The sequence below is a fragment of the Streptomyces sp. SID13666 genome (assembly GCF_010548325.1).
Taxonomy (GTDB): domain Bacteria; phylum Actinomycetota; class Actinomycetes; order Streptomycetales; family Streptomycetaceae; genus Actinacidiphila; species Actinacidiphila fildesensis.
In genome coordinates, this window is record NZ_JAAGLX010000025.1 from 55,376 (window position 1) to 110,754 (window position 55,379).

The 55,379-nt window shown below is 70.6% G+C and carries 59 protein-coding genes (2 of these 59 running past the window's edge); 46 read left to right on the forward strand and 13 right to left on the reverse strand.

The genetic code is table 11. The features are described from left to right. From rplE to truA, 19 genes are all read left to right on the forward strand, one after another. Positions 1-477, forward strand: partial view of a 50S ribosomal protein L5 gene (rplE, locus tag G3I60_RS27390; protein WP_138352906.1) — the 3' portion only. Its footprint begins 81 nt before the window's first position; only the last 477 of its 558 coding nucleotides appear in the window; the start codon falls outside the window, past its left edge; its stop codon occupies positions 475-477. Positions 478-479: 2 nt separating this feature from the next. Next, positions 480-665: a type Z 30S ribosomal protein S14 gene (locus tag G3I60_RS27395; RefSeq protein WP_073492416.1), complete on the forward strand. Its 186-nt coding sequence runs from the start codon at positions 480-482 to the stop codon at positions 663-665. 219 nt (positions 666-884) lie between these two features. Continuing rightward, positions 885-1,283 (forward strand): 30S ribosomal protein S8, encoded by a 399-nt coding sequence (gene rpsH / locus G3I60_RS27405; RefSeq protein WP_138352907.1) that lies wholly within the window; start codon positions 885-887, stop codon positions 1,281-1,283. Between the two features lie 21 nt (positions 1,284-1,304). Next, a complete protein-coding gene (gene rplF, locus G3I60_RS27410) occupies positions 1,305-1,844 on the forward strand; it encodes a 50S ribosomal protein L6 (RefSeq protein WP_138352908.1) in 540 nt (179 codons plus the stop codon). A 2-nt stretch (positions 1,845-1,846) separates the two neighbouring features. Then, on the forward strand, positions 1,847-2,230 hold the full coding sequence (rplR, locus tag G3I60_RS27415) for a 50S ribosomal protein L18 (RefSeq protein WP_138352909.1): 384 nt from the start codon (positions 1,847-1,849) through the stop codon (positions 2,228-2,230). Positions 2,231-2,273: 43 nt separating this feature from the next. Continuing rightward, positions 2,274-2,876, forward strand: a complete 603-nt coding sequence (gene rpsE / locus G3I60_RS27420) for a 30S ribosomal protein S5 (protein WP_138352910.1) — start codon at positions 2,274-2,276, stop codon at positions 2,874-2,876. After that, positions 2,876-3,058, forward strand: coding sequence for a 50S ribosomal protein L30 (gene rpmD, locus G3I60_RS27425; RefSeq protein ID WP_138352911.1), 183 nt, complete (start codon positions 2,876-2,878; stop codon positions 3,056-3,058). Before rpsE ends, rpmD begins: the two co-directional genes overlap by 1 nt. 1 nt (position 3,059) lies before the next feature. Continuing rightward, positions 3,060-3,524, forward strand: a complete 465-nt coding sequence (gene rplO, locus G3I60_RS27430) for a 50S ribosomal protein L15 (protein ID WP_138352912.1) — start codon at positions 3,060-3,062, stop codon at positions 3,522-3,524. A 316-nt stretch (positions 3,525-3,840) separates the two neighbouring features. Next, positions 3,841-5,154, forward strand: coding sequence for a preprotein translocase subunit SecY (secY, locus tag G3I60_RS27435; protein WP_138352913.1), 1,314 nt, complete (start codon positions 3,841-3,843; stop codon positions 5,152-5,154). Then, positions 5,154-5,813: an adenylate kinase gene (locus G3I60_RS27440; protein WP_164297321.1), complete on the forward strand. Its 660-nt coding sequence runs from the start codon at positions 5,154-5,156 to the stop codon at positions 5,811-5,813. Before secY ends, G3I60_RS27440 begins: the two co-directional genes overlap by 1 nt. Before the next feature lie 90 nt (positions 5,814-5,903). Then, on the forward strand, positions 5,904-6,740 hold the full coding sequence (gene map / locus G3I60_RS27445) for a type I methionyl aminopeptidase (protein WP_138352915.1): 837 nt from the start codon (positions 5,904-5,906) through the stop codon (positions 6,738-6,740). Positions 6,741-7,017: 277 nt separating this feature from the next. Further along, entirely contained in the window at positions 7,018-7,239 is a 222-nt protein-coding gene (gene infA, locus G3I60_RS27450) for a translation initiation factor IF-1 (RefSeq protein ID WP_014047798.1), read from the forward strand. A 59-nt stretch (positions 7,240-7,298) separates the two neighbouring features. Beyond that, positions 7,299-7,412, forward strand: a complete 114-nt coding sequence (gene rpmJ / locus G3I60_RS27455; RefSeq protein WP_003956441.1) for a 50S ribosomal protein L36 — start codon at positions 7,299-7,301, stop codon at positions 7,410-7,412. A 173-nt stretch (positions 7,413-7,585) separates the two neighbouring features. Next, positions 7,586-7,966 (forward strand): 30S ribosomal protein S13, encoded by a 381-nt coding sequence (gene rpsM / locus G3I60_RS27460; protein ID WP_138352916.1) that lies wholly within the window; start codon positions 7,586-7,588, stop codon positions 7,964-7,966. A 99-nt stretch (positions 7,967-8,065) separates the two neighbouring features. After that, positions 8,066-8,470 (forward strand): 30S ribosomal protein S11, encoded by a 405-nt coding sequence (gene rpsK, locus G3I60_RS27465; protein ID WP_138352917.1) that lies wholly within the window; start codon positions 8,066-8,068, stop codon positions 8,468-8,470. 26 nt (positions 8,471-8,496) lie between these two features. Continuing rightward, positions 8,497-9,123 (forward strand): 30S ribosomal protein S4, encoded by a 627-nt coding sequence (rpsD, locus tag G3I60_RS27470; protein WP_138352918.1) that lies wholly within the window; start codon positions 8,497-8,499, stop codon positions 9,121-9,123. A gap of 108 nt (positions 9,124-9,231) precedes the next feature. Continuing rightward, a complete protein-coding gene (locus tag G3I60_RS27475; RefSeq protein ID WP_033177813.1) occupies positions 9,232-10,254 on the forward strand; it encodes a DNA-directed RNA polymerase subunit alpha in 1,023 nt (340 codons plus the stop codon). 152 nt (positions 10,255-10,406) lie between these two features. Continuing rightward, positions 10,407-10,925, forward strand: a complete 519-nt coding sequence (rplQ, locus tag G3I60_RS27480; RefSeq protein WP_138352919.1) for a 50S ribosomal protein L17 — start codon at positions 10,407-10,409, stop codon at positions 10,923-10,925. 106 nt (positions 10,926-11,031) lie between these two features. Then, positions 11,032-11,877, forward strand: coding sequence for a tRNA pseudouridine(38-40) synthase TruA (gene truA / locus G3I60_RS27485; protein WP_164297325.1), 846 nt, complete (start codon positions 11,032-11,034; stop codon positions 11,875-11,877). A gap of 10 nt (positions 11,878-11,887) precedes the next feature. On the opposite strand, the gene G3I60_RS44690 is transcribed toward truA, so the two are convergent. Continuing rightward, complete coding sequence (locus G3I60_RS44690) at positions 11,888-13,108, reverse strand: hypothetical protein (protein ID WP_203673959.1); 1,221 nt, start codon at positions 13,106-13,108, stop codon at positions 11,888-11,890. Between the two features lie 124 nt (positions 13,109-13,232). On the opposite strand from G3I60_RS44690, the gene G3I60_RS27495 reads away from it, so the two are divergent. From G3I60_RS27495 to glmM, 4 genes are all read left to right on the forward strand, one after another. Next, a complete protein-coding gene (locus G3I60_RS27495; protein ID WP_138352921.1) occupies positions 13,233-14,852 on the forward strand; it encodes an ABC-F family ATP-binding cassette domain-containing protein in 1,620 nt (539 codons plus the stop codon). Positions 14,853-15,131: 279 nt separating this feature from the next. Further along, the gene (rplM, locus tag G3I60_RS27500; RefSeq protein WP_138352922.1) at positions 15,132-15,575 is read left to right on the forward strand and encodes a 50S ribosomal protein L13; all 444 of its coding nucleotides are present in this window, start codon (positions 15,132-15,134) and stop codon (positions 15,573-15,575) included. Between the two features lie 42 nt (positions 15,576-15,617). After that, positions 15,618-16,166 carry a 30S ribosomal protein S9 gene (gene rpsI / locus G3I60_RS27505; protein WP_138352923.1) on the forward strand — a complete coding sequence of 183 codons (549 nt, stop codon included), beginning with the start codon at positions 15,618-15,620 and terminating at the stop codon, positions 16,164-16,166. Positions 16,167-16,283: 117 nt separating this feature from the next. Beyond that, positions 16,284-17,642 carry a phosphoglucosamine mutase gene (gene glmM, locus G3I60_RS27510; RefSeq protein ID WP_164297444.1) on the forward strand — a complete coding sequence of 453 codons (1,359 nt, stop codon included), beginning with the start codon at positions 16,284-16,286 and terminating at the stop codon, positions 17,640-17,642. A gap of 84 nt (positions 17,643-17,726) precedes the next feature. Here the strand turns inward: glmM and coaA are convergent, their stop codons facing one another. Next, positions 17,727-18,713 carry a type I pantothenate kinase gene (gene coaA / locus G3I60_RS27515; RefSeq protein ID WP_343241799.1) on the reverse strand — a complete coding sequence of 329 codons (987 nt, stop codon included), beginning with the start codon at positions 18,711-18,713 and terminating at the stop codon, positions 17,727-17,729. 95 nt (positions 18,714-18,808) lie between these two features. On the opposite strand from coaA, the gene glmS reads away from it, so the two are divergent. The 7 genes from glmS to G3I60_RS27550 all read left to right on the forward strand — a co-directional run bounded on the left by glmS (position 18,809) and on the right by G3I60_RS27550 (position 26,126). Then, entirely contained in the window at positions 18,809-20,656 is a 1,848-nt protein-coding gene (gene glmS, locus G3I60_RS27520) for a glutamine--fructose-6-phosphate transaminase (isomerizing) (protein WP_164297448.1), read from the forward strand. Further along, positions 20,653-21,021: a holo-ACP synthase gene (locus G3I60_RS27525; RefSeq protein ID WP_164297451.1), complete on the forward strand. Its 369-nt coding sequence runs from the start codon at positions 20,653-20,655 to the stop codon at positions 21,019-21,021. Before glmS ends, G3I60_RS27525 begins: the two co-directional genes overlap by 4 nt. A gap of 37 nt (positions 21,022-21,058) precedes the next feature. Continuing rightward, positions 21,059-22,522 carry an NAD(P)H-hydrate dehydratase gene (locus G3I60_RS27530; protein ID WP_164607838.1) on the forward strand — a complete coding sequence of 488 codons (1,464 nt, stop codon included), beginning with the start codon at positions 21,059-21,061 and terminating at the stop codon, positions 22,520-22,522. Between the two features lie 103 nt (positions 22,523-22,625). Then, the gene (alr, locus tag G3I60_RS27535; RefSeq protein WP_164297455.1) at positions 22,626-23,783 is read left to right on the forward strand and encodes an alanine racemase; all 1,158 of its coding nucleotides are present in this window, start codon (positions 22,626-22,628) and stop codon (positions 23,781-23,783) included. A gap of 16 nt (positions 23,784-23,799) precedes the next feature. After that, positions 23,800-25,026: an alpha/beta fold hydrolase gene (locus G3I60_RS27540; protein ID WP_239070314.1), complete on the forward strand. Its 1,227-nt coding sequence runs from the start codon at positions 23,800-23,802 to the stop codon at positions 25,024-25,026. Positions 25,027-25,221: 195 nt separating this feature from the next. Then, positions 25,222-25,803 (forward strand): tRNA (adenosine(37)-N6)-threonylcarbamoyltransferase complex ATPase subunit type 1 TsaE, encoded by a 582-nt coding sequence (gene tsaE, locus G3I60_RS27545; RefSeq protein ID WP_138352930.1) that lies wholly within the window; start codon positions 25,222-25,224, stop codon positions 25,801-25,803. A gap of 119 nt (positions 25,804-25,922) precedes the next feature. Further along, a complete protein-coding gene (locus G3I60_RS27550) occupies positions 25,923-26,126 on the forward strand; it encodes a hypothetical protein (RefSeq protein ID WP_138352931.1) in 204 nt (67 codons plus the stop codon). A gap of 52 nt (positions 26,127-26,178) precedes the next feature. On the opposite strand, the gene G3I60_RS27555 is transcribed toward G3I60_RS27550, so the two are convergent. Further along, on the reverse strand, positions 26,179-26,736 hold the full coding sequence (locus G3I60_RS27555; protein ID WP_343241800.1) for a hypothetical protein: 558 nt from the start codon (positions 26,734-26,736) through the stop codon (positions 26,179-26,181). Positions 26,737-26,921: 185 nt separating this feature from the next. Between G3I60_RS27555 and tsaB the strand changes: the two genes are divergently transcribed. Genes tsaB through G3I60_RS27580 form a run of 5 tightly spaced genes read left to right on the forward strand, consistent with a single transcriptional unit; the run spans position 26,922 to position 30,331 of the window. Then, positions 26,922-27,584, forward strand: a complete 663-nt coding sequence (tsaB, locus tag G3I60_RS27560) for a tRNA (adenosine(37)-N6)-threonylcarbamoyltransferase complex dimerization subunit type 1 TsaB (RefSeq protein ID WP_164297459.1) — start codon at positions 26,922-26,924, stop codon at positions 27,582-27,584. Continuing rightward, positions 27,581-28,117, forward strand: coding sequence for a ribosomal protein S18-alanine N-acetyltransferase (gene rimI / locus G3I60_RS27565; protein ID WP_331284067.1), 537 nt, complete (start codon positions 27,581-27,583; stop codon positions 28,115-28,117). Before tsaB ends, rimI begins: the two co-directional genes overlap by 4 nt. Beyond that, positions 28,110-29,228 (forward strand): tRNA (adenosine(37)-N6)-threonylcarbamoyltransferase complex transferase subunit TsaD, encoded by a 1,119-nt coding sequence (gene tsaD, locus G3I60_RS27570; RefSeq protein WP_138352934.1) that lies wholly within the window; start codon positions 28,110-28,112, stop codon positions 29,226-29,228. Before rimI ends, tsaD begins: the two co-directional genes overlap by 8 nt. Further along, on the forward strand, positions 29,228-29,479 hold the full coding sequence (locus G3I60_RS27575; RefSeq protein WP_138352935.1) for a hypothetical protein: 252 nt from the start codon (positions 29,228-29,230) through the stop codon (positions 29,477-29,479). The genes tsaD and G3I60_RS27575 overlap by 1 nt, the downstream gene beginning before the upstream one ends. A 9-nt stretch (positions 29,480-29,488) precedes the next feature. After that, positions 29,489-30,331, forward strand: coding sequence for a polysaccharide deacetylase family protein (locus G3I60_RS27580; protein ID WP_138352936.1), 843 nt, complete (start codon positions 29,489-29,491; stop codon positions 30,329-30,331). A gap of 4 nt (positions 30,332-30,335) precedes the next feature. Here G3I60_RS27580 and G3I60_RS45730 read toward each other — a convergent pair whose 3' ends face one another. Further along, entirely contained in the window at positions 30,336-31,898 is a 1,563-nt protein-coding gene (locus G3I60_RS45730; RefSeq protein WP_239070316.1) for a serine/threonine-protein kinase, read from the reverse strand. Between the two features lie 94 nt (positions 31,899-31,992). After that, positions 31,993-33,222 carry a class I SAM-dependent methyltransferase gene (locus G3I60_RS27590; RefSeq protein ID WP_164297461.1) on the reverse strand — a complete coding sequence of 410 codons (1,230 nt, stop codon included), beginning with the start codon at positions 33,220-33,222 and terminating at the stop codon, positions 31,993-31,995. Between the two features lie 228 nt (positions 33,223-33,450). Here G3I60_RS27590 and groES point away from each other — a divergent pair, with 228 nt between their 5' ends. Both groES and groL read left to right on the forward strand, forming a co-directional pair. Then, on the forward strand, positions 33,451-33,759 hold the full coding sequence (gene groES, locus G3I60_RS27595) for a co-chaperone GroES (RefSeq protein WP_138352939.1): 309 nt from the start codon (positions 33,451-33,453) through the stop codon (positions 33,757-33,759). A gap of 107 nt (positions 33,760-33,866) precedes the next feature. Further along, positions 33,867-35,492 carry a chaperonin GroEL gene (gene groL / locus G3I60_RS27600; protein ID WP_138352940.1) on the forward strand — a complete coding sequence of 542 codons (1,626 nt, stop codon included), beginning with the start codon at positions 33,867-33,869 and terminating at the stop codon, positions 35,490-35,492. 80 nt (positions 35,493-35,572) lie between these two features. Here groL and G3I60_RS27605 read toward each other — a convergent pair whose 3' ends face one another. From G3I60_RS27605 to G3I60_RS27625, 5 genes are all read right to left on the reverse strand, one after another. Then, a complete protein-coding gene (locus G3I60_RS27605; protein WP_164297463.1) occupies positions 35,573-36,274 on the reverse strand; it encodes an ester cyclase in 702 nt (233 codons plus the stop codon). 77 nt (positions 36,275-36,351) lie between these two features. Continuing rightward, positions 36,352-37,125, reverse strand: a complete 774-nt coding sequence (locus G3I60_RS27610; protein WP_138352942.1) for an SDR family oxidoreductase — start codon at positions 37,123-37,125, stop codon at positions 36,352-36,354. 9 nt (positions 37,126-37,134) lie between these two features. Continuing rightward, the gene (locus G3I60_RS27615; RefSeq protein ID WP_138352943.1) at positions 37,135-37,785 is read right to left on the reverse strand and encodes an MOSC domain-containing protein; all 651 of its coding nucleotides are present in this window, start codon (positions 37,783-37,785) and stop codon (positions 37,135-37,137) included. Positions 37,786-37,795: 10 nt separating this feature from the next. Further along, entirely contained in the window at positions 37,796-38,461 is a 666-nt protein-coding gene (locus G3I60_RS27620) for an MOSC domain-containing protein (RefSeq protein WP_164297465.1), read from the reverse strand. A 269-nt stretch (positions 38,462-38,730) separates the two neighbouring features. Beyond that, positions 38,731-39,810: an aminotransferase class V-fold PLP-dependent enzyme gene (locus tag G3I60_RS27625; protein WP_164607840.1), complete on the reverse strand. Its 1,080-nt coding sequence runs from the start codon at positions 39,808-39,810 to the stop codon at positions 38,731-38,733. An 84-nt stretch (positions 39,811-39,894) separates the two neighbouring features. Between G3I60_RS27625 and G3I60_RS27630 the strand changes: the two genes are divergently transcribed. Next, the gene (locus G3I60_RS27630) at positions 39,895-40,800 is read left to right on the forward strand and encodes a LysR family transcriptional regulator (RefSeq protein WP_138352946.1); all 906 of its coding nucleotides are present in this window, start codon (positions 39,895-39,897) and stop codon (positions 40,798-40,800) included. Between the two features lie 193 nt (positions 40,801-40,993). On the opposite strand, the gene G3I60_RS27635 is transcribed toward G3I60_RS27630, so the two are convergent. After that, positions 40,994-41,302, reverse strand: a complete 309-nt coding sequence (locus G3I60_RS27635; protein WP_138352947.1) for a WhiB family transcriptional regulator — start codon at positions 41,300-41,302, stop codon at positions 40,994-40,996. 508 nt (positions 41,303-41,810) lie between these two features. Between G3I60_RS27635 and G3I60_RS27640 the strand changes: the two genes are divergently transcribed. The 4 genes from G3I60_RS27640 to G3I60_RS27655 all read left to right on the forward strand — a co-directional run bounded on the left by G3I60_RS27640 (position 41,811) and on the right by G3I60_RS27655 (position 46,301). Then, a complete protein-coding gene (locus G3I60_RS27640) occupies positions 41,811-42,422 on the forward strand; it encodes a response regulator transcription factor (protein ID WP_003948568.1) in 612 nt (203 codons plus the stop codon). 397 nt (positions 42,423-42,819) lie between these two features. Continuing rightward, complete coding sequence (locus tag G3I60_RS27645) at positions 42,820-43,449, forward strand: sigma-70 family RNA polymerase sigma factor (protein ID WP_232484674.1); 630 nt, start codon at positions 42,820-42,822, stop codon at positions 43,447-43,449. Positions 43,450-43,562: 113 nt separating this feature from the next. Beyond that, complete coding sequence (gene guaB, locus G3I60_RS27650; protein ID WP_138352949.1) at positions 43,563-45,065, forward strand: IMP dehydrogenase; 1,503 nt, start codon at positions 43,563-43,565, stop codon at positions 45,063-45,065. A 114-nt stretch (positions 45,066-45,179) separates the two neighbouring features. After that, positions 45,180-46,301, forward strand: a complete 1,122-nt coding sequence (locus G3I60_RS27655) for a GuaB3 family IMP dehydrogenase-related protein (RefSeq protein ID WP_138352950.1) — start codon at positions 45,180-45,182, stop codon at positions 46,299-46,301. A 336-nt stretch (positions 46,302-46,637) separates the two neighbouring features. On the opposite strand, the gene G3I60_RS27660 is transcribed toward G3I60_RS27655, so the two are convergent. Both G3I60_RS27660 and G3I60_RS27665 read right to left on the reverse strand, forming a co-directional pair. Beyond that, on the reverse strand, positions 46,638-47,204 hold the full coding sequence (locus G3I60_RS27660) for a hypothetical protein (RefSeq protein ID WP_138352951.1): 567 nt from the start codon (positions 47,202-47,204) through the stop codon (positions 46,638-46,640). A 137-nt stretch (positions 47,205-47,341) separates the two neighbouring features. Further along, positions 47,342-48,598, reverse strand: coding sequence for a nucleotide sugar dehydrogenase (locus G3I60_RS27665; RefSeq protein ID WP_164297469.1), 1,257 nt, complete (start codon positions 48,596-48,598; stop codon positions 47,342-47,344). 221 nt (positions 48,599-48,819) lie between these two features. Between G3I60_RS27665 and G3I60_RS27670 the strand changes: the two genes are divergently transcribed. The 4 genes from G3I60_RS27670 to G3I60_RS27685 all read left to right on the forward strand — a co-directional run. Then, positions 48,820-50,526: a glycerol-3-phosphate dehydrogenase/oxidase gene (locus tag G3I60_RS27670; RefSeq protein WP_138352953.1), complete on the forward strand. Its 1,707-nt coding sequence runs from the start codon at positions 48,820-48,822 to the stop codon at positions 50,524-50,526. A 26-nt stretch (positions 50,527-50,552) separates the two neighbouring features. Beyond that, on the forward strand, positions 50,553-52,199 hold the full coding sequence (locus tag G3I60_RS27675) for a serine/threonine-protein kinase (RefSeq protein WP_164297471.1): 1,647 nt from the start codon (positions 50,553-50,555) through the stop codon (positions 52,197-52,199). Positions 52,200-52,270: 71 nt separating this feature from the next. Beyond that, complete coding sequence (locus G3I60_RS27680; RefSeq protein WP_164297473.1) at positions 52,271-54,181, forward strand: serine/threonine-protein kinase; 1,911 nt, start codon at positions 52,271-52,273, stop codon at positions 54,179-54,181. Between the two features lie 116 nt (positions 54,182-54,297). After that, positions 54,298-55,379, forward strand: the 5' portion of a protein-coding gene (locus G3I60_RS27685; RefSeq protein ID WP_164297475.1) for a protein kinase. 877 nt of this gene lie beyond the right edge of the window; 1,082 of the gene's 1,959 nt are visible here — the first part of the coding sequence; the start codon lies at positions 54,298-54,300; its stop codon lies off the right edge, out of view.

The window sequence follows — 55,379 nt, forward strand, 5'->3', positions numbered from 1 at the left end:
GAGAACGTCATGCAGATCCCGGGTCTGACCAAGATCGTGGTCAACATGGGTGTGGGCGACGCCGCCCGCGACTCCAAGCTGATCGAGGGCGCGATTCGCGACCTCGCCACGATCACCGGCCAGAAGCCGCAGGTCACCAAGGCCCGCAAGTCCATCGCGCAGTTCAAGCTGCGTGAGGGCCAGCCGATCGGCGCCCACGTCACCCTCCGCGGTGACCGTATGTGGGAGTTCCTGGACCGCGTGCTGTCACTCGCACTGCCGCGTATCCGTGACTTCCGCGGCCTGTCGCCGAAGCAGTTCGACGGCCGGGGCAACTACACCTTCGGTCTCACGGAGCAGGTCATGTTCCACGAGATCGACCAGGACAAGATCGACCGGGTCCGGGGCATGGACATCACCGTGGTTACCACGGCGACCAACGACGACGAGGGTCGTGCCCTGCTTCGTCACCTCGGCTTCCCGTTCAAGGAGATGTGACCGTGGCGAAGAAGGCTCTGATCGCTAAGGCCGCTCGCAAGCCCAAGTTCGCTGTGCGCGGTTACAACCGCTGCCAGCGCTGTGGCCGGCCGCACTCTGTCTACCGCAAGTTCGGCCTCTGCCGCGTGTGCCTTCGTGAGATGGCTCACCGTGGCGAGCTGCCGGGCGTGACCAAGAGCTCCTGGTAGATCCGGTTCCCTTCGGGGAATCCGGTGACCAGGAACTCTCGGTAAGCATCTGGACGTCAGGAGCCCGGCTCCCTCTGCCGTAAGGTAGAGGGGTTGGGCGCCTGGCGCCCATGACCGACTTACTACGCCGTAGGTCCCCGCGCCGCACCCGTCCCGACTTTGCTCGGGGAGAAGGATGGCGCAATGGAAACCCCGGCGAGAGAGGCCTAGGGCCAACTCATGACCATGACCGACCCCATCGCAGACATGCTGACCCGTCTGCGTAATGCGAACTCGGCGTATCACGATGACGTCGTGATGCCGTTCAGCAAGATCAAGTCGCACATCGCGGAGATCCTCCAGCAGGAGGGTTACATCACCGGCTGGAAGGTCGAGGATGCCGAGGTTGGCAAGAACCTCATCCTCGAGCTGAAGTTCGGTCCGAGCCGTGAGCGCTCGATCGCCGGCATCAAGCGCATCAGCAAGCCGGGCCTTCGGGTCTACGCAAAGTCCACCAATCTGCCCAAGGTGCTCGGTGGCCTGGGCGTGGCGATCATCTCCACGTCCCACGGTCTCCTCACCGGCCAGCAGGCCAGCAAGAAGGGCGTAGGTGGGGAAGTCCTCGCCTACGTCTGGTAATCGGGAACAGGAGGCATTGCAATGTCGCGCATCGGCAAGCTGCCCATCCCGGTTCCCGCCGGCGTGGACGTCACCATCGACGGCCGTACGGTCTCGGTGAAGGGCCCCAAGGGTTCCCTCTCCCACACCGTCGCTGCCCCGATCGATGTCGCCAAGGACGAGACCGGCACGCTCATCGTGTCGCGTCCTAACGACGAGCGTGTTTCGAAGGCCCTGCACGGCCTGTCCCGCACGCTGGTGGCGAACATGATCACTGGCGTGACCGCGGGTTACAGCAAGGCGCTCGAGATCAACGGCGTCGGCTACCGCGTCCAGGCGAAGGGCTCCAATCTGGAGTTCGCCCTGGGCTACAGCCACCCCGTCGTGATCGAGCCGCCGGAGGGCATCTCGTTCAAGGTGGAGTCGCCGACCAAGCTGAGTGTCGAGGGAATCGACAAGCAGAAGGTCGGCGAGGTAGCCGCGAACATCCGCAAGCTGCGGAAGCCCGACCCGTACAAGGGCAAGGGTGTTAAGTACGCGGGCGAAGTCATCCGCCGCAAGGTCGGAAAGGCTGGTAAGTAGCCATGGCATACGGTGTGAAGATCGCCAAGGGCAAGGCTTACAAGGGCGCGGCTCTCAAGCGTCGCCACATCCGCGTCCGCAAGCGGATCTCGGGCACGGAGGCGCGTCCGCGTCTCGTCGTGACCAGGTCCAACCGCGGCATCGTGGCGCAGGTTATCGACGACCTCGCGGGGCACACCCTCGCGTCGGCGTCGACCCTCGACCCGTCCATCCGTGGCGGCGAAGGCGACAAGTCCTCCAAGGCGAAGCAGGTCGGCCAGCTCGTGGCCGAGCGTGCCAAGGCCGCGGGTATTGAGACTGTCGTATTCGACCGTGGCGGCAATCAGTACGCAGGGCGCATTGCCGCCCTTGCGGACGCCGCCCGCGAAGCCGGACTCGAGTTCTGAGTTCGTCCCGCAGCTAGCGGATCAACGAAGAGAGGTAATTCCAATGGCTGGACCCCAGCGCCGCGGCAGCGGTGCCGGTGGCGGCGAGCGGCGTGACCGTAAGTCTGGGCGGGACGGCCAGCAGGCCGAGAAGACCGCCTACGTCGAGCGTGTTGTCGCGATCAACCGCGTCGCCAAGGTAGTCAAGGGTGGTCGTCGCTTCAGCTTCACCGCGCTGGTCGTGGTGGGCGATGGTGACGGCACCGTCGGTGTCGGTTATGGCAAGGCCAAGGAAGTTCCGGCCGCCATCGCCAAGGGTGTCGAGGAAGCGAAGAAGAACTTCTTCAAGGTTCCCCGCATCCAGGGCACCATCCCGCACCCGATCCAGGGCGAGAAGGCCGCGGGCGTCGTTCTGCTCAAGCCTGCTTCCCCCGGTACCGGTGTTATCGCCGGTGGCCCGGTGCGCGCCGTACTCGAGTGCGCCGGTATCCACGACGTTCTGTCCAAGAGCCTCGGCTCGGACAACGCGATCAACATCGTGCACGCCACGGTGGCCGCGCTTCAGGGCCTTCAGCGCCCCGAGGAGATCGCTGCCCGTCGTGGCCTGCCGCTGGAGGACGTCGCGCCCGCAGCTCTGCTGCGTGCACGTGCCGGGGTGGGTGCCTGATGGCTCGCCTCAAGGTCACGCAGATCAAGTCCTACATCGGTAGCAAGCAGAACCACCGTGACACCCTGCGTTCGCTCGGGCTCAAGCGCCTGAACGACGTGGTGGTCAAGGAGGACCGTCCGGAGATTCGCGGAATGGTCCAGACCGTCCGCCACCTCGTCACGGTCGAGGAGGTTGACTGACATGGGTGCTGAGAACCCGCAGAACCCCCTGAAGGTCCACAACCTGCGTCCCGCCCCGGGTGCCAAGACCGCCAAGACCCGTGTGGGTCGTGGCGAGGCGTCCAAGGGTAAGACCGCTGGTCGTGGTACCAAGGGCACGAAGGCCCGTTACCAGGTTCCGGCTCGCTTTGAGGGTGGGCAGATGCCCCTCCACATGCGCCTGCCGAAGCTCAAGGGCTTCAAGAACCCGTTCCGCGTCGAGTTCCAGGTCGTGAACCTGGACAAGCTCACCGCCCTCTACCCCGAGGGTGGAGAGGTCACGGTGGCCGATCTGGTCGCCAAGGGCGCGGTACGTAAGAACCAGCTCGTCAAGGTGCTCGGCACCGGCGAGATCACCGTGGCGCTGCAGGTTTCGGTTGACGCCGTCTCCGGCTCCGCCAAGGAGAAGATCGCTGCTGCCGGCGGCACCGTCACCGAGCTCATCTGAGTCTCGGCGACTGCTGCTGACAGCGACCGAATCGGGCCCGTTCCTCCTCGGAGGGACGGGCCCGATTCGGTAGCAGGCACCCCAGGACAAACTGCGCAAGTACGACCCTGACGTGTCTCTACCGGGTGGCGATCGCCAACTGGGGGAGACACGCGCTTCATACGGACCGCCACGCGCTGTTAGAGTCCGTTGGGTCGACTGGCGAAACTGCCCGCAGACTGTCCTCGCGCCCCATCCCGGCCGGTGATCCGCCGTCCGTGACAGACCATCTCGACCGACCCTTCCGCCCTGCTGCGCGGAAGGTGCAGGAGGCACCGTGCTCACCGCGTTCGCCCAGGCGTTCAAAACGCCTGACCTGCGCAAGAAGCTGCTGTTCACGCTGGGCATCATGGTGCTGTTCCGGCTCGGGGCGCACGTCCCGGTGCCAGGGGTGGACTACAAGGTCGTCAACGCGTGCATCAAGGACGCGGGCGGCGGGCAGGGCCTCTTCAGCCTGGTCAACCTCTTCAGCGGTGGTGCACTGCTCCAGCTGACCATCTTCGCGCTCGGGATCATGCCGTACATCACGGCGAGCATCATCCTGCAGCTGCTGACCGTGGTGATCCCACGCCTCGAAGCCCTCAAGAAGGAGGGCCAGGCGGGCACCGCGAAGATCACGCAGTACACCCGATACCTGACCGTGGCGCTGGCGATCCTGCAGGGCACCGGCCTGGTGGCCACCGCCCGCGGCGGCAGCCTCTTCTCCAGCTGCACCCAGCGCTACGACATCATCTCCAGCAAGTCGATCTTCACCACCGTCACGATGGTGGTCACGATGACCGCCGGTACCGTGATGATCATGTGGCTCGGCGAGCTGATCACCGACCGCGGTATCGGCAACGGTATGTCGATCCTGATGTTCGTCTCGATCGCGGCCGGCTTCCCGGGCGCCCTGTGGTCCATCAAGAGCTCCGGCAAGATCATGGGCGGCTGGTTCGAGTTCTTCATCGTCATCCTGATCGGCCTGGTGATGGTGGCCCTTGTGGTCTTCGTCGAACAGGCGCAACGCAGGATCCCGGTGCAGTACGCGAAGCGCATGATCGGCCGGCGGTCCTACGGCGGAACGTCCACGTATATCCCGCTCAAGGTGAACCAGGCGGGTGTGATTCCCGTCATCTTCGCCTCGTCGTTGCTCTACATTCCGGCCCTCGTCGTTCAGTTCAGCGGGTCGACAGCACCGTGGGCCCAGTGGGTCAGCGTCAACCTGACCAAGGGCGATCACCCCGCCTACCTGGCCGCTTACTTCCTGCTGATCGTCTTCTTCGCCTTCTTCTACGTCGCGATCTCGTTCAACCCCGAGGAAGTCGCCGACAATATGAAGAAGTATGGTGGCTTCATCCCGGGCATCCGGGCCGGTCGACCTACTGCTGAATACCTGAGCTACGTGTTGAACAGGATCACGTGGCCGGGATCGCTGTATCTGGGGCTCATCGCTCTCGTTCCCACCGTTGCCATCGCCTTGTTCAACGGCAGCACCAACTTCCCGTTCGGCGGGACCAGCATCCTGATCATCGTGGGTGTCGGCCTGGAGACCGTGAAGCAGATCGAGAGCCAGCTCCAGCAGCGCAACTACGAAGGGTTCCTCCGCTGATGCGAATCGTCCTCGTCGGGCCGCCTGGGGCCGGCAAGGGTACGCAGGCTGCGTTCCTCGCCAAGAACCTGTCGATCCCGCACATCTCGACGGGCGACCTCTTCCGCGCGAACATCAGCCAGGGCACCGCCCTGGGCAAGCAGGCGAAGTCCTACATGGACGCCGGCAACCTGGTGCCCGACGAAGTGACCATCGGGATGGCGAAGGACCGGCTCGACGAGCCGGACACCGAGGGCGGCTTCCTGCTCGACGGCTTCCCGCGCAACGTCCACCAGGCCGAGGCGCTCGACGCCTTCCTGGTCGAGCGCGGTATCGCGCTCGACGGGGTCCTGGACCTGGAGGTCCCGGAGGACGAGGTCGTCAAGCGCATCGCCGGCCGGCGCACCTGCCGCAAGGACACGGCGCACACGTTCCACATCACGTACAAGAAGCCCAAGGTCGAGGGCGTGTGCGACGAGTGCGGCGGCGAGCTCTACCAGCGTGACGACGACTCCGAGGCGACCGTGCGCAACCGCCTCGCCGTCTATCACCGGGAGACCGAGCCGATCATCGATTACTACCGGCAGCAGGACCTGGTGGCGACGATCTCGGCGCTCGGTCCGGTCGCGGAAGTCACCCAGCGGGCGATGGACGCACTGAAGAGCAACAAGAGCGCGTAGTACCCACACGTACACAGGTCGGCCGCGGTGCCCAGGTGGCACCGCGGCCGTACTGTTTGAGTGACGACTTTTTCAGAGAGGGCCACAGGCATGGTCGAGATCAAGACCCCGGAGCAGATCGCCAAGATGCGCGAGGCGGGGTTGGTCGTCGCGGCCATCCACCGGGCGTGCGGCGAGGCCGCGGTTCCGGGCGTGAGCACCAAGGAGCTCGACGAGATCGCCGCGAAGGTGATCGCCGAGCACGGTGCCAAGCCGAACTTCCTCGGGTACGGCGGCTTCACCGGCAACATCTGCACCTCGGTCAACGATGTCGTGGTGCACGGCATCCCGGACCGGGAGACCGTCCTGAAGGACGGCGACCTCATCTCCATCGACGCGGGCGCCATCATCGACGGCTGGCACGGCGACGCGGCCTTCACGGCCTTCGTGGGCACCGGTCACGCTCCGGAGCTCATCGAGCTCAGCCGGGTGACCGAGGAGTCCATGTGGGCCGGTATCGCCGCGATGAAGAAGGGCAACCGGCTCTCGGACGTCTCGGCGGCGATCGAGGGCTACATCCGCCGCCAGCCGCGCCCGGCCTCCGGCAAGTACGGCATCGTCGAGGAGTACGGCGGCCACGGCATCGGCTCCGAGATGCACATGGACCCGCATCTGCTGAACTACGTCAACAAGAAGCGCGGCCGGGGCATCAAGCTGGTGCCGGGCGTCTGCCTGGCGATCGAGCCGATGGTCACCCTCGGCACCCCGCACACCCACGTCCTCGAGGACGAGTGGACGGTCAAGAGCGACGACGGGTCCTGGTCCAGCCACTGGGAGCACTCGATCGCGCTGACCGAGCAGGGCCCGCTGGTGCTCACCGCCGTCGACGGCGGCAAGGCGAAGCTGGCGGAGTACGGGATCACGGCGGCCCCCGACCCGCTGGGCTGAGCCGCAGCCGGCGGACGGAGTCCGGCGCAGCCGCTCGAAGCTTGTGAGGCGCTCCGGCGCCGAGCCCGCGAGAGCGGCGTGAAGAGGATTCGTCCCGCTGGGATGATCCGCCGGACGCTGTTGGGCCGGGTGGAGTAACGATCACCCAACGTGGGCATCTACCCCGGATTCGTCATTCCGGGGTGCCTGCCGTAGACTGACACGTCGGCTCATGTATACCGGCACGTCTGCGTGATTTACCTGAGCCGATCAAGGTAGCCGATTCGAAGGGCGAAGCGTGGCCAAGAAGCAAGGTGCCATCGAAATCGAGGGCACCGTGATCGAGTCTCTCCCGAACGCGATGTTCCGGGTAGAGCTCCAGAACGGTCACAAGGTCCTCGCGCACATCAGCGGCAAGATGCGTATGCACTACATCCGCATCCTTCCCGATGACAGGGTCGTTGTGGAGCTGTCTCCCTACGACTTGACGCGCGGACGGATCGTCTACCGCTACAAGTAGATCTCGCTGCTGCCCCGCTCCCGTGGGGCGATGGCACGACCCGGAGAACCTGACATCACATGAAGGTCAAGCCGAGCGTCAAGAAGATCTGCGACAAGTGCAAGGTGATCCGCCGTCACGGTCGGGTCATGGTCATCTGCGACAACCTGCGCCACAAGCAGCGCCAGGGCTGACGCACGACCTGCAACTCGCAGTTCTTCCCGCGACGCACACACAGTAATTACGCAGTCACCCGTCCCGGTACGCCGGGACGACACCTTCGGCGGGGGCCGAGGACCCGGAACGTACCTCGTACGGCGGCCGGGAACGGTACTGCGGAAGACCTCCGAATCAACAGGAGCCATGAATGGCACGCCTTTCCGGCGTTGACCTCCCGCGTGAGAAGCGCGTGGAGATCGCCCTCACCTACGTCTTCGGCATCGGTCGCACCCGTGCCCAGGAGACCCTGAAGAACACTGGTGTGAACCCCGACATCCGCGTTCGCGACCTTGCCGAGGAAGACCTCGTCAAGCTCCGCGACTACGTGGACGCCAACTTCAAGACCGAGGGTGACCTCCGTCGCGAGGTGCAGGCCGACATCCGCCGCAAGGTGGAGATCGGCTGCTACCAGGGTCTGCGTCACCGTCGTGGCCTTCCGGTCCACGGTCAGCGCACGCACACCAACGCTCGTACCCGTAAGGGTCCGCGTCGCGCCATCGCCGGTAAGAAGAAGCCGGGCAAGAAGTAGTCCTAGCGGACGCAACTGCGGTGCCGCCGGGGGGCGACCCCGGATCTCCGCAGAAGAAAGCGGTTCGCTCAGGACCGACCACCTCCACGGGAGTAATACATGCCTCCGAAGGGCCGTCAGGGCGCAGTCAAGAAGGTGCGCCGCAAGGAAAAGAAGAACGTCGCTCATGGGCACGCCCACATCAAGAGCACGTTCAACAACACGATCGTCTCGATCACGGACCCCTCGGGCAACGTGATCGCTTGGGCCTCTGCCGGCCATGTCGGCTTCAAGGGCTCGCGCAAGTCGACTCCGTTCGCCGCACAGATGGCTGCCGAATCGGCTGCCCGTCGCGCGCAGGAGCACGGCATGCGCAAGGTCGACGTCTTCGTCAAGGGTCCCGGCTCCGGCCGTGAGACCGCGATCCGCTCCCTCCAGGCCACTGGCCTCGAGGTCGGCTCGATTCAGGACGTCACCCCCACTCCGCACAACGGATGCCGCCCGCCCAAGCGCCGCCGCGTCTGACCACCTGAAGTAGGAGACAAGACAATATGGCGCGTTACACCGGGGCCGACTGCAAGCGTTGCCGTCGGGAGAAGCAGAAGCTGTTCCTCAAGGGCAGCAAGTGCGAGAGCGCAAAGTGCCCGATCGAGATCCGTCCTTACCCCCCGGGTGAGCACGGCCGCGGGCGCACCAAGGACAGCGAGTACCTCCTTCAGCTTCGCGAGAAGCAGAAGTGTGCCCGTATCTACGGTGTACTCGAGAAGCAGTTCGTGAACTACTACAAGGAAGCGAACCAGAAGTCCGGCAAGACCGGTGAGAACCTTCTGCGCATCCTTGAGATCCGTCTCGACAACGTGGTCTACCGGGCCGGCTTCGCCAAGTCCCGCGACCACGCCCGTCAGCTGGTTCGTCACGGACACATCACCGTGAACGGCCGCAAGACCGACATCCCGTCGGCTCGCGTGGCTGTGAACGACATCGTCGAGGTTCGTGAGTCCTCGCGTCAGATGACCCCGTTCGTGGTCGCTGCCGCCGAGGCCGGCGAGAAGACCGTGCCCGCGTGGCTCGAGTCGATCCCGTCGAAGCTCCGGATTCTCGTGCACTCGCTGCCCGAGCGGCCTGTTATCGACACGCAGGTCCAGGAGCAGCTGATCGTGGAGCTCTACTCCAAGTAGTAGTGGCTCAGCGATACGGGCGGCAGGACCTCATAGGGGTCCTGTCGCCCGTACCCTTGCAGTACCCCTCGGCATCAAATAGCGGATGCCGATGACTGGAGGAACATCATGCTTATCGCTCAGCGTCCGTCGCTGACCGAAGAGGTCGTCGACGAATTCCGCTCCCGGTTCGTGATCGAGCCGCTGGAGCCGGGCTTCGGCTACACCCTCGGAAACTCCCTTCGCCGCACGCTTCTCTCCTCGATCCCCGGTGCCGCTGTCACCAGCATCCGGGTCGACGGCGTTCTGCACGAGTTCACCACCGTGCCGGGCGTCAAGGAGGACGTGACCGACGTCATCCTCAACATCAAGCAGCTCGTCGTCTCCTCGGAGCACGACGAGCCCGTCGTGATGTACCTGCGCAAGCAGGGCCCGGGTGTCGTCACCGCCGCCGACATCGCGCCCCCGGCCGGTGTCGAGGTGCACAACCCCGACCTGGTTCTGGCCACCCTGAACGCCAAGGGCAAGCTGGAGATGGAGCTGACCGTCGAGCGCGGTCGCGGCTACGTCTCCGCCGTCCAGAACAAGCAGCAGGGCCAGGAGATCGGCCGTATCCCGGTCGACTCCATCTACAGCCCGGTGCTCAAGGTCACGTACAAGGTCGAGGCGACCCGTGTCGAGCAGCGCACCGACTTCGACAAGCTGATCGTCGACGTCGAGACCAAGCAGGCCATGCGCCCGCGCGACGCCATGGCGTCGGCCGGTAAGACCCTGGTCGAGCTGTTCGGCCTGGCCCGCGAGCTCAACGTCGATGCCGAGGGCATCGACATGGGCCCGTCCCCGACGGACGCCGCTCTGGCCGCCGATCTGGCACTGCCGATCGAGGAGCTCGAGCTCACCGTTCGTTCGTACAACTGCCTCAAGCGCGAGGGCATCCACTCCGTGGGTGAGCTCGTCGCCCGCTCCGAGGCCGACCTGCTCGACATCCGCAACTTCGGTGCGAAGTCGATCGACGAGGTCAAGGCGAAGCTGGCCGGTATGGGCCTGGCCCTCAAGGACAGCCCGCCCGGATTCGACCCGACCGCCGCCGCCGACGCCTTCGGCGCCGACGACGACGTGGACGCCGGCTTCGTGGAGACCGAGCAGTACTGATCCGACTCCGTCGCGGAGGCGGGCCCGACCGCGGTTCACCCCGCCGGTCCCCGCCCCCGCGCGGTTCGGTAAAGACTTCTGGCAGGCACACGCCCGTCGGACACTGACACCGGTACCTGATCCGGCCGGTGCAGAAAAGAAGGAGAAAGACCATGCCTCAGCCCGCCAAGGGTGCCCGTCTGGGCGGCAGCGCCGCGCACGAGCGTCACCTGCTCGCGAACCTTGCGAAGGCGCTGTTCGAGCACGGCCGCATCACCACCACCGAGGCCAAGGCGCGTCGTCTGCGTCCGGTCGCGGAGCGCCTCATCACCAAGGCGAAGAAGGGCGACATCCACAACCGTCGCCAGGTGCTGGCCACCATCACCGACAAGAGCATCGTGCACACGCTCTTCACGGAGATCGGCCCGCGCTACGAGAACCGCCCCGGTGGTTACACGCGTATCACCAAGATCGGCAACCGTCGTGGCGACAACGCCCCGATGGCGGTCATCGAGCTGGTCGAGGCCCTGACCGTGGCCCAGGCCGCCACCGGTGAGGCCGAAGCCGCGACGAAGCGCGCGGTGAAGGAAGACACCCTCAAGAAGGACGACGCCGTCGAGGCGAAGTCCGACGAGGTCGTCGAGGACGCCAAGCCGGCCGAGAAGGCCGACGAGGAGTCGAAGGACGCCTGATCCAGGCGTTCGGCGTACTACGGACGGGCCCGCTCCCAGCTTCTGGGGGCGGGCCCGTTCCGCATGCACGGCATGATCAGCACCATCGGCACGAGAGGACCGCACGGTGAGCGACGAGGTGGAGCCCGGTTTCGTACGGGTGCGGCTGGACCTGTCGTACGACGGGGCCGAATTCTCCGGCTGGGCGAAGCAGCGGACCCGGCGCACCGTGCAGGGCGACCTGGAGGCGGCGCTGCAGACCGTCATGCGGCTGCGGGAACCGGTCTCCCTGACGGTGGCCGGCCGCACGGACGCGGGGGTGCACGCGCGCGGCCAGGTCGCGCACCTGGACCTGGCCGAGGACGTGTGGGCCGAGCACGGCGAGAAGCTGCTCAGACGGCTCGCAGGCAAGCTGCCGCAGGACGTGCGGGTGTGGCGGGTCGCCGTGGCCCCGCGGGCCTTCAACGCCCGGTTCTCGGCCGTCTGGCGGCGTTACGCGTACCGGGTCGGCGACCAGCAGGCCGGGGTCGACCCGCTGCTGCGCGGGCACGTGCTGTGGCACGACCGGCCGCTGGACGTGGACCTCATGAACGAGGCGGCAGGGAAGCTGCTCGGCGAGCACGATTTCGCGGCGTACTGCAAGAAGCGCGAGGGTGCGACGACCATCCGCAAGCTGCTCGATCTGCACTGGGAGCGCACGTCCGACGGGATCGCCGTCGCGACCGTGCGGGCCGACGCGTTCTGCCACAACATGGTGCGGGCGCTGGTCGGCTCCATGCTGCTGGTCGGGGACGGGCACCGGCCGGCGGAGTTCCCCGGCGAGGTGCTGGCCGGCGGGGTCCGCAACTCCGCGGTCAATGTGGTGCGCCCGCACGGGCTGACGCTGGAGGAGGTCGGCTACCCGGCGGACGACCAGCTCGCGGCCCGCAACCTGCTGGCCCGCAATCTGCGGACCCTGCCCGGCTGCCTCTGAGCGGCCGCCGTCAGTTCCCGGCGGCCGTGTCGCGCGCCGCCGCGTCCTTGCCGCGCTGCACGATGCGCTCGAAGGCGAAGTTCGACGCGTCGATCCCGGCCTGCTTGGACGCGGTGTCGGCGCTGGTCGCGGTCGTGCCGTTCTTCGGCCCGGAGATCGTGTAGTAGGCGTAGCGGCCCACCGCGTTGGAGGTCGTCCAGCAGGACACGTTGTGGCAGAACGCGGCGACTCCGCCGCCGTTCAGCGGCAGCAGGAAGTGCAGGGTGGCCTTGGCCTTGTCGGCCGGCGCCTTGTCGTCGAAGACCGCGACGCCGACGGTGACCGCCGAGCCGCCCAGCACGTAGGTCGCCCGAATCACCTGGCGGCAGTGGTTCTGCGGCAGCGCCGTGGCGAGGCCGTCGGTGGCCGCCGCGGCGCAGCTCGTCGTCTGGGTGCCGGCGGTCCTGGTGTACGTGCGGCCCGCGATGGTCATCAGCTTGCCGGGGAAGAGGGTCTCCGCGCTGATGGGGGCGGTGTCCTTCTTGGCTGTGGAGATGTAGTCCAGCGGGTTCTTCGGGGGCGGCGGCGCGACCGAGGAGAACGACGGCTCGGGCGGCAGCGGCTGGGAGGGCGCCGTGGTGGTGGGGCCCGCCTTCGGCTTGCCGTCGCTCTTGTTGGACGCCACGACGGCGGCCGCGACGATCCCCGCGACGGCCACCGCGGTGAGCGCTCCGCCACCGACCATGAACAGCTTGCGGCGCTTCGCCGCGGCTTCTCGCTGCGCGGCGAGCGCTCCCCAGTCGGGGGCACTGGACTGCGGGGCCTGCGGGAAGGCGCCGGGGCCGGCCGCCGGGCCCTGCGACTGCTGGGGGAAGGACGGCGGCGCGTCGGCGGCGCCGAGGCCGCTCGTCGGCGGGGCCCAGGCCGGAGCCTGCGGTGCGCCGGGGTCGCCCTGCGGGGGCTGCGGGGGCTGCTGAGCCCGCTCAGGCTGCTGGGCGCCTGCCGGGGGCCAGGCCTGCGCTCCGGGGCCGTACGGGTCCGGCTGCGCCGGTGCCTGCGGGGCCGTGCCGTCGGGTATCCGCGGTGGCTGCGGGGCACCCGCCGCGGGCGGCCCGGCCTGGTAGGGGAGCGGCCGGGACGGGATGACCCGCCCCTCCAGCACCTCGCGCCGGCCCTCGCCCTCGGACTCGGGCGGGGTGGGCGCCGTGAAGCCCTGGCGCGGGTCGTGGGGAGGCGTGGGCCCATCAGTCATGACGCGCATCATATTCGGCGAACGGGTGACGCGGACGCCCGATCCGGGCGGTCCAGGGCACCGGTGTCCGGGTGCTGGAAATCGGTTTGGGCCCGGGCCCTGGCAGGGGCGAGAATCCAGAGCTATGGGACATGTAGAGGCGGCACACCTGGAGTACTACCTTCCGGATGGACGGGTGCTGCTCGGCGACGTCTCGTTCCGGGTGGGAGAAGGCGCCAAGGTCGCTCTGGTCGGGGCGAACGGCGCGGGCAAGACGACCCTGCTGCGGCTGATCTCGGGAGAGCTCAAGCCGGACGGCGGCTCGGTGACCATCAGCGGCGGGCTCGGCGTCATGCCGCAGTTCGTGGGTTCGGTCCGGGACGACCGGACGGTCCGGGACCTGCTGGTCTCCGTATCGCGGGCGCGGATCAGGACGGCCGCGAAGGCCGTGGACGCGGCCGAGCTGGCGATCATGGCGCAGGACGACGAACCGGCCCAGATGGCCTACGCGCACGCGCTCAGCGACTGGGCGGAGGCGCACGGCTACGAGGCCGAGAACATGTGGGACATGTGCACCCTGTCCGCGCTGGGCGTCCCGTACGAGCGGGCGCAGTGGCGCGAGGTCAAGACGCTCTCCGGCGGTGAGCAGAAGCGCCTGGTGCTGGAGGCCCTGCTGCGCGGCACCGACGAGGTGCTGCTGCTGGACGAGCCGGACAACTATCTGGACGTGCCCGGCAAGCGCTGGCTGGAGGAACAGCTCGCGCAGACCAAGAAGACCGTGTTGTTCGTCTCCCACGACCGGGAGCTGCTGGCCCGCTCCGCCGAGCGCATCGTCAGCGTCGAGCCGGGGCCCGCGGGCTCCGACGTCTGGGTGCACGGCGGCGGCTTCGGCACGTACCACCAGGCGCGCAAGGACCGCTTCGCGCGGTTCGAGGAGCTGCGGCGCCGGTGGGAGGAAGAACACACCAAGATCAAGCAGATGGTCTTCCGGCTGCGCCAGCAGGCAGCGATCAGTCCGGACATGGCGTCGCGGTACCACGCGGCCCAGACCCGGCTGAAGCGCTTCGAGGACGCGGGGGCCCCGCAGGAGCCGCCGCGCGAACAGGACATCAAGATGCGGCTGCGCGGCGGCCGTACCGGGGTGCGGGCGGTGACCTGCGAGGGGCTGGAGCTCACGGGGCTGATGCAGCCGTTCGACCTGGAGATCTACTACGGCGAGCGGGTCGCGGTGCTCGGCTCCAACGGGTCGGGTAAATCACACTTCCTGCGGCTGCTGGCCGGCCAGGACGTCCGGCACACCGGTTCCTGGAAGCTCGGCGCCCGGGTGGTGCCCGGTCACTTCGCGCAGACCCACGCGCACCCGGAGCTGGAGGGGCGCTCGCTGGTCGACATCCTGTGGACCGAGAACGCGCACGACCGCGGCCGGGCGATGGGCGTGCTGCGCCGCTACGAGCTGGAACGGCAGGGCGACCAGAACTTCGGCAGCCTCTCCGGGGGCCAGCAGGCCCGCTTCCAGATCCTCCTGATGGAGCTGGCGGGCACCACCGCGCTCCTGCTGGACGAGCCGACGGACAACCTTGACCTGGAGAGCGCCGAGGCCCTCCAGGAGGGCCTGGAGGCCTACGACGGCACGGTGCTCGCGGTGACCCACGACCGCTGGTTCGCCCGGTCCTTCGACCGCTATCTGGTCTTCGGCTCGGACGGATTCGTCCGCGAGTCGACGGAGCCGGTCTGGGACGAACGCCGGGTGGAGCGCAAACGGTAGGGCCGCGGGCGGTGACGACCAGGTGACGGACGGCTGACGACAAGGTCCTGACCAGGGCATTGGGCCGCGTTTTGACCCGTACGGTCGAAGCCGGGTATTCTGCGAGTTCGTTATGCGTATTGGCTTGCTCGTTCTCACGTGAGAGGCCCTTACGCCGGTCCGCCGGGCCGAACACCAGCGGCAGTACCGGGTTGCGTCCCCGAGTACCGCCAGGGCTGTCGTGATCGTCCGGGTGGCCTTGTCAGGACTCCACTCTCTGAAGAAGCGAAGGCTACGACCGTGCGTACGTTCAGCCCCAAGCCCGGCGATGTAACTCGCCAGTGGCACGTCATCGACGCGCAGGACGTTGTCCTGGGCCGTCTGGCCTCTCAGGCCGCGAACCTTCTCCGGGGCAAGCACAAGCCTGTGTACGCCCCGCACGTTGACACCGGTGACTTCGTCATCATCATCAACGCCGACAAGGTTCACCTGTCCGGCAACAAGAAGTCCCAGAAGATGGCCTACCGCCACTCTGGCTTCCCGGGTGGTCTGCGCTCCGTCCGTTACGACGAGCTGCTCGACAAGAACCCCGAGAAGGCCGTCGAGAAGGCCATCAAGGGCATGGTCCCGAAGAACACCCTGGGCCGTCAGATGCTCTCGAAGCTGAAGGTCTACGCGGGTGCCGAGCACCCGCACGCTGCGCAGCAGCCGGTCCCGTTCGTGATCAGCCAGGTCTCGCAGTAGTCCCGGCCACCAGCTACCAGCAGAAAGCATCTGAGGAGAATCGTGGCTGAGACCACTACCGAGGCCCCCGTCGTCGAGGCTGACGACACCACCGAGACCGTTGAGGCCTTCGGGTCCGAGGAGGCTCCTACGGAGTACACCTCGGAGTCCGAGGCTCCGGAGGAGTACACCTCCGAGTCTCTCGCGGGCCGCTTCGGCGACCCGCAGCCGGCAGCCGGCACCGGCCGCCGCAAGCAGTCCATCGCCCGTGTCCGCATCGTGCCGGGCTCTGGCAAGTGGAAGATCAACGGTCGCACCCTCGAGGGTTACTTCCCGAACAAGGTGCACCAGCAGGAAGTCAACGAGCCGTTCAAGCTCCTTGAGCTGGACAACCGCTACGACGTCATCGCGCGTATCGGTGGCGGCGGCATCTCCGGCCAGGCCGGTGCGCTGCGCCTGGGTGTTGCCCGTGCGCTGAACGAGGCGGACACGGACAACAACCGCGCCGCCCTCAAGAAGGCCGGATTCCTGACGCGTGACGACCGTGCGGTCGAGCGCAAGAAGGCCGGTCTGAAGAAGGCCCGTAAGGCGCCGCAGTTCAGCAAGCGCTAATCACGCTCGGCGTTCGCCCCGGAGGCACTTTGTGCGCCTCCGGGGCGTTCGCTTTTTAGTGCCCAGGGCGTATATCTGTCGGTAACGCCCATGGCTCCCATACTCGGAGGAATAACAGTGGGACGACTCTTCGGCACGGACGGCGTGCGCGGCGTCGCCAACGCGGACCTGACCGCCGAGCTGGCGCTCGGCGTGTCCGTCGCGGCGGCTCATGTGCTGGCTGAGGCGGGCTCGTTCCAGGGTCATCGGCCGGTGGCCGTGGTCGGACGCGATCCGCGTGCTTCGGGGGAGTTTCTGGAGGCCGCCATCGTGGCGGGCCTCGCGAGCGCGGGCGTGGACGTCCTGCGGGTCGGTGTGCTGCCCACCCCAGCGGTGGCGTATCTCACCGGTGCGCTGGGTGCCGACCTCGGCGTGATGCTCTCCGCCAGCCACAACGCGATGCCGGACAACGGCATCAAGATCCTGGCCCGCGGCGGTCACAAGCTCGACGACGAGCTCGAAGAGCGCATCGAGAAGACCTACGAGGAGCACCGCGCGGGCGAGCCCTGGGACCGGCCGACCGGTTCCGGCGTCGGCCGCGTAAAGGACTACACCGAGGGCTTCGACCAGTACGTCGCGCACCTCATGGGCGTGCTGCCGAACCGCCTCGACGGACTGAAGATCGTCCTGGACGAGGCGCACGGCGCCGCCGCCTGGGTGTCGCCCGAGGCGTTCTCCCGGGCCGGCGCGGAGATCGTCACGATCGGCGCCCAGCCCGACGGCCTGAACATCAACGACGGCTGCGGCTCCACGCACCTCGAACTGCTCAAGGCCGCCGTCGTCGAGCACGGCGCGCACTTCGGCATCGCCCATGACGGCGACGCGGACCGCTGCCTGGCCATCGACGCCGACGGCAACGAGGTCGACGGCGACCAGATCCTGGCCGTGCTGGCCCTGGACCTGCGCGAGCGGGGCGGGCTGCGGGAGAACACCGTGGTCGGCACCGTCATGTCCAACCTCGGCTTCAAGCTGGCGATGGAACGCGAGGGCATCCACCTCGTCGAGACGGCGGTCGGTGACCGCTACGTGCTGGAGTCGATGAAGGAGCACGGCTACGCGCTCGGCGGCGAGCAGTCCGGCCACGTCATCATCCTGGACCACGCCACGACCGGCGACGGCACGCTGACCGGCCTCATGCTGGCCGCCCGCGTCGCCGCCACCGGCCGCACGCTGGCCGATCTGGCCGGCGTCATGCAGCGGCTCCCGCAGGTGCTGGTGAACGTGCCGGACGTCGACAAGAGCCGGGTCAACACCGCTCCCGAGCTGGCGGCCGCGGTCGCCGAGGCCGAGCGTGAACTGGGCACCACCGGGCGGGTCCTGCTGCGTTCCTCCGGCACCGAGCCGCTGGTCCGGGTCATGGTCGAGGCCGCCGACATCGACCACGCCCGCGCGGTCGCGGGCCGGCTGGCCGACGTCGTGAAGTCCGTCCTCGGCTAGTACGGCTAGTACCCGCTCGCAGCTGAACGCGCGCCGCCCGCCCGGATTCCCGGGCGGGCGGCGCGCGTTCGGTGCACGGTGGGTTCAGAGCTTGCGCAGCGACAGCCGCTGGACCTTGTGCTGCGGGCCCTTGCGGAGCACCAGCGTGGCGCGGCTGCGCGTCGGCAGCACATTCTGCTGCAGGTTGGGCTTGTTGACGGTCCGCCACATCAGCCGGGCGTACTCCATCGCCTCCGCCTCCGAGACCTGCGTGTACTTGCGGAAGTACGAGAACGGGTTCTGGAACGCCGTCTCACGGAGCTTGCGGAACCGGCCGAGATACCACTGCTCGATGTCCTCGGTACGGGCGTCGACGTACACGCTGAAGTCGAAGAAGTCGGCGAGGCCGACACGGGTGCGGCCGTCCTTGCCGGGCAGCGCCGGCTGCAGCACGTTCAGGCCCTCGACGATGAGGATGTCGGGCCGGCGCACCGTCAGGCGCTCCCCGGGGACGATGTCGTAGATCAGGTGCGAGTAGACGGGTGCGGTCACCTCGTCCTTGCCCGCCTTCACATCGGCGACGAAGCGGGTCAGCGCGCGCCGGTCGTAGGACTCCGGGAAGCCCTTGCGCGACATCAGGTCGCGGCGGTGCAGTTCGGCGTTGGGCAGCAGGAAGCCGTCGGTGGTCACCAGCTCGACCCGCGGGTGCTCGGGCCAGCGGGCCAGCAGCGCGCGCAGGATACGGGCGGTGGTCGACTTCCCGACCGCGACGCTCCCCGCCACCCCGATGATGAAGGGGGTGCCGGGCTGTTCGCCCTGCCCGTTGCCCGCGTCGCCCAGGAAGGTGTTCAGGGCGCCCCGCAGGCCGCTGTGGGCGGCCACGTACAGATTGAGCAGCCGGGACAGCGGCAGATACACGTCCACGACCTCGTCCAGGTCGATGACGTCGCCCAGGCCCCGCAGCCGCTCCACCTCGTCGGCGGTCAGCGGCAGTGGCGTCCGCTCCCGCAGCGCGCTCCACTCCGCGCGGCTGAGGTCCACGTACGGGCTGATCTCGGCGCGTCGGCGCTGCTGCTGATCGGTGGTCGGCACACGCCCCATTGTGCTGCCGCGCCGCGCCCTGTTCACCTCGGGGGCCCCGGAGGGCCTCTGGGACGGCGGGGCGGTACGGCCATAGGGTGGCGGGCATGTGCGGAATCGTGGGGTATGTGGGCGGCCGGTCCGCTCTCGATGTCGTTGTCGCCGGGCTGCGGCGGCTGGAGTACCGGGGCTACGACTCGGCGGGTATCGCCGTGCTGGCCGACGGTGGTCTGGCCGCCGCCAAGAAGGCCGGCAAGCTCGCCAATCTGGAGGCGCTGCTGGAGCGGCAGCCGCTGCCGGCCGGCGGAACCGGGATCGGGCACACGCGGTGGGCGACCCACGGCGGCCCGACGGATGTGAACGCGCATCCGCACCTGGACAACGCCGGACGGGTCGCGGTGGTGCACAACGGCATCATCGAGAACTTCGCCGCGCTGCGGGCGGAGCTGGCCGAGCGCGGCCACGTGCTGGAGTCCGAGACCGACACCGAGGTCGTGGCGCATCTGCTCGCCGAGCACTTCTCCTCGTCGGCGGACCTGGCCGAGGCGATGCGGCAGGTGTGCCGGCAGCTGGACGGGGCGTTCACGCTGGTCGCGGTGCATGCGGACGAGCCGGACGTGGTGGTCGGGGCGCGTCGCAACTCACCGCTGGTGGTGGGCGTCGGGGAGGGCGAGAACTTCCTGGCGTCGGACGTCGCCGCGTTCATCGCGTACACCCGCGAGGCGATCGAGCTGGGCCAGGACCAGGTAGTCGAGCTGCGCCGGGAGAGCGTCACCGTCACCGACTTCGAGGGCAAGCCGGCCGAGGTGCGGCCGTATCACGTCGACTGGGACGTCTCGGCCGCCGAGAAGGGCGGCTACGACTACTTCATGCTCAAGGAGATCGCCGAGCAGCCGAAGGCGGTCGCCGACACGCTGCTGGGGCGGATCGGCACGGACGGCCGGCTGACCCTCGACGAACTGCGGATGCCGGACCGGATGCTGCGCGAGATCGACAAGGTCGTGATCGTCGCGTGCGGGACGGCGTTCCACGCCGGGATGATCGCCAAGTACGCGATCGAGCACTGGACGCGGATGCCGTGCGAGGTGGAGCTCGCGAGCGAGTTCCGGTACCGGGACCCGATCCTGGACCAGCGCACGCTCGTCGTCGCGATCAGCCAGTCCGGCGAGACGATGGACACCCTGATGGCGCTGCGGCACGCCCGTGAGCAGGGCTCCAAGGTGCTCGCCATCTGCAACACCAACGGCTCGACGATCCCGCGGGAGTCCGACGCCGTGCTGTACACGCACGCCGGGCCCGAGGTCGCCGTCGCCTCGACGAAGGCGTTCCTGACGCAGGTCGTCGCCTGCTACCTGGTCGCGCTGTACCTGGGGCAGGTACGCGGCACCAAGTGGGGCGACGAGATCACCGGGGTGATCCGTGAGCTGTCGGAGATCTCCACCCAGGTGGGGCAGGTCCTGGAGACGATGGAGCCGGTACGGGCGCTCGCACGCTCACTGAAGGACAAGAACACCGTGCTGTTCCTGGGCCGGCACGTCGGTTACCCGGTCGCCCTGGAGGGCGCGCTGAAGCTCAAGGAGCTGGCGTACATGCACGCCGAGGGCTTCGCAGCGGGCGAGCTCAAGCACGGGCCGATCGCGCTCATCGAGAAGGACCTGCCGGTGGTCGTGGTGGTGCCGTCGCCGCGCGGCCGGTCGGTGCTGCACGACAAGATCGTCTCCAACATCCAGGAGATCCGGGCCCGCGGCGCCCGCACCATCGTCATCGCCGAGGAGGGCGACGAGGCGGTCGTCCCGTACGCGGACCACATCATCCGCATCCCGCGCACGCCGGTGCTGCTGCAGCCGCTGGTGGCCACCGTGCCGCTGCAGGTCTTCGCGTGCGAGCTGGCCACCGCCCGCGGCAACGAGGTCGACCAGCCGCGGAACCTCGCCAAGTCGGTGACCGTCGAATGATCATCGGGGTCGGGATCGACGTCGCCGAGATCGAGCGCTTCGCCGCGTCCCTGGAGCGCACCCCGGGCCTGGCCGACCGGCTCTTCACCAAGAACGAGCGGCTGCTGCCCGGCGGCGAACCCCGTGGCATCGCCTCGCTCGCCGCCCGGTTCGCCGCCAAGGAAGCTCTCGCCAAGGCACTCGGCGCCCCGGCTGGGCTGGTCTGGCTGGACGCCGAGGTGACCACCGAGGACACCGGCCAGCCACGGCTCACGGTCACCGGCTCGGTCGCCCGGCGGGCGGCGGAGCTGGGGGTGCGGGGGTGGCACGTCTCGTTGAGCCATGACGCGGGGATCGCTTCCGCTGTGGTGATCGCGGAGGGTTGAACCGCCCGCCCGCGGGTGGGAAACGAGAGGACAACGGATGCGGCACGCACACACCGTCGACACCGTACGGGCGGCGGAGCGCGCTCTTATGGCGCGGTTGCCCGAAGGGGCGCTCATGCAGCGGGCGGCTGCCGGGCTGGCGGCTGCCTGTGCCGGGCTGCTCGGGCGGGTGTACGGCGCCCGTGTCGTCCTGCTCGTCGGCAGTGGTGACAACGGCGGCGACGCTCTCTACGCGGGGGCCAGGCTCGCCCGGCGCGGGGCCGCCGTCACCGCGGTGCTGCTCGCGCCGGACCGTACGCACGGCGGCGGGCTGGCGGACCTGCGGGCCGCGGGTGGCCGTACGGTGACCGCCGACGCGGCGCTGCCGCTGATCGGCCGCGCCGACCTCGTCCTGGACGGGATCGTCGGCATCGGCGGGAAGGGCGGTCTGCGGCCGGCGGCCGTGCCGCTCGCGCGGGCCGCGCGCGACTCCCGCGCCACGGTCGTCGCCGTGGACCTGCCGAGCGGTGTCGACGCCGACACCGGTGAGGTCACCGGCCCGGTCGTGCACGCCGACGTCACCGTCACCTTCGGCACCTACAAGCCGGGCCTGCTGATCGACCCGGCCGCCGGGTTCGTCGGTGCTCCGCGCCTGATCGACATCGGCCTCGGCCCCGATCTGCCGGCCCCGGCGCTCGAAGCCCTGCAGTTCGCGGAGGTCGCCGCGCTGCGGCCGGTGCCGGCCACCGAGAGCGACAAGTACCGGCGCGGGGTCGTCGGCGTGGTCGCCGGGTCCGACCGCTATCCGGGCGCGGCCGTCCTCGCCGTGGCGGGCGCGCTGCGCGGCGGCGCGGGCGCCGTGCGGTACGCCGGGCACGGAGGGGAGGCCGTGCTGGCGCGCTTCCCCGAGACGCTCGTCACGACCGGCCCGCCGTCCGAAGCGGGCCGCGTCCAGGCGTGGGTGGTCGGTCCCGGTCTCGGCGACGGCACGGAGGCGCGGCGGTCGGTCGACGACGTCCTCGCGTCCGGGGTGCCCGTCCTCGTCGACGCGGACGGGCTGCGGCTGATCACCCGTGAGCAGGTCAGGGCGCGCACCGCGGCCACCGTCCTCACCCCGCACGCGGGGGAGGCGGCGGCGCTGCTGGGGCGGTCCCGGGAGGAGGTCGAGGCGGCCCGGCTGGCGTCGGTGCGGGAGCTCGCCGAGCAGTACGGCGCCACGGTGCTCCTCAAGGGCTCGACGACGCTGGTGGCCGACCCCGACCGGGCCGTGCCGGTGCGGGTCAACCCGACCGGCACGTCGTGGCTCGCCACCGCCGGCAGCGGTGACGTCCTGTCCGGCCTCACCGGCTCCCTGCTGGCCGCCGGCCTCGCCCCCCGCGACGCCGCGTCCGTCGGCGCCCACCTCCACGGCCTGGCCGCCCGGCTGGCCTCCGGCTCCGCCGCCAGTGTCGGCGCGCCCGTCTCGGCCCAGGACATCGCGGCCACCCTTCCGGCCGCGTGGCGTCAGGTGACGGGCGGCTGAACCCCGTCCTGACGCCGGAGAACGGCCCGGTTGCGGGCCCGTTCCGCCGGTCGCGCGGGGCGGAGGCGCGGGGCGGAGCCACCGGCCTGAGAGACTGGGCTCGATGGACAACACTGCGATGCGTGCCTGGGCGGAGATCGATCTGACCGCGCTCCGGGCGAATGTGACGGCGCTGCGGGCCTGTGCCCCCGGCGCCGGGCTGATGGCCGTGGTCAAGGCGGACGCCTACGGGCACGGCATGGTGCCGTGTGCGCGGGCCGCGCTGGAGGCCGGGGCGGCCTGGCTCGGCACCGCCACGCCCGAGGAGGCGCTGGCGTTGCGCGCGGCCGGGATCGGCGGCCGGCTGCTGTGCTGGCTGTGGACGCCCGGCGGCCCGTGGCGCGCCGCGGTCGAGGCCGACATCGATGTGACGGTGAGCGCCCTGTGGGCGCTGCGCGAGGTGTGCGCGGCGGCCCGCGAGGCGGGCGGCACGGCCAGGGTGCAGCTGAAGGCGGACACCGGCCTGGGCCGCAACGGCTGCCAGCCGGCCGACTGGCCGGAGCTGACCGCCGCGGCGCGGGCGGCCGAGACCGACGGGCTGATCAAGGTCACCGGCATCTGGTCGCACTTCTCGTGCGCCGACGAGCCGGGCCATCCGTCGATCGCCGCCGAGCTGGCGGCGTTCCACACCGCCCTGGCGGGCGCGGCGGCCGCCGGCCTCGACCCCGAGGTGCGGCACATGGCGAACTCGCCGGGCACCCTGACCCTCCCGGAGTCGCACTTCGACCTGGTGCGCCCGGGCGTCGCGATGTACGGGATCTCGCCGGTGCCGCAGGTCGGTGGCCCCGCCGACTTCGGGCTGCGGCCGGTGATGACGCTGGCCGCGCGGCTGGCGTCGGTGAAGCGGGTGCCGGGCGGGCACGGGGTCAGCTACGGCCACCACTACATCACCCCGGGCGAGACGACCCTGGCGCTCGTCCCGCTGGGTTACGCGGACGGCGTCCCCCGGCACGCGTCGGGCTCGGGGCCCGCCCTGGTCGCCGGGAAGTGGCGGACGGTCGCCGGCCGGGTCGCGATGGACCAGTTCGTCGTCGACCTCGGGGGCGACGCGGCCCAACCGGGCGACGAGGCAGTACTGTTCGGGCCGGGTGACCGGGGCGAGCCGACCGCGGAGGACTGGGCGCTGGCCGCGGGCACCATCGCCTACGAGATCGTCACGCGGATCGGGACCCGGGTGCCGCGCGTCTATGTCGACAACGGGAGACGCGTACCAGGGGAGTAGCGGGAACACGATGACCATGGACAGCGGAGCGAAGTGGGAGCGGGCCGGCAAGAGCGCCGGCTTCGTCGGTGCGGCGATCGGCGTGGTGGCGGCGGGCGCCGCCGCTGGCGTCGCGCTGGAGCGGCTCACGGTCGGCCGGGGCATCCGCAGGAAGGCGCGGCTCGCGCTGGACGCGGCCGGGCCGTACGGAGCGCTGCGCGGCACACCGGGTTCGGTGGCCGCGGAGGACGGCACCGAGCTGTACTACGAGGTCGAGGACGTCGTGGAGCAGCCGGTGGCGGTGCCGCGGCGCGGCTGGACGGGCCTCTTCAAGCGGGGCGGCGGGGCCGAGCCGCAGCCGCTCACCGTCGTCTTCTGCCATGGCTACTGCCTCAACCAGGACGCCTGGCACTTCCAGCGCGCGGCCCTGCGCGGCAGCGTCCGGGCGGTCTACTGGGACCAGCGCAGCCACGGGCGCTCCGAGCGCGGCCGGGACCAGCTCGCGGGCGAGCCCGCCACGATCGACCAGCTCGGCCGCGACCTCAAGGCGGTGCTGGACGCCGCCGCGCCGAACGGCCCGCTGGTGCTCGTCGGGCACTCGATGGGCGGCATGACGATCATGGCGCTGGCCGACCAGTTCCCCGATCTGGTGACGGAACGGGTGGCCGGGGTCGCCTTCATCGGCACGTCAGCGGGGAAGCTGGCGGCGATGACGATGGGGCTGCCGGCCGCCGGGGCACGGGCGTTCCGGGCGCTGGCGCCCGGCGTGCTGCGGATCCTCGGCACGCAGGTGGATCTGGTGGAGCGCGGGCGGCGGGCCACCGCGGACCTCTTCGCGGGCATCGTGAAGCGGTACTCGTTCGCCTCGGACGTCGACGCGTCGGTGGGCCGGTTCGCCGAGCGGCTGATCGAGGGGACGCCGATCGACGTCGTCGCCGAGTTCTACCCGGCGTTCATCCAGCACGAGAAGGCGGACGCGCTGGCCGTCCTGGACGGCAAGCCCGCGCTCGTACTGGCCGGGGACAAGGACCTGCTCACCCCGAGCGACCACAGCGCCGACATCGCGGAGCGGCTGCCGGCCGCGGAACTGGTGATCGTCGAGAACGCCGGTCACCTGGTGATGCTGGAGTACCCGGAACTGGTGAACGCCCATCTGGCCGCTCTGCTGGCCCGCGCGGCGGACGCCGTCCAGGCCCCGCTGCCACAGACGGTCAGAGAACTGGGGCTCTCTCAAGAGGTGCGGCAGGCGGCACAGGAGGCATAGGGCCTGGCCGGCCGATCACGAGCGGCCCTTTCGCCGCCTGGCACGGCCCCTCGCGGCGTTGCCGAAACACCTGAATACAAACCGGTATGCAGGTGCTCCGGCGCCTTGCGAGGCACCGCACCAGACGACGCCTTGCCCGCCCATGATCGGCCGGCCAGGCCCTCGCCTCCGCCACGCCGCGTAGCATTCGCGGACATGGAACCGCTGCACGGTCAGCACACCGCTGACGACCCCGTATCCGTCCGTCTCACGGTCAGGACCCCCGACCGTATGCGGGAGTTGGGCCGGGCTCTCGCCGGTCTGCTGCTCCCCGGTGACCTGGTGCTGCTCAGTGGCGAACTGGGCGCGGGCAAGACGACGCTGACCCGCGGCCTGGGGGAGGGCCTCGGGGTGCGGGGGGCGGTGACCTCGCCGACCTTCGTGATCGCCCGGGTGCATCCGTCGCTGAGCGGCGGTCCCGCCCTGGTGCACGTGGACGCGTACCGGCTGGGCGGCGGGCTCGACGAGATGGAGGACCTGGACCTCGACGTCTCGCTGCCGGAATCGGTGGTGGTCGTCGAATGGGGCGAGGGCAAGGTCGAGGAGCTGTCCGAGGCCCGGCTGCAGGTCGTCATCTCCCGGACGCTCGGCACGGCCGGGCAGCACGACGCCGGCGCTGACGCGGATCCCGGCGCCGACGTCGACGCCGAAAGCGATGTCGACGACGTGCGCGAGGTGACCGTCACCGGTATCGGCCGACGCTGGGTCAACCAGGACCTTTCACCGCTCGGGGCCTAGCCCGGCGGGGAGGCGTTCCGACAGCGTGTCGGGAAGATGTTGCGCGCGGGTGGCCCGGCGTGGTCGCATGGGAGTGCAGATGTTGGTCGAGGCTGCCTACATTCCCTCAGGAGGCACGCATGCCGGCTCATGGCACTTCGGACGCGCCGAAGCCCGCCGCCGTCCCCGCGGTCCCGGCTGCCCCCGTGGTCCCCGGAGTTCCCACCGGTCCCGCGATCCCCGCACTGCCGTCGATGAGCGAGCTGCTGGCCGCGGGTGCGGCGGCGACGGCCGTGTCCACCCCGCCCGACGAGAACGACGGGGAACGCCGCGACGCGGCGTAACAGCCGGCCGCCCTTCACTCGAACGGTGGAATTCGCGTCCTTGATCGCTTGATCAGCGGACGACGACGATCTTGGTGTCGATCACCGCGAGCTTCCACAGCTCGTCACCGTCGGCGGGCGTCTCACGGATACCGCCGGTCTTCTTCTGCGGGTCCGGGCTGGGCATCGAGGCGTCCACCGCCGCGCTGAAGCCGATGACGGTGGCGCCGACGGTCGCGAACCGCACGACGTGCTCGATCGCGATCCCGTCACCGCCGGTGCCGCGCGCGGTGCGCGAGGTGACCTTGTAGCGGCCGGGGGCCGGATCGACGCTGCCCGGCGCGACGACGTAGGTGCGCACCACCTTGTTGGCGCCGTTCACCAGCCAGACCCGCTTGGCCGCCAGCCCGTAGACCACGCGCTTGCCGGTGCCGGTGTTCGCGGGCAGCGCCGGCACCTTGGTGACCGGCGGCACCTTGGCCGTGGGCGCGGTGGCGGCCGGGCTCGAGGGGCGGGCCGTCACGGGGTGGTCCGCCGCGGAACCGGAGGCCTGGACGGCCAGTACGGCGATGACGGCGAGCGCGGCAGCGGTGAGGCCTGTCACGAGGGTCCCCGACCCGATCCTTGGCACGGTTGGTTCGCTCCTCCGGAGGGGTTTGCGGGCTGTGGTCGACGTTAGCAGCCGGGGCCCGCCCGATGACCGCGCGAGCGGGCGCCGGGCGGCCGGGTGTTGTGCCCGGTGTGGCGGCCTGGGCCACCGCCCCCACCGCCACCGCGGCCGGCCCGGGGAATGGGGCGGGGCCGTAGGGTGTCACCGTGCTTCTGCTTGCTTTTGACACCGCTACGCCCGCTGTGACCGCCGCGCTCCACGACGGCGGGCGGGTGCTCGCCGAATCGACGGTCGTCGACGCCCGGCGGCACGGAGAACTCCTCATGCCGGCCGTCGACCGGGTGCTGGGCGAGGCCGGGGCGGCGATCGGCGATGTGACCGGCATCGTCGTCGGGACCGGCCCCGGGCCGTACACGGGGCTGCGGGTCGGCCTGGTGACCGCCGCCGCGTTCGGCGACGCGCTCGGGGTGCCGGTGCACGGCATCTGCACCCTGGACGGGATCGCGTACGCGGCCGGTCTGGCCGGCGTCGAGGGCCCCTTCGTGGTGGCCACCGACGCCCGCCGCAAAGAGGTCTACTGGGCCCGCTACGACAGCCCCCGCGAGCGGGTGACCGAGCCCGCCGTCGACCGTCCCGCCGATATCGCGCAGGCGGTCGCGGGGCTGCCCGCCGTCGGCGCCGGGGCCGCGCTGTACCCGGAGGTCTTCACGGACGTGCGGGCTCCTGAGCACCAGTCCGCCGGCGCGCTGGCCGCGCTCGGCGCCCTGCGGCTCGCGGAGGGCGCGGAGTTCGCGCCCCCGCTGCCGCTGTACCTGCGGCGGCCCGACGCGCAGGTGCCGGCCGGCTACAAGGCGGTCCTGCCCAAGTGACGGTGACACTGCGCGAGATGCGCTGGTGGGACCTGGACCGGGTGATGGAGCTGGAACTGGAGCTCTTCCCCGAGGACGCCTGGTCGCGCGGCATGTTCTGGTCCGAGCTGGCCGACGCGCGGCACCCGCTGGCCACCAGGCACTACATCGTGGCCGAGGACGTCGCTGAAGACGTCGCCGAGGACGCTGCCGCCGTCACCGGCGGTGGGGGCCGGCTGGTCGGCTACGCGGGACTCGCGGCGATCGCCGGGACCGGCGACGTGCAGACCATCGCCGCCGCCCGCGACCAGTGGGGCACCGGCCTGGGCGCCCGGCTGCTCGCCGACCTGATGCACCAGGCCACCGCCTTCGAGTGCCACGAGGTGCTGCTCGAGGTCCGGGTCGACAACCTCCGCGCCCAACGGCTCTACGAGCGCTTCGGCTTCGAGCCGATCGGCTTCCGCAAGGGTTACTACCAACCGGGCAACGTCGACGCCCTCGTGATGCGTATGACCGAACCCTCCTCCGTACAAGGAACCACTACTGATGGCTGACGAGCCGCTTGTCCTCGGCATCGAGACCTCCTGCGACGAGACCGGTGTCGGCATCGTCCGGGGGCACACCCTGCTCGCCGACGCGGTGGCGTCCAGCGTCGACGACCACGCGCGCTACGGCGGCGTGGTGCCCGAGATCGCCAGCCGGGCGCATCTGGAGGCGATGGTCCCCACGATCCAGCGCGCCCTGAAGGAGGCGGGGGTCGCCGCGAGCGACCTCGACGGCATCGCCGTCACCGCGGGCCCCGGGCTCGCGGGCGCGCTGCTGGTGGGCGTGAGCGCCGCCAAGGCGTACGCCTACGCGCTCGGCAAGCCGCTCTACGGCGTCAACCACCTCGCGTCGCACATCTGCGTGGACCAGCTGGAGCACGGCGCGCTGCCCGAGCCGACGATGGCGCTGCTGGTCTCCGGCGGGCACTCGTCGCTGCTGCTCGCCCCGGACATCACCAGTGATGTGCGGCCGCTGGGCTCGACGATCGACGACGCGGCGGGCGAGGCGTTCGACAAGGTCGCCCGGGTGCTGGGCCTCGGCTTCCCCGGCGGCCCGGCCGTCGACCGGCACGCCCGCGACGGCGACCCGAAGGCCATCAGGTTCCCGCGCGGCCTGACCGGCCCGCGCGACGCGCCGTACGACTTCTCGTTCTCCGGCCTGAAGACGGCCGTCGCGCGCTGGGTCGAGGCGCAGCGCCGGGACGGCTTGGACGTGCCGGTGGCGGATGTCGCCGCGTCCTTCCAGGAGGCCGTGGTGGACGTGCTGACCCGTAAGGCGATCCGGGCCTGCAAGGAGCACGGCGTGGACCACCTGATGATCGGCGGCGGGGTCGCGGCGAACTCACGGCTGCGGTCTCTGGCACTGGAGCGCTGCGAGGACGCGGGCATCGTGCTGCGGGTGCCGCGCCGGGCACTGTGCACGGACAACGGCGCCATGGTCGCGGCGCTCGGCGCGGAGATGGTGGCGCGCAACCGGCCGTCCTCGACCTGGGACCTGCCGGCCGACTCCTCGCTGCCCGTCACCGAGGTCTCCGTACCGGGCCACTCGCACCCGCACCCGGAGGAGCACACCCACTCGCACGACCATGTGCACGAGCTGAGCAAGGACAACCTGTACTGATGACCGTCGCCCTGATGTGGGAGGCGCGGGCCGCCGAGGGGCGCGGTGCCGAGCTGCTGGAATGGGTCCGCGCCCAGGAGCTGGCACCGGCCCCGCTGCGCCGCGAGCACTTCTCCGCACCCGGTGACCGGGTGCTCGTCATCACCTGGTGGGACGCGCCCTACGAGGCCGAGTTGCCCGAGCTGGCGGAACCCCCGGCCGCTTTTCTGCATCGTTCAGTACACAGATGGCGTTTTGAACGAACAGCATAGGGTTCACATATGCACATAAAAGCGGCGGGACTGATCGTTTCCGGTCTCCTGCTCGTCACCGGGTGCTCGACGGCTTCGTCCACGCCGAAGGCCGCGCCGGCGACTTCCGGGACCGGACCTTCCGCCGCCCCGTCGTCCGACGGGAGCACCGCCCCCGGCGACGGTGCGGACACCGCCGCCGCGTTCCGCAAATGGAAGATCAAGCCGATGGCACCGGCCCCGGCCCCGCCGAAGGTGAAGCCGGTGAAGACCGGTTCCGGTACGCCGCCGGTGGTCAGCGACATCCCCACCAAGGAGAAGATCGTCTTCGTCACCTTCGACGACGGCGCGGAGAAGGACCCGAAGTTCGTCACCATGATGGGCGAGCTGAAGATCCCCTTCACGATGTTCCTGACCGACGACATCATCCGGAGCGACTACGGCTACTTCAAGCCGCTCCAGAAGCTCGGCAACCCGATACAGAACCACACGCTGACGCACCCGAACCTGCGGACCGAGTCGGAGTCCGCCCAGCGTCACGAGATATGCACCCAGCAGACGAAGCTGAAGGCCGAGTACGGCACCACGCCCCGCCTCTTCCGGCCGCCCTACGGCAACCTGAACGAGGCCACCAAGACCGCCGCGAAGTCCTGCGGACTCCAGGCGCTCATCCTGTGGCGCGAGTCCATGCAGATCAAGGGCATGCAGTACCAGCGCGCCGACAAGAAACTGCACCCCGGCGACATCATCCTGGCCCATTTCCGCGGCCCGTCCGAGCTCAAGGGCACCTCCATGACGGAGATGACCGCCAACATGCTGCGCATGATCTCCGAGCAGGGCTTCACCGTGGCGCGCCTCGAGGACTACGTCTGAGCCGTCAGCCCTTGCTCTCCGGCTCGGGCCGGTAGGCGCGGCTCGCGTACCGCCGCAGCGCCGTGGACAGCTCCCGCGCCTCGGCGGGGTCCAGCCGCAGGGTGAGCCCCGCGCTGCGCCGCGCCGCCGCGACGGTGACGCCCGCGGCCCCGGAATCCACACCGAACTCCTTGGGCGGGACGGCCCGCAGGCTGCCGGCCGGAACGGTCGCCCGCAGCAGGAAGCCGGCGCGCCGGCCCACCGTGGCCCGGGTGCGGACGAGCGCGACCTCCTGCACCTCGGTCCACGGCCGGGACCATTCGGCCCTGCCGTGCCGCAGTCGCAGCCCGGCCGCGTCCAGGCCGACCGAGACGGCGGCCGTGCGCCGAGCCCTGACCAGGGCGCGCAGCGCCCACGTCAGGACCGTGGTGAGCAGCGCGACCACGATGAGGCTCATCATGGTCACCTGGTTGCCGATCAACCCCACCTCGGCCACCGAGGACAGGACCAGCGCGATCGTGAAGATCCCCGCGTTGCCGGCCAGGCCCGGTCCGCCGGACACCGGTGCCTGCTGCGTGAGTTCATACCTGCTCGGAGCCGGCGTCTTGGCCCGGGTGCGGACCGGCCCGGCTTTGCGCTCGGCGACCTGCGGCGCGGTGGCGGTCGGCGCGGCGGTGGCTGGGGCGACCGAGGGTACGACGACGGGCGCGACGACGGCGGGTGGGGTGGCGGGTGGGGTGGCGGCCGGTGCCACGACGGTCGGCCGGTGTGCTGGCGGGGCTTCGCGGGCGGCGGTCAGCGTGTCGATCAGGGAATCCGTTCCCGGGCGCTCCCGGGGGTCCTTGGCGAGGCAGGCGGCGACCACCGGCCGCAGGGCGTCCGGCACCCCGCTGAGATCCGGCTCGTCGTGCACCACCCGGTACAGCAGCGCCGGAACCGTCCCCGTCCCGAAGGGCGCCCGGCCGGTGGCCGCGAACACCAGGACCGAGCCGAGCGAGAAGACATCGCTCTCCGCGCCCACCCGGCCGCCGGTGGCCTGCTCGGGGGACATGAACCCCGGCGTGCCGATCACCGCGCCCGTCCCGGTGAGCATCGTGGCGCCCTCCAGCGCCTTGGAGATCCCGAAGTCGATGACCCGCGGTCCGTCGTCGACCATCAGCACGTTGCCCGGCTTGAGGTCGCGGTGCACCAGGCCGGCCGCGTGCACCGAGGCCAGCGCCTCCGTCAGCCCCGCGCCCAGCGCCCGGAGTTCGGCCTCCGGCAGCGGTCCGTCCCGCTGCACCAGGACGCCGAGGTCGGGCGCCTCCAGATATTGGCTGGCCACCCAGGGCCGTTCCGCCTCCGGATCGGCGTCCACGACCGACGCCGTCCAGAAGCCGGACACCGCGCGTGCCGCGTCCACCTCCCGGCGGAACCGGCTGCGGAAGCCGGGATCCGCGGCGATCTCGGCCCGGACGAGCTTGACGGCGACCGCCCGGCCGCTGCGCGACCGGCCGAGATACACCTCGCCCATGCCCCCCGCGCCGAGCCGCTTCTGCAGCTCGTACGGTCCGACCCTGCGCGGGTCGCCCGGCCTCAGTTCATCCATCCCGGCCCCCCGGTTCATCAGCAGTCGGCTGCAGGCTACCGGCGCGGATGATGCCGCGTCAGGCGATGCCCGGTGCCGCCCGACACCGGCCGGCCTACGGCTCGTTCACCGGCCGGCCCAGCAGCATCGACGGTGCGCCCGCCACGCGGGTGAGGAAGACCGTGACGGAGTGCGGGCCCTCCAGCTTCAGCTTCTTGCGCAGGTCCTCCGGCTCGATGGCGGAGCCGCGCTTCTTGATGACGGCGACGCCCACACCGCGCTGCCGCAGCAGCGCCTTCAGCTTCTTCAGGCCGAACGGCAGCACGTCGGTGATCTCGTACGCCGTCGCGAACGGTGTCGGGCGCAGTTCGTCGGCGGTGATGTACGCGATCGTCTCGTCGATCAGCCGGCCGCCGACCTGTTCCGCGACCTCGGCGACCAGGTGCGCGCGGATCACCGCGCCGTCCGGCTCGTGGAGGTACCGGCCGACCGGGCCGGCCGGCGGGTCGGGGAGCGGGGCGCCGGTCCACAGGGTGCCCGCGGACGGCAGCAGGGTCGCGCTCACCGAGCCGGGGTCCTTCCCGAACCACAGCACGGCCTCCTTCACATCACCGCGGTAGGAGATCCACTCCGCCCCGGCGTCGTCGGGGACGGCCTCGTGCGGGATGCCCGGCGCGACCTTCAGGGCCGCCACCGGCACCTCGCGGGCCGCCCCGATCGCCCAGGACAGCGACGGCGAGTACGACTCAGGGTCGAAGATCCGCCCACCCGTCGCCCGGCCACCACCCCTCACCGACTCGCTGCGCGAGACCCCTCCTGATCTGCCTCCCCTCCGGGCAGGATCCACGAAGACGGCGTCGTAGCCGCTGGTGGCGATCTCGGTCACATCGGCGCAGCGCACCTCGATGAGGTCGGCGAGGCCCAGCGACTCCGCGTTGGCCCGTGTGACCGCGCAGGTCAGCGGGTCCCGGTCGACCGCCAGCACCGCCACGCCGGCCCGGGCGAGCGCGATGGCGTCCCCGCCGATCCCGCAGCACAGATCGGCCAGCCGCCGTACGCCCAGCGCTGTGAAGCACTCCGCCCGGTACTCCGCCACCTCGGTGCGGGTGGCCTGTTCCACTCCGTCGGGGGTGAAGTACATCCGGTACGCGTCCGCCCCGAACTTCGCCTCCGCGCGCTGCCGCAGCCGGGCCTGGCCGAGCGCCGCCGACACCAGTTCCGCGGGGTGTTCACGCCGCAGCCGGGTCGCCTCCGCCAGTTCGCGGGCGGGGTCGTAGTCGCGCAGCGACCCCAGCAGGGCCTGCCCGGCGGGGGTCAGCAGGTAGGAGAACGCGTCAAGATCCACGCTTCGATTGTCCTCCAGTCCGGAGGCGTCCGGCACCGTTCCGGCGGCGCTCCGTTGGCACTCCGCTTGACCGAGTGCTAAAGCCGTCCTAGTCTCGGTGCTGGCACTCAGCACTGCCGAGTGCCAGCACAACAGCGACGGGCAGGTCCGGCACCCGCGACGACGGGCCTACCAGGTCGCCACCCAGACAGACACTCCCGTTAGCCCTTTGAAGGGGGAGGTCGGAACGTGACGACCGCCAGCAGCAAGGTTGCCATCAAGCCGCTCGAGGACCGCATCGTGGTCCAGGCGCTCGAGGCTGAGCAGACCACGGCCTCCGGCCTGGTCATCCCGGACACCGCCAAGGAGAAGCCCCAGGAGGGCGTCGTCCTGGCCGTGGGCCCGGGCCGCTTCGAGGACGGTAACCGTCTTCCGCTCGACGTTTCCGTCGGCGACGTCGTGCTGTACAGCAAGTACGGCGGCACCGAGGTGAAGTACAACGGCGAGGAGTACCTCGTCCTCTCGGCCCGCGACGTTCTCGCGGTCATCGAGAAGTAGGTCTGCTTCACCACTAGCAGCAGCCGTGACCTTCCCCGGGTATCCGTGTCTACTGACCCGGCGCCCGGGGTTTGGTCTTTGACGAGGAAAAGACGAGGTAGGACGCAGTGCCGAAGATCCTTAAGTTTGACGAGGACGCCCGTCGCGCCCTTGAGCGTGGCGTCAACAAGCTTGCCGACACCGTGAAGGTGACGATCGGTCCCAAGGGCCGCAACGTCGTCATCGACAAGAAGTTCGGCGCGCCGACCATCACCAACGACGGTGTCACCATCGCCCGTGAGGTCGAGCTCGACGACCCGTACGAGAACCTTGGCGCCCAGCTCGTGAAGGAGGTGGCGACCAAGACCAACGACATCGCGGGTGACGGCACCACCACCGCCACCGTGCTGGCCCAGGCACTGGTCCGCGAGGGCCTGCGCAACGTCGCCGCCGGCGCTTCCCCCGCCTCCCTGAAGAAGGGCATCGACGCCGCGGTCAAGGCTGTCTCCGAGGAGCTGCTGAAGACCGCCCGCGCGATCGAGGGCAAGGAAGACATCGCGGCCGTCGCCGGGCTGTCCGCCCAGGACAAGCAGGTCGGCGAGCTCATCGCCGAGGCGATGGACAAGGTCGGCAAGGACGGTGTCATCACCGTCGAGGAGTCCAACACCTTCGGCCTGGAGCTGGACTTCACCGAGGGCATGGCCTTCGACAAGGGCTACCTGTCGCCCTACTTCGTCAGCGACCAGGAGCGTATGGAGGCCGTCCTCGACGACCCGTACATCCTGATCCACCAGGGCAAGATCTCCTCGATCCAGGACCTGCTGCCGCTGCTGGAGAAGGTCATCCAGGCCGGCGCGTCCAAGCCCCTGCTGATCATCGCCGAGGACGTCGAGGGCGAGGCGCTCTCCACCCTCGTCGTCAACAAGATCCGCGGCACCTTCAACGCCGTCGCGGTGAAGGCCCCGGGCTTCGGTGACCGCCGCAAGGCCATGCTCGGCGACATCGCCACCCTCACCGGTGCGACCGTCATCGCCGAAGAGGTCGGCCTCAAGCTCGACCAGGCCGGTCTCGACCTGCTGGGCACCGCCCGCCGCGTGACCATCTCCAAGGACGACACCACCATCGTCGATGGTGCCGGTGACAAGGCCGAGATCGACGGCCGTGTCGGCCAGATCAAGGCCGAGATCGCCGCCACCGACTCCGACTGGGACCGCGAGAAGCTCCAGGAGCGCCTCGCGAAGCTCGCCGGCGGCGTCTGCGTCATCAAGGTCGGCGCGGCCACCGAGGTGGAGCTCAAGGAGAAGAAGCACCGTCTCGAGGACGCCATCTCTGCGACCCGCGCCGCGGTCGAGGAGGGCATCGTCTCCGGCGGTGGCTCCGCTCTCGTCCACGCCGTCAAGGTCCTCGAGGGCAACCTCGGCCTGTCCGGCGACGAGGCCACGGGTGTCGCGGTCGTCCGCCGCGCCGCCGTCGAGCCGCTTCGCTGGATCGCGGAGAACGCGGGCCTCGAGGGCTACGTCATCACCGCCAAGGTCGCGGAGCTGGAGGCCGGTCACGGCTTCAACGCCGCCACCAACGAGTACGGCGACCTCGTGAAGGCCGGCGTCATCGACCCGGTCAAGGTCACCCGCTCCGCGCTGGAGAACGCCGCTTCCATCGCGGCCCTGCTGCTCACGACCGAGACCCTGGTCGTCGAGAAGCCGGCCGAGGACGAGGGCGACGCCGGCCACGGCGGCCACGGCCACTCGCACTGACGTCGTAGCCGCGCTCTGTCGCACGAAGGCCCCTGCTCCCGCCGCCCGGCGGGAGCAGGGGCCTTTCGCCGTACCGGGCGCTAGTGAGGCATCTCGATCACGCCGAGCTTGGTCAGCAGGCCGAGCATGTCGTGGTTCCACCAGGCTTCCACGATCATCCCGTCCTGGAACCGGAAGACCGTCTGGCCGGTCATCCGGGCCTGCCGGTCGGTGGCCGGCATGCCGCGGAACTCCGCGACGTGCGTGGCGGTCCAGGTCCACCGGTTCGCCACGCAGTCCCCTTCGGCGAGCTGGTCGTCGATCGTGAACCGGAAGTCGAATCCCGCCCGGTATCCGGCGACTTCCTCGCGCAGGGCGGCGGTTCCCATGGTGGGCGTCTCGTTGTTGGGGTCGTGATCGCGGTAGTCGGCCGCGAAGATCTCCTCGATGGCGTCCAGATTGCCGTCATTGGCGATCTCTTCGAAGAACCGGCGGCAGGCCGCCTTGTTGAGCTGCTCGTCCCGGACCACGTCCAGGTCCGTGAACGTGGGCATCCCGTCGCAGAGCGCCACCATCTCCTGGAAGATCCGCTCCGTCTCCGGGAGCTGGGAATTCTTCATCGCCTCTTCGTACGACGGGAATTCCACGATCTCGACGTAGTGGGACGCGTCGGCGCGGTCCTTGCCGATGACGCTGTGGCTCGCGGTCCGCTTGCCCTTGGTCTGTTCGACCCAGCGGTCCATGAGCTGGTTCATGTCGTCGAACTGGTCGGTCTTGAAGTCGATGATCTGTGTGAACTGCATGGCGTACCTCCCGAGCCGGGTGGGATACGTCCATTTTAGTGAGAAATGCGCCTTCCGCAGATACCGCCGGGCAACGGCTACTGCGGCCCGTACTTGCGGCCCGTCCTGGAGGTGACCCCGCCGAGCAGGCCGCGCGGCGCCAGCTTCACCAGGCCCATCAGCGTCTTGTACCTCGGGTCCGGCACGGACAGCGTCTTCCCGCGGGCCAGGTCCTTGAGCGCCGTCGCGACCAGCTTGTCCGCGTCCAGCCACATCCAGCCCGGAATGTTGTCCGTCCCCATCCCGGCACGCTCATGGAATTCGGTCCGCACGAAGCCGGGGCAGAGCGCCATCAGCCGTACGCCGGTCCCCGCCAGATCCTTCGACGCGCCCTGCGTGAACTGCACGACCCACGCCTTGCTCGCCCCGTACGTCCCGCGGGGCACGAAGGCGGCGACCGACGCGACGTTCACCACGCCGCCACGTCCCCGCTCCCGCATGCCGTCCGCCGCCGCGCTCGTCAGCCGCAGCACCGCCTCGCAGTGCACCTTGAGCATGGTCAGCTCATCGGCCATCGAGACCTCGAGATAGCGCCCCTTGTTGCCGAACCCGGCGTTGTTGATGAGCAGATCCACCGCATCGGACCGGTCCGCGAGCCGTGACTCGACGGCCGCGATCCCGTCGTCCCGCGACAGGTCGGCGGAGAGCACCTCCGCCTCGATGCCGTGCCGATCGTGCAGTTCGGCCGCCTGCTTCCGCAGCCGCTCGGCGTCCCGGGCCACCAGCACCAGGTTGTGCCCATCGGCCGCCAGCCGGCGCGCGAAGGCGGCGCCGATCCCTGCCGTCGAGCCGGTGATCAGTGAAGTCGTCATGCCATGAAGTTAGCCGAGCCGCTTGCGGATCGATTCCGCGTACGACCTGTTGATCAGGTCGATCGCCACCAGCGTCCGCGGCAGCAGCTCCGACTCCGTCGTCATCGCCCGGAACAGGAACTCGACGGTCACCTCGTGATCGGGTCGCGACAGCACGGTGATCCCGTCACCCGCCCGCACCGAACCCGGCTCGACGACCCGCAGAAAGGCACCGGGCCTGCGGTCCTGGGTGAAGCGCTTGACCCACCCCTTCTCGTCCAACCACCCGGCGAAGGTGCGGCACGGTATCCGCGGCGAGGTCACCTCCAGCACCACCTCACCGACGCGCCAGCGCTCCCCGATCACCGCGGAGTTGACCTCGACCCCGGCCGTCGTGAAGTTCTCCCCGAACACCCCGCTGGGCAGCTCCCGCCCGAGCACCCGCTCCCACCGGTCCAGGTCCTCCCGCGCGAACGCGTACACGGCCTGGTCGTCCCCGCCGTGGAACCGCCGGTCGATGATGTCGTCCCCCGCCAGCCCGCTGCCCGCCACTCCCTGCGGCCCGGGGTCGGCCACCGCCACCGGGCCGTCGACGGGCCGTTTGTCGATCCCGGTCGTCCCACGATCCGAGTAGCCGACGGCCATCAGGCGGCCGATATTGAGTGACAGGAGTCGCGACATGCAAAGCACCTTACGTTCGCGGCCCCCGTCCGGCGACCCTCCTGCGGATCCGCTCGAGATCCCCGGCGGGCAGCGCGTCCGCGACGACCAGCCGCGGCAGCAGCTCCGGCTCTCCGGTCAGCGCCCGGAACGCCAGCGCGACCGTCACCTCGTGCTCCGGCCGCCCGACGACCTCCACCGCGTCTCCCGCGCAGATCTCGCCCGCCGTGACCACCCGCAGATACGCCCCGGGCACCGCGGCCGCGGTGAACCGCTTGAGCCATCCCGGCCGGTCCAGCCAGCCCTCGAACGTCACACACGGAATCCGCGGACACGACACCTCCAGCACCACCCCGGCCCCCACCCGCCACCGCTCCCCGATGAGCGCGCCGTTCACATCCACCCCGGATGTCGTGAGGTTCTCCCCGAACACCCCATGGGGAAGCTTCCGCCCGAGCTCGCCCTCCCACCCGTCGAGGTCCTCCCGTGCGTAGGCGTACACGGCCTGATCGTTCCCACCGTGATGCTTCACGTCATGGACGCGGTCCCCGGCGAGCCCCACGGCCCCGGTGCCTTTCGCCCCGGGCGCCGCCACGGCCACCGGGCCGGTCACGGGACGCTTGTCGATGCCGGTCGCGGCGATTCCCTTCCAGGGATTGGCCTGCGGCCGGCCCACATTGACAGATAGCAGCAGCATGCTTCGACGATAGGCGTCGGGGGCGCGGGTACGTCAGCCCTCGCCCCGCCGTTGCGCCACACGCCTGCCGGCGGGGCGCGGGTACGTCGGCGCCTGTCCCGCCGTTGCGTCTGCGGCGGGCTTTCCCCACCCACCCGCCCCTTGCTCGTATGGGCGGATGCGCGTCGGCACCCGTCCGCAGACTCGGCGCGCAGGCGCAAGGGACCCGAGGGCGGTGTTCCCGCCCACGACCCGCACGGACGGGCTGTGACGTGGGGCCCCCGACTCCGTCAACCCGCCCGCAGAACCCCCAACACCCGCTCCACATCCGCAGACCCGTTGTACAGATGAAACGCGAACCGCAGATTCCCCGCCCGCGCCGCCAACTCCACCCCCGCCTCCTCCAACCGCCCCGCCACCCCAACCGGCAACCCCGGAACCGACACGATCGCCGACCCACCCTCCCCGATCGCCGGGAACCCCAATTCCGCCATCCCGTCCCGGAACGCCGTAGCCAGCGACACGTCATGCGCGTGGATCGCCTCCACCCCCGCCTCCTCGATCAGCGCCAGCGACTCCGCCACCGCCACGAACCCCAGATACGCCGGCGACGCGTCGAACTGCCGCGCCGTCGTCGCCAGTCGGGCGATCGGGCCGTAGCACTCCGCCCAGGGGTCGTCCCCCGCGTACCAGCCGGCGAACGCGGGGGAGAGGCCGTCCTCGGTGCCGGGGCGGACGGTGAGGAAGGAGACGCCGTGCGCGCCGAGGAGCCACTTGAAGGAGCCGCAGACGAGGTAGTCGTAGTCGTCGGCGCGCAGGGGGAGCCAGCCGGCCGCCTGGGTGGCGTCGACGAGGGTGCGGGCGCCGTGCGCGGCGGCCGCGGCGCGGATCGCCGGGAGGTCGGCGACGCGGCCGTCGGCCGACTGGACGGCGCTGACGGCGACGAGCGCCGTCCCCGGCCGCACCTCGGCCGCCAGGCCGGCCAGCGGGACGGAGCGCAGGGCCAGGTCACCGCGGCCGGCGAACGGGTTCACCAGGGAGCTGAAGTCGCCGTCGGCGACGAGCACTTCGGAGCCCGCCGGCAGCGCCGCGGCGATCTTGCCGACGCTCGTGGAGACGGTCGAGCCGATGGCGACCCGGTCGACGGAGGTGGACAGCAGCCGGGCGAACGACGCGCGGGCGGCGCCGACGGCGGCCTCGTACCGGTCGAGGGGCGGCCGCCCGGCGGCCCAGTCGTCGATGGCGGTACGCAGGGCTTCGGCCGTCCGGGTGGGCGGCAGCCCCATGGTGGCGGTGTTCAGGTAGGTGATGCCCGGCGCGATCGAGGAGAACGCGCCGCCGGCCGGCCCGGAGTTCGGTAGGGAGTCCATGCCTCCTGAGCCTGCCGCGCCCCGCTCTCAAAGTCCACGACCAATAACTTCGAAGTATCCCCAAGCATCGCTTATGGTTGAAGCATGATCGAGGCACGTCATCTCAGGGTGCTCCGCGCCGTGGCCAGGACCGGTTCGTTCTCCGCCGCCGCCCGGGAGCTGGGCTGTACCCAGCCCGCAGTCAGTCAGCAGATGAAGGCCCTGGAGCTGTCCGCCGGGACCACCCTGCTGATCAGGACCGGCCGGGAGATGCGGCTGACGGAGGCCGGCGAGGCGCTGGTCCGGCACGCGGCCGGGATCCTGGCGGGCCTGACGGCCGCCGAGGAGGAGGTCGCGGCCATCGCGGGGCTGCGCGCCGGACGGGTGCGGCTGTCGTCGTTCCCGTCGGGCAGCTCGACGCTGGTGCCCACCGCGGTCGCGGGGATGCGCGCCGCGCACCCCGGCACGAAGATCTCGCTGGTGGAGGCGGAGCCGCCGAAGTCGGTGGAGATGCTCCGTGCGGGGGACTGCGACATCACGCTGGCGTTCCGCTACGTGGATCTGCCGACCCCGGCGGAGGAGCAGTGGGACGACCTGGTCGTCCGGCCGCTGCTGACCGACCGGCTGGTCGGCCTGGTGCCCGCCGGGCACCGGCTCGCGGCCGGGGACCGGCCGGTGCGCATCGAGGAGCTGGCGGAGGAGGAGTGGATCGCGGGCTGCCCGCGCTGCCGCCGCCATCTGGTGGAGGTGTGCGAGCGCGCGGGCTTCACCCCGCGCATCGACTTCGCGACGGACGACTATCCGGCGGTGGTGGGCCTGGTCGCGGCCGGGCTCGGGGTGGCGGTGCTGCCGGAGCTGGCGCTGGAGGCGGTGCGCCCCAAGGGCGTCGCGGTGCTGGAGGTGCTTCCGGCCGTGCAGCGTGAGGTGGTGGCCCTCACGCTGCCCGACCTGGCCCATGTGCCGGCCGTGGACATGATGCTCGGCCGGCTCGCGCGGGCGGGCCTGCGGTAGGTCAGGGCGTCACACCCGCCCGGGCCTGGCAGGCACGGCTGTGCCCGTAGCCGCGCGGAGAACTGCGGAAGCCGCGCGGACGAGTGCGGAAGCCGGCCACAGGCGACGAAGCCGCGCGCCGGAGGCGCCGACGTCGCGCACGGGACGTGCCGAACCCGCGCGGGACGCGCATACGCGCCGAAGAAACGATTCTTCAGTTCGTCGGCTGCATGGTGAGCAGCCGGTGCCGCGAGCGGCCCATCATCTCTTCGCGCTCATCCTCCGTCAGCCCGCCCCACACTCCGTAGGGCTCCCGTACGGCCAGCGCGTGCGTCGCGCACTCCGCGCGTACCGGGCACCGCATGCAGACCTCCTTGGCGGAGGCCTCGCGGGCGCTTCGGGCGGCGCCGCGCTCGCCTTCTGGGTGGAAGAACAGGGAGCTGTCGACGCCGCGGCAAGCCGCGACGAGCTGCCAGTCCCATAGATCGGCGTTCGGGCCCGGAAGGCGGGAGAAGTCTGCCATTGCTCATCCCCTCGAAGGGTGTGTTGAGGAGCCAGGGTCCTGTCCGGTCGCTGCCCGGACCGTCCGAGTCCGGTCGCTGCCGGCTGGACACGCTCCAGGTGCTCTCGACCGTACATCTACTGTCTAAGTAGATGTAAATATGACTCATCACAAATTTAGCCGCGAACACCGTGCAATGCGCCAAAGAGCATCCGAATAGTGCAAACTCCGACATAAGACCCGTTCGGCGGGATGCATGTCCGGCAAGTGGGCGCGCGAAGTGCTTCCGGGCCCGATCCCAGTGCGCCCTCTGGACCTGCGATGCGGCTGATCCGTATTCGTTCCCTCACGTAGAGTGCTGGCTACGGCAGCCAAACTCCGTAACTCTTTCGAGTGAGGGTCGTTGAGAGTGCGGAAGTGGTTGGCGGACGAACGATTCGGGCAGGTGCCCGACGCCGTCAGCCCCAACGGTGAAGTTTCGTACAGCCTGGAGGCTCAACGTGACGCGGTTCAGCTGCGGAGGGCGGGCATGACTTCCGTCCTCGTCTGTGACGACTCCCCGCTCGCCCGAGAGGCCCTGCGCCGCGCGGTCGCGACCGTGCCCGGCGTCGAGCGTGTAACGACCGCGGCCAACGGCGAGGAAGTCCTCCGCCGCTGGGGCGCCGACCGCTCGGACCTCATTCTCATGGATGTCCGGATGCCCGGCCTCGGCGGTGTCGAGACCGTGCGCCGGCTGCTCTCGGCGGACCCGGGCGCCCGCATCATCATGCTCACCGTCGCCGAGGACCTGGACGGCGTGGCGCTCGCCGTCGCGGCCGGTGCCCGGGGGTACCTGCACAAGGACGCCTCGCGCGCCGAACTGCGGGCCACCGTCACCCAGGCGCTCGCCGACCCGACCTGGCGGCTGGCCCCGCGCCGGCTGCGCTCCGCCGAGATGGGCGCCGCGCCGACCCTGACCGCGCGCGAGATCCAGGTGCTCGAGGGCATGAGCCATGGACGGTCCAACGCCGAGATCGGCCGCGAGCTGTTCCTCTCCGAGGACACCGTCAAGACGCACGCCCGGCGGCTGTTCAAGAAACTCGGTGCGTCGGACCGGGCCCACGCCGTGGCGCTCGGGTTCCGCTGGGGCCTGGTCCGCTAGGCCGTGTCTGACAAATCCCGCCTGGCCCGGGACGCCTGGTACGCACGCTCGCTGCGTTGTCGGGCTCATCCACGTACCCCGGTACGAGGACGACCCTCCGCCTTGCGATCGCACGCACCAGACGCCCCGGGCCCCGCCCTTCGGGCGGACGCCGCTATTTGTCAGACCCGGCCTAGGAACCAGGACCATGCGCGGTGGGCTTACGGGTGGAGCCGCCCCGCTCGTACCGGTTTCCCGAGCGAGGACGCATGCTTGACGTATGGACTTCCTCGGGGATCGGCGGGCGGGGCAGCGGGGGGACGCCGTGAAGGCGGCCGACGCCCCCGCGCATAACGCTTCGGTGCACAAGGACTCACGCGATGCGGCAGAACGTCCTGCGGCCATGCACCATGGACCGATGCGAGACGAGGCCAACGGCGACAACGCAGCCTTCGGCGCCCTCGTCCGCCGTGCGGTCGATGGTGACGAGCAGGCGACCCATGACCTGCTGGCCCTGGTGCACCCGCTGGCCGAGCGGTATTGCCGCGGCCGTTTGTCCCGGTTGCCCGGTGATGCTCGTCACTTCGTGGACGACCTCGCCCAGGAGGTCTGCCTCGCTGTGCTGTGCGCGCTGCCGCGCTATCGCGACCAGGGGCGGCCGTTCGAGGCATTCGTCTTCGCCATCGCCGCCCACAAGGTCGCGGATCTGCAGCGGGCCGCCATGCGCGGCCCGGGCAGCACCGCCGTGCCCTCCGACGAGATGCCGGAGAAGCCGGACGACTCGCTCGGCCCCGAGGAGCGCGCACTGCTCAGCAGCGACGCGGCCTGGGCCAAGAAGCTGCTCGCCAACCTTCCCGAGCACCAGCGGGAACTGGTGCTGCTGCGGGTCGCGGTCGGCCTCAGCGCCGAGGAGACCGGGCAGGTGCTGGGGATGTCGCCCGGAGCCGTCCGGGTCGCCCAGCACCGTGCCCTCAGCAGGCTGCGCGCCATCGCGGAGGAGTCCGCGGAGGCGTCGACCGGCGGCGATCCCCGAGGTCTCAGCGCGTAGGACCTGTCCCAGCGCCGGTGGTGCTCCCCGGGGTCCCGGCTTCGGCGCCGGGAATGCCCGCGGAGTCCACTAGCATTGAACAACTCGCCGGGCAAGACCATTGGGAAGGTGTCATGACTCTGAACGCCGCAGGGGTACCCGAGAAATTCGCGATGCTCGGCCTCACGTACGACGACGTGCTGCTCCTGCCGGGCGCCTCCGAGGTGCTCCCGAACCAGGTCGACACCGCCTCCCGGATCTCCCGCAACGTCCGGGTCAACATCCCGCTGCTGTCCGCCGCCATGGACAAGGTCACCGAGGCGCGGATGGCCATCGCCATGGCGCGGCAGGGCGGCGTGGGCGTGCTGCACCGCAACCTGTCCATCGAGGACCAGGTCAACCAGGTCGACCTCGTGAAGCGCTCCGAGTCCGGCATGGTCACCGACCCGATCACCGTGCACCCGGACGCGACGCTCGCCGAGGCGGACGCGCTCTGTGCCAAGTTCCGCATCAGCGGTGTCCCGGTCACCGACGCCGCGGGCAAGCTGCTCGGCATCGTCACCAACCGCGACATGGCCTTCGAGAGCGACCGCTCGCGCCAGGTGCGCGAGGTCATGACGCCGATGCCGCTGGTCACCGGCAAGGTCGGCATCTCCGGCGTGGACGCGATCGGCCTGCTGCGCCGCCACAAGATCGAGAAGCTTCCGCTGGTCGACGACGAGGGCCGGCTCAAGGGCCTGATCACCGTCAAGGACTTCGTCAAGGCCGAGAAGTACCCGCTCGCCGCCAAGGACGCCGAGGGCCGGCTGCTGGTCGGCGCGGCCGTCGGCGCCAGCCCGGAGGCGCTGGAGCGCGCCCAGGGCCTGGTCGCGGCCGGTGTGGACTTCCTGATCGTGGACACCTCGCACGGGCACAACAGCAATGCGCTGAGCTGGATCTCCAAGATCAAGTCGAGCGTCTCGGTGGATGTCATCGGCGGCAACATCGCCACCCGTGACGGTGCCCAGGCCCTGATCGACGCGGGCGCCGACGGCGTCAAGGTCGGCGTCGGCCCCGGCTCCATCTGCACCACCCGCGTGGTCGCCGGCATCGGCGTCCCGCAGGTCACCGCGATCTACGAGGCGGCGGTGGCCTGCCAGGCCGCGGGCGTCCCGGTCATCGGCGACGGCGGCCTGCAGTACTCCGGCGACATCGGCAAGGCCCTCGCGGCCGGCGCCGACACCGTGATGCTCGGCAGCCTGCTGGCCGGCTGTGAGGAGAGCCCCGGCGAGCTGCTCTTCATCAACGGCAAGCAGTTCAAGTCGTACCGCGGCATGGGTTCGCTCGGCGCGATGCAGTCCCGCGGCCAGGGCATGTCCTACTCCAAGGACCGCTACTTCCAGGCCGAGGTCTCCTCGGACGACAAGCTGGTCCCCGAGGGCATCGAGGGCCAGGTCCCGTACCGCGGCCCGCTCTCCGCGGTGCTGCACCAGCTGGTCGGCGGTCTGCGCCAGACCATGGGCTACGTGGGCGCCGCCAGCATCGACGAGATGGCGACCAAGGGGCGCTTCGTGCGGATCACCTCCGCCGGCCTCAAGGAGTCCCACCCGCACGACATCCAGATGACCGTCGAGGCGCCGAACTATCACGGGCGCTGACCTGCGCTGACCTGCGGGAGAACGTCAGCGGAAGCCCGCAGACCGATGGTCTGCGGGCTTCCGCTTGCCCGCTCGGGGATACTGGGCGGGTAGACCAGCGAAGAAGGGCCAACAGTGACTGAGATCGAGATCGGGCGGGGCAAGCGCGGCCGCAGGGCGTACGCATTCGACGACATCGCCGTCGTCCCCAGCCGCCGCACCCGGGACCCGAAGGAGGTCTCGATCGCCTGGCAGATCGACGCCTACCGCTTCGAGCTCCCCTTCCTCGCCGCCCCGATGGACTCCGTGGTCTCGCCCGAGACCGCGATCCGCATCGGAAACCTGGGCGGCCTGGGCGTGCTCAACCTTGAGGGTCTGTGGACCCGGTACGACGACCCGGAGCCGCTGCTCGCCGAGATCGCCGAACTGGACGAGACGGCCGCGACCGCCCGCCTCCAGGAGATCTACTCGGCGCCGATCCGGGAAGAGCTGATCGGGCAGCGCATCAAGGAGGTGCGTGACGCCGGTGTCGTGACCGCCGCCGCGCTCTCCCCGCAGCGCACCGCGCAGTTCTCCAAGGCCGTCGTGGACGCGGGCGTGGACATCTTCGTGATCCGCGGCACCACCGTGTCGGCCGAGCATGTCTCGGGCTCGCACGAGCCGCTCAACCTGAAGCAGTTCATCTACGAGCTGGACGTGCCGGTCATCGTCGGCGGCTGCGCCACGTACACCGCGGCGCTGCACCTGATGCGGACCGGCGCCGCCGGTGTGCTGGTCGGCTTCGGCGGCGGCGCCGCGCACACCACGCGCGCCGTGCTCGGCATCCAGGTGCCGATGGCGACCGCGGTCGCCGATGTCGCGGCCGCCCGCCGCGACTACATGGACGAGTCCGGCGGCCGGTACGTGCATGTCATCGCGGACGGCGGCTTCGGCTCCAGCGGCGACCTGCCGAAGGCGGTCGCCTGCGGCGCCGACGCCGTGATGATGGGCTCCCCGCTGGCCCGCGCCACGGACGCGCCGGGGCGCGGCTTCCACTGGGGCATGGAGGCGGTCAACCCGGAGCTGCCGCGCGGCAAGCGCATGAACCTCGGCACCGCCGGCACCACCGAGGAGATCCTGCTCGGTCCGTCGCACGCGCCGAACGGGTCGATGAACTTCTTCGGGGCGCTGCGCCGTTCGATGGCCACGACGGGTTACTCGGACCTGAAGGAGTTCCAGCGGGTCGAGGTGACGGTGTCGCCTGCGCATCGTCGCTGACGCGCTGACGTTGTGACGCGCTGACGTTGTGACGTGAAGGGGCCCGGATCGCTGTGGTGCAGCGGTCCGGGCCCCTTTGCGTTTGTGGTGCGGTCGGGGGACGGGGCCTCCGGGGTGGGGCTTCGAAATCGACTATTTAGGGCCTGGCGGCCCTCAAATAGCTCGGCAGCATTTCGAAACCCCACCCCTGCGGCCCCGTCCCCCTCACGTCCAAGCGTGCCTGTGCGGGAGGGGAGGGGGACGGTCCCGGCCTCCTCACGTCACCACATCCTGTGCGGGAGGGTGAGGGGGGACGGTCCCGGCCCCCTTGCGTCACATCTGCTGCTGCGGGCTGCGTCAGCTCGCTACGCGCTTGGCGATGACGAAGCCCTCGAGGCCGGCGATGCCGAAGAACAGGATGTCCATGCCGCCGAGGGACTCCTTCCAGGCCTGCTGCACGATGTCGTAGTGATCCGTGAGGATCGTCATGACGCCGGGGGCGCCCGGGGAGTCGGCGAGCAGCAGGGTGATGCCGAAGACCTGGCCGAGGTAGACGCCGAGCAGGGCGAGCGGGATGCCGATGACCGGCAGGACCGGGTTGCGGCCGCCGACCTTGCCGAGTGCGGCACCGACCAGCGCGCCGACACCCAGGGCCGCGTAGCCGATCTCGTGCTCGGTCACCTTGATGAGCCCGCCGTACGCCAGGGCGCCGACGATCATCGCGAGGATGCCGACGAGGATGCCGAGGCCCACGTTGTTGGTGGCCGGCGGCAGCGGGGCGGGCGGCGGGTAGCCGCCGAAGCCGCCCGGCTGCTGCGGCTGCTGGCCGAACGGGTTGCCGCCCTGCGGCGGGACGACGCCCGGCTGCTGGCCGTAGGGGTTGCCGCCCTGCGGCGGCTGCGGCGGTGGGTACGACTGGCTCATGGTGGGGTCCCCCGGGGATGGAAGGTTTGCATCGCACAGAAGTGTGGCGTGCGAACAATGGCCCCGAAGGCTAGCAGCCGGATATGACAGTGCGACAAGACGTTTCAGCGGGCCGTTACGCGACCGCTACCGGTCCGCTACAAGCGGGCCGCGGCTCCTACCGGGGTGGCGCCGCGGGTGTCGAGGAGCAACTGGGCCTTGACGGCGAGGCCTTGGAGATCGTAGGTGCGGTGATGCTGCAGCAGGAGAGTCAGATCGGCGTCGGCGGCGGCTTCCCAGAGGGAGTCGGCGCGGGGGATGGGCCGGTCCAGGACGCGCCATTCGGGGACGTACGGGTCGTGGTAGCAGATCTGGGCGCCCAGTTCGATGAGGCGGGAGCCGATCTCGCGGGCGGGGGCGTTCTCCTGGTCGGCCAGATCGGCCTTGTACGTGACGCCGAGCAGCAGGACGCGGGCGCCGCGCAGTGACTTGCCGTGCTCGTTCAGCAGGGCGGCCGCGCGCTGGACGACGTAGCGCGGCATCCGCCCGTTGACCTCCTGGGCCAGTTCGACGATGCGCAGCGGGTAGCCGGGGGTGCGGGCCCGGGTGGCGACGTAGTTGGGGTCGAGGGCGACGCCCGGTCCGCCGACGCCGGGGCCGGGGCGGAAGGCCTGGAAGCCGAACGGCTTGGTCTCGGCGCAGCGGATGACGTCCCACAGGTCGACGCCGACGTCGTGGCAGAAGACCGCCATCTCGTTGGCGAAGGCGATGTTGACGTGCCGGTAGTTGGTCTCCAGCAGCTTGACGGTCTCGGCCTCGCGCAGCCCGCGGGCGCGGACGACGCGTTCGACGAAGCGCCCGTAGAACGCGGCGGCGGCCTCGGTGCAGGCGGAGGTGTAACCGCCGATGACCTTGGGGGTGTTGGGGATGTGGTGGTCGCGGCTGCCGGGGTCGACGCGGCTGGGGGAGTAGGCGAGATGGAAGTCGCGGCCGGCCCGCAGGCCGGACTCCTCCAGGATCGGGAGGAGGAATTCCTCGGTGGTGCCGGGGTAGGCGGTGGATTCGAGCACCACGGTGGTGTGCGCCCGCAGATGCGTGGCGAGCGCCCGTGCGGCGGCCGCCACGGCGCTGAGGTCGAGGGCGCGGTCGGCGCCGAGCGGGGTCGGGGCGCAGATCACGGCGGTCCTGACCCGGCCGAGCACGGAGGGGTCGGAGGTGGCGCGGAATCCGGTGGCGAGCATCCGGCGGATGTCGGCGGCGGCGAGGGAGCCGGGCGGTACGCGGCCGGCGTTGATGTCCGCGGCGGTGTTCTCGTCGGCGTCGTATCCGATGACGCCGATTCCGGCGGCGGCTGCCGCTTGGGCGAGGAGGATCCCGGCGCGGCCGAGTCCGATGACGGCGAGGTCTGCGGGCATGGGGGTCAGTCCTCTCCCTAGCAGCCACGAATGGCTTCAAAACAGGCTAACCAGACATAAGGCTGATATGACCGCACGGCGCGCCGGTACTCCGGGGTACTCGTCCACGGATCCGGCGCCGGTCCGGGGGTGCCCGGGCGTGCAAAGGTGGCTGTCGGCCCCTGTGGCGGTCACTATCGAGTGACGGGGCGCACGCACCTGCTCCACAACAGGAGGCACGAATGCGGACGACAACACTGGGCCCGGCCGAGCGCGAGGCGGCACTCGCCCGGATGGCGGACGAGGAGCTCGACATCCTGGTCGTGGGCGGCGGCGTCGTCGGGGCCGGTACGGCGCTCGACGCGGCGACCCGCGGGCTGTCGACCGGCCTGGTCGAGGCGCGGGACTGGGCGTCCGGCACCTCCAGCCGCTCCAGCAAGCTGATCCACGGCGGTCTGCGCTATCTGGAGATGCTCGACTTCGCCCTGGTGCGTGAGGCGCTCAAGGAGCGCGGCCTGCTGCTGGAGCGGCTCGCACCGCACCTGGTGAAGCCGGTGCCGTTCCTGTACCCGCTGCAGCACAAGGGATGGGAGCGGTTCTACGCCGGCTCGGGCGTCGCCCTGTACGACGCCATGTCGTTCTCGTCGGGCCACGGCCGCGGGCTGCCCGTGCACCGCCATCTGACACGTAAGCACGCGCTGCGGGTCGCCCCCGCCCTCAAGAAGGACGCCCTGGTCGGCGCGTTGCAGTACTACGACGCCCAGATGGACGACGCGCGCTACGTCACGACGCTGGTCAGGACCGCCTCGGCGTACGGCGCCCAGGTCGCCAACCGGGCGCGGGTGGTCGGCTTCCTGCGGGAGGGCGAACGCGTGGTCGGCGCCCGGGTGCAGGACGTGGAGGGCGGCCGCGAGTACCAGGTGCGGGCCAAGCAGGTCGTGAACGCGACCGGGGTCTGGACGGACGACACCCAGGCGCTGATCGGCGAGCGCGGACAGTTCCACGTCAGGGCGTCCAAGGGGATCCACCTGGTCGTGCCGAAGGACCGCATCCACTCCTCGTCCGGGCTGATCCTGCGGACCGAGAAGAGCGTGCTCTTCGTGATTCCGTGGGGACGGCACTGGATCATCGGCACCACCGACACCGACTGGGACCTCGACAAGGCGCACCCGGCCGCGTCCAGCGCCGATATCGACTATCTGCTCGAACACGTCAACTCGGTGCTCTCCGTCCCGCTGACCAGGGACGACGTCCAGGGTGTGTACGCCGGGCTGCGGCCGCTGCTGGCCGGTGAGTCGGACGCGACGAGCAAGCTCTCACGCGAGCACACCGTGGCGCACCCGCTGCCGGGGCTGGTCGTCGTCGCGGGCGGCAAGTACACGACGTACCGGGTGATGGCGAAGGACGCGGTGGACGAGGCCGTCCACGGGCTCGACCACCGGGTCGCGGAGTGCATCACCGAGGAGGTGCCGCTGGTCGGCGCCGAGGGCTACCACGCGCTGTGGAACGCCCGGGCCCGGCTCGCGGCCCGTACGGGGCTGCACGTCGCCCGGATCGAGCACCTGCTCAACCGGTACGGCGCGCTCGCCGAGGAGGTCCTGCAGCTCATCGTGGAGGATCCGTCGCTGGGCGACGCGCTGCCCGCCGCCGAGGACTATCTGCGGGCCGAGATCGTGTACGCGGCGTCGCACGAGAGCGCCCGGCACCTCGACGACGTGCTGACCCGCAGAACCCGTATCTCGATCGAGACGTTCGACCGCGGCACCCTCAGCGCCCGCGAGGCCGCCGAGCTCATGGCGCCCGTCCTGGGCTGGGACAAGGAGCAGATCGAGAAGGAGGTCGAGCACTACCAGAAGCGCGTCGAGGCGGAGCGCGAGTCGCAGCGGCAGCCCGACGACACGACCGCGGACGCGGCACGGCTGGGCGCGCCGGATATCGTGCCTCTCTAGGGACCAACGGGGGAGCAGAGGGGCGCATGGTGTCTGATCACGCGGAGGCGGGGCGACTCGTCGCCGGCCGGTACCGGCTCGTGGAGCGGATAGGCCGCGGGGGCATGGGCACGGTCTGGCGCGCGGAGGACGAACTGCTCGGCCGCCAGGTCGCGGTCAAGAAGCTGCACCCCCCGCAGCCCCATCTGCACGAGGACGAACTGGCCACCATCTTCGAGCGCACCCGCCGGGAGGCCCGCGCCGCCGCCCGGATCAGCCACCCGAACGTCATCGTCGTGCACGACGTGGTGGACGACGAGGGCCTGCCGTCCATCGTCATGGAGTACGTACCGTCCATGACGCTGGGCGAAGCGCTGAAGAAGCACGGCGCGCTGCCGCCCGTGGAGGCCGCGCGGATCGGCCGCGGCATGGTCGCCGCGCTGCGGGCCGCGCACCGCGCCGGGGTGCTGCACCGCGACGTGAAGCCGGGCAACGTCCTGCTCGGCGGGGACGGCCGGGTGGTGCTGACCGACTTCGGCATCGCCCAGGCGTCCGGCACCTCGACGCTCACCCGCACCGGCGAGCTCATCGGCTCCATCGACTTCCTGTCGCCGGAACGCATCAAGGGCCAGTCGCCCGGCCCGGAGGCCGACCTGTGGGCGCTGGGTGCGACGCTCTATCAGGCGGTGGAGGGGAACTCGCCGTTCCGCCGGGACACCGCGATCGAGACCGCGTACGCCATCTCCGAGGACCCGGTGCTGCCCGCCGCCAACGCAGGGCCGCTGGAACACGTCATCGCCGGGCTGCTCGCCAAGGATCCGCGCGAGCGGATGTCGGCGGAGGAGGCCGAACGGCTGCTGCGGCTGCCGGCGGCCGAGGCGGACACCACGCGCTTCGAGCGCGGCGGCACCGCGTCGACCACCGTCCCGCCCGCCGGGTCCGGATCCGCCCGGCCGGCCGAACCCGCCCGCCCCACTGCCCAGGTGACGGTCGGCCACGGCGCCGAGCCGGTCCCCGACGCCTCCACGGCCGGCCCCGGTGGCACGCCAACCGCCGCTCCCCGGCCGCGGCGCCGGGCCCGGTGGGTCGTCGCGGTGCTCACCGCCGCCGCCGTCGCGGGCGGCGGGACCGCGGCCTTCGCGTACTTCCGGGACGACGGCGGCAGTCCCATCGCGTCCAAGAAGCACACCGCGCCGCCGGTGACCACGACGCCCAGCCCCTCGACGTCCACGACCGCGGAGCCGCCGCCGCTCCCGAAGAACTACCGGCTGGCCACCGAGGCCGCCAAGGGCTTCACCGTGCCGGTGCCGAAGGGCTGGCGGCGCTCGGTGGCGGACGGCGAGGTCAACTACATCGATCCCACCGGGCTCGTGGGGCTCAAGTTCAGCGTCCTGGACTACGCCGGTCCCGACCACCTCGCGCACTTCAAGTCCCTGGAGACCAAGGTGCGCGACACCCTGGCCGGCTATCACCAGGAGCGCATGCAGCCGACGACCGTATTCGGACAGAACGCCGCCATTTGGCAGTTCACGTTCAAAGGCAGTAAACGCGACTATCGGGCCATAGATCTGGGATTCGGCAAGGAAGGCGAACGCGAGTTCGCCATCTACCTTTCCGCTCCCAAGTCCCAATGGGACGAGTACAAGCCGGTGTTCGACAACGCCGTGGCCGGTTTCCGGCCGTCCGCGCAGTAAGCCGGGTTCGCTTCCGAGGCCTCCGGTCGGCGATGATGGGACCCACATCACCAGTGACCGCAGGGGAATTCATGGGCCAGGCGCAAGGCACCGACGGACGTCTCCTCGCCGACCGGTACCGGCTCGGCGAGGTCCTCGGCAAGGGCGGCATGGGAACGGTCTGGCGCGCGGAGGACGAAACCCTCGGCCGGACCGTCGCCGTCAAGGAGTTGCGCTTCCCCGGAAATGTCGACGAGGACGAGAAGCGCCGGCTGGTCACCCGGACCCTGCGCGAGGCCAAGGCCACCGCGCGGATCCGCGGCACCGGCGCGGTCACCGTGTTCGATGTCGTCGAGGAGGACGACCGGCCGTGGATCGTCATGGAACTGGTCGAGGGCCGCTCGCTGTCCGACGCCATCCGTGAGGACGGCCCGCTGACGCCCAAGCGCGCCGCCGAGGTGGCCCTGGTCGTGCTCGACGTGCTGAAGGCCGCGCACAAGGAGGGCATCCTCCACCGCGACGTCAAGCCGTCCAACGTGCTCATCGCCGACGACGGCCGCGTGGTGCTCAGCGACTTCGGCATCGCGCAGATCGACGGCGACCCCTCCGTCACCTCGACCGGCATGCTTGTCGGCGCCCCCTCGTACATCTCGCCGGAGCGCGCCCGCGGCCAGAAGCCGGGCCCGCCGGCGGACCTCTGGTCGCTCGGCGCCCTGCTCTACGCATCGGTCGAGGGCCGCCCGCCCTACGACAAGGGCTCGGCCATCGCCACCCTGACCGCCGTCATGACCGAGCCGGTCGGCCCCATGGAGAACGCGGGCGCGCTCGCGGACGCCATCCACGGCCTGCTCATCAAGGACCCGGCGGAGCGCCTGGACGACGCGGGCGTCCGCACCCTGCTCACCCGCGTCGCCAACGCGCCGCAGCACCCGGCCGGTCCGGCGCTCGACGCGGGGGCCTCCGCGACCCGCACCATCGCGCTGCCCCCGGACCCGCAGCCCACCCCGACCGACGCACCGCCCGCCACCCGTAAGGCCGCCGCCGACCAGGCCCGGGTCCGCAACGCGCTGCGCTCGGTGCGCGGCGCCGCCACGGCCGCCGGTACCGCCACCGCAGCCAAGGCGACAAAGGCGGCGAAGGCGGCGAAGGCAGCGAAGCCGAGACCGGCGGCCGAGCCGGGGGAGCCCGGCACCAAGCCGAAGGCGCCGCGCGCGCCGATCACCGACGTCGTACCGCGCCGGGTGCTGCTCATCGCCCTCGTCGCCGTCGCCCTCGCCGTCATCGGCACCGCGATCGGCTTCGCACTGGCCAACGGCGGGGACGGCGACAACGCGCCCGACTCCAAGCCGGGTTCCGCGTCCTCCGCCCCGGGCAAGGTGGGCGACGGCAAGACGGCGCCGACCACCCCGAAGGGGAGCACCGGCGGCACCGGACAGCAGCCGTCGACCAACCCGGGCGCGGCGACGAGCGCGGGCACCACGGCCGGCACGAGCGCGGGTACCACCGCGGGCACGGGCGGCGCGAACCCGCCGGCGGGCACGGACAACAAGGTGCCGGCCGGCTACAACGTCGTGACCGCGGGCCACTTCTCCATCGCGCTGCCCGCGGGCTGGAAGAAGACCGGCAGCGCGGGCGCCGACAGCTTCATATTCAGCGCCGACGGCGGTTTCCCGCGCGTGCAGATCGACTTCACCGACGAGCCGGGCAACAACGCGGCGGCCGACTGGTTCGCGCACGAGTCCGCGGTGGCTTCCGCCAGCAGCGGCTACCACCGGGTGTCGATCGGCAACGTCGCCTTCAACGGCTACCCCAGCGCCGCCGACTGGGACTTCCTGCGGACCGAGAAGGGCGGCCTCAAGGGCCGGGTCCTGAACCGCGGGTTCGTCGTCAACGGTCACCAGGGTTTCGCCATCATGTTCTCCGCGCCCGCCGACCAGTGGGACACCCCCGCCATCGTGCAGATGCGCCAGACGTTCTTCGCCACCTTCAAGCCGTCCAACTGATCTGCGCAGAGCGGGTCACGGGGCATGCCTCCGGCACGTATCGTGAAAGCTCGCGGACTGTCCGCAGCCAGATTCCATCCGGACCGGACCGGATCTGACGCTTTTGGGGAGGCGTCGTGGACGAATACGCGGGTCGCGTACTCGCCGACCGCTATCGCCTGCCCCGGCCACCCGCGGACGAGTACGAACTGGTCGAAACGCGCGCCTTCGACACGTACAGCGGTCAGGAGGTCCTGGTCCGCCAGGTGCTGCTGCCGGAGATCGTCAGCGCGGAACTGATGGGGCCGGGGCCGTACGGTGACCAGCCGGGCCACGGCCAGGACCGCACGAGCGACAGCGCGCAGCGCGCGCTGGACGCCGCGCGGGCCGCCGCCGCGATACCCGATCACCCGCGCCTGGTGCAGGTCTTCGACATCTTCGTCGAGGACGGCAGCCTCTGGATCGCCAGCGAGCTCGTCAACGCCCGGCCGCTCGCGTCGTTACTCGTCGACAAGCGGCTCGGCCACTACCGCGCCGCCGAGGTCGCCTCGGACGTGCTGGTGGCGCTGCGCGTCCTGCACGCCTACGGCTGGACCCACCGCAACGTCACCGCCAGCACCGTCCTGGTCTGCGACGACGGCCGCGCCATGCTGTCCGGCCTGGCGGCCGGTGCCGCGCAGGAGGCGCTCTGCGGCTACGACCCGGTCCCGGCCGAGGTGATGGCCGGCGGGAACGGCGCCGGCTGGGGCGGACCCGACTCCGCGCTGGAGCAGGAGCGGGCCCGGCAGGCCCGCATCACCGTCGTCGGCCCGGTCACCGAGCGCTGGGCACCGGAACAGGCCACCCCCGTCCATGAGAACTGGCAGTTGGCGCCGCCCGTCGGCCCCGCGGCCGACCTGTGGGCGCTGGGCTCGCTGCTCTTCCGCAGCGTCCAGGGCCACCCGCCGTTCCCCGAGGAGAGCACCCCGGAGCTCGTCCAGCTGGTCTGCGCGGAACCGCCCGCCTTCGCCGAGGAGAGCGGACCGCTGCGGCCCATCGTCGAGTCGCTGCTGCGCCCCGATCCCGAGGAGCGCCCGGACTTCGACGAACTGGAGGGCTGGCTGCGCTCCTTGATCCGGTCCGCGCCCGAACCCGACCTGGGCCTGCGGACGGTGCCGGTCCCGACGGATCCCCGCAAGCTGCCGATCGTCCGGCGCCGGGGCGAGCTGGTCCGCCGCCG

What these genes read in the sequence shown, in the direction of transcription:
- rplF (WP_138352908.1), top strand. Translation starts at nt 1,305, where the DNA reads ATGTCGCGCATCGGCAAGCTGCCCATCCCGGTTCCCGCCGGCGTGGAC.
- rplR (WP_138352909.1), top strand. Translation starts at nt 1,847, where the DNA reads ATGGCATACGGTGTGAAGATCGCCAAGGGCAAGGCTTACAAGGGCGCG.
- glmS (WP_164297448.1), top strand. Translation starts at nt 18,809, where the DNA reads ATGTGCGGAATCGTGGGGTATGTGGGCGGCCGGTCCGCTCTCGATGTC.
- G3I60_RS27665 (WP_164297469.1), bottom strand. Translation starts at nt 48,598, where the DNA reads ATGCCCGCAGACCTCGCCGTCATCGGACTCGGCCGCGCCGGGATCCTC.
- rpsE (WP_138352910.1), top strand. Translation starts at nt 2,274, where the DNA reads ATGGCTGGACCCCAGCGCCGCGGCAGCGGTGCCGGTGGCGGCGAGCGG.
- G3I60_RS27525 (WP_164297451.1), top strand. Translation starts at nt 20,653, where the DNA reads ATGATCATCGGGGTCGGGATCGACGTCGCCGAGATCGAGCGCTTCGCC.
- G3I60_RS27615 (WP_138352943.1), bottom strand. Translation starts at nt 37,785, where the DNA reads ATGTCGCGACTCCTGTCACTCAATATCGGCCGCCTGATGGCCGTCGGC.
- G3I60_RS27630 (WP_138352946.1), top strand. Translation starts at nt 39,895, where the DNA reads ATGATCGAGGCACGTCATCTCAGGGTGCTCCGCGCCGTGGCCAGGACC.
- G3I60_RS27640 (WP_003948568.1), top strand. Translation starts at nt 41,811, where the DNA reads ATGACTTCCGTCCTCGTCTGTGACGACTCCCCGCTCGCCCGAGAGGCC.
- G3I60_RS27575 (WP_138352935.1), top strand. Translation starts at nt 29,228, where the DNA reads ATGACCGTCGCCCTGATGTGGGAGGCGCGGGCCGCCGAGGGGCGCGGT.
- G3I60_RS27625 (WP_164607840.1), bottom strand. Translation starts at nt 39,810, where the DNA reads ATGGACTCCCTACCGAACTCCGGGCCGGCCGGCGGCGCGTTCTCCTCG.
- tsaE (WP_138352930.1), top strand. Translation starts at nt 25,222, where the DNA reads ATGGAACCGCTGCACGGTCAGCACACCGCTGACGACCCCGTATCCGTC.
- rplO (WP_138352912.1), top strand. Translation starts at nt 3,060, where the DNA reads ATGGGTGCTGAGAACCCGCAGAACCCCCTGAAGGTCCACAACCTGCGT.
- G3I60_RS27605 (WP_164297463.1), bottom strand. Translation starts at nt 36,274, where the DNA reads ATGCAGTTCACACAGATCATCGACTTCAAGACCGACCAGTTCGACGAC.
- G3I60_RS27580 (WP_138352936.1), top strand. Translation starts at nt 29,489, where the DNA reads ATGCACATAAAAGCGGCGGGACTGATCGTTTCCGGTCTCCTGCTCGTC.
- rpsD (WP_138352918.1), top strand. Translation starts at nt 8,497, where the DNA reads ATGGCGCGTTACACCGGGGCCGACTGCAAGCGTTGCCGTCGGGAGAAG.
- rpmD (WP_138352911.1), top strand. Translation starts at nt 2,876, where the DNA reads ATGGCTCGCCTCAAGGTCACGCAGATCAAGTCCTACATCGGTAGCAAG.
- tsaD (WP_138352934.1), top strand. Translation starts at nt 28,110, where the DNA reads ATGGCTGACGAGCCGCTTGTCCTCGGCATCGAGACCTCCTGCGACGAG.
- G3I60_RS45730 (WP_239070316.1), bottom strand. Translation starts at nt 31,898, where the DNA reads ATGGATGAACTGAGGCCGGGCGACCCGCGCAGGGTCGGACCGTACGAG.
- rpsK (WP_138352917.1), top strand. Translation starts at nt 8,066, where the DNA reads ATGCCTCCGAAGGGCCGTCAGGGCGCAGTCAAGAAGGTGCGCCGCAAG.
- G3I60_RS27660 (WP_138352951.1), bottom strand. Translation starts at nt 47,204, where the DNA reads ATGAGCCAGTCGTACCCACCGCCGCAGCCGCCGCAGGGCGGCAACCCC.
- G3I60_RS27680 (WP_164297473.1), top strand. Translation starts at nt 52,271, where the DNA reads ATGGGCCAGGCGCAAGGCACCGACGGACGTCTCCTCGCCGACCGGTAC.
- G3I60_RS27645 (WP_232484674.1), top strand. Translation starts at nt 42,820, where the DNA reads ATGCGAGACGAGGCCAACGGCGACAACGCAGCCTTCGGCGCCCTCGTC.
- G3I60_RS27675 (WP_164297471.1), top strand. Translation starts at nt 50,553, where the DNA reads ATGGTGTCTGATCACGCGGAGGCGGGGCGACTCGTCGCCGGCCGGTAC.
- G3I60_RS27550 (WP_138352931.1), top strand. Translation starts at nt 25,923, where the DNA reads ATGCCGGCTCATGGCACTTCGGACGCGCCGAAGCCCGCCGCCGTCCCC.
- rpsH (WP_138352907.1), top strand. Translation starts at nt 885, where the DNA reads ATGACCATGACCGACCCCATCGCAGACATGCTGACCCGTCTGCGTAAT.
- rpmJ (WP_003956441.1), top strand. Translation starts at nt 7,299, where the DNA reads ATGAAGGTCAAGCCGAGCGTCAAGAAGATCTGCGACAAGTGCAAGGTG.
- G3I60_RS27620 (WP_164297465.1), bottom strand. Translation starts at nt 38,461, where the DNA reads ATGCTGCTGCTATCTGTCAATGTGGGCCGGCCGCAGGCCAATCCCTGG.
- map (WP_138352915.1), top strand. Translation starts at nt 5,904, where the DNA reads ATGGTCGAGATCAAGACCCCGGAGCAGATCGCCAAGATGCGCGAGGCG.
- G3I60_RS27475 (WP_033177813.1), top strand. Translation starts at nt 9,232, where the DNA reads ATGCTTATCGCTCAGCGTCCGTCGCTGACCGAAGAGGTCGTCGACGAA.
- G3I60_RS27670 (WP_138352953.1), top strand. Translation starts at nt 48,820, where the DNA reads ATGCGGACGACAACACTGGGCCCGGCCGAGCGCGAGGCGGCACTCGCC.
- G3I60_RS44690 (WP_203673959.1), bottom strand. Translation starts at nt 13,108, where the DNA reads ATGACTGATGGGCCCACGCCTCCCCACGACCCGCGCCAGGGCTTCACG.
- G3I60_RS27440 (WP_164297321.1), top strand. Translation starts at nt 5,154, where the DNA reads ATGCGAATCGTCCTCGTCGGGCCGCCTGGGGCCGGCAAGGGTACGCAG.
- guaB (WP_138352949.1), top strand. Translation starts at nt 43,563, where the DNA reads ATGACTCTGAACGCCGCAGGGGTACCCGAGAAATTCGCGATGCTCGGC.
- G3I60_RS27635 (WP_138352947.1), bottom strand. Translation starts at nt 41,302, where the DNA reads ATGGCAGACTTCTCCCGCCTTCCGGGCCCGAACGCCGATCTATGGGAC.
- G3I60_RS27610 (WP_138352942.1), bottom strand. Translation starts at nt 37,125, where the DNA reads ATGACGACTTCACTGATCACCGGCTCGACGGCAGGGATCGGCGCCGCC.
- alr (WP_164297455.1), top strand. Translation starts at nt 22,626, where the DNA reads ATGGACAACACTGCGATGCGTGCCTGGGCGGAGATCGATCTGACCGCG.
- rpsM (WP_138352916.1), top strand. Translation starts at nt 7,586, where the DNA reads ATGGCACGCCTTTCCGGCGTTGACCTCCCGCGTGAGAAGCGCGTGGAG.
- G3I60_RS27530 (WP_164607838.1), top strand. Translation starts at nt 21,059, where the DNA reads ATGCGGCACGCACACACCGTCGACACCGTACGGGCGGCGGAGCGCGCT.
- G3I60_RS27495 (WP_138352921.1), top strand. Translation starts at nt 13,233, where the DNA reads ATGGGACATGTAGAGGCGGCACACCTGGAGTACTACCTTCCGGATGGA.
- rplQ (WP_138352919.1), top strand. Translation starts at nt 10,407, where the DNA reads ATGCCTCAGCCCGCCAAGGGTGCCCGTCTGGGCGGCAGCGCCGCGCAC.
- G3I60_RS27540 (WP_239070314.1), top strand. Translation starts at nt 23,800, where the DNA reads ATGGACAGCGGAGCGAAGTGGGAGCGGGCCGGCAAGAGCGCCGGCTTC.